Below are 57671 nucleotides of genomic sequence, written 5' to 3'. Positions count from 1 at the left end.
ATACCGTGCAGGATCTCGACTCCAAGGATGTGGAGAACATGTTTGATCGGTTCTGGCGAAAAGAGGCTTCACGCTCGGATGACGAACACGCCGGTCTCGGACTCGCTCTGGCTCGCGGCTACGCCCAGGCACTGGGTCTGGACCTGGGTGCCGGACTTGATGGCCCATTCCGTCTGACCGTCACACTGAAGAGTATGGAAAAATGAAATTTTCGAAATAGATCACGCTGCGGTCATGCTCCGTGAGCAAAACTGGCCATCTTTCCCACCATGAAAAAAAACATTCTCATCCCCACGGGAGCTGTCGTTTTGGGAGCAGTGGCCTTCATTGCCGGGCGGGCCAGCATCGGCGACATTCCACCCGTCCCGGAACGCGCCGGATACCTGCGAATCAACTCCGCAGCCCCCCGACCAATGCCCGCAATCCCCGCTGAAATCACCAAAAGTTCACGGTCTGCCGCACCTCCGCAAGAGAACGTCCAATCCCTGCTGAATCAACTCGCGCGCCTGTCCGTCAAGGAGGACGATGCGAAAACCATCCGTCCGGTATTGGTTCTCCTGGAACAACTCAGCCGGATGGGCCCCAAGCCCTTGCCCGCCATCCGTGAGTTCCTCGCTTCCGGTGCGGATGTCAGCTACCTTCCGGCAGGTGGCAAACGGTTCCGGGACATAAAACCGATGATGAACGCCTTGGTTCCCGTCTGCCTGCGTTTCGCACTGTTCGATCTCGTGGCCCGGATCGGCGGTACGGAGGCGGAAAAAGTGCTCTCGGAAAATCTTGAGATCACCCGCAATGGTCTGGAGATAGCCTTTCTCTCCGAGATGCTCGATCAAATGGCACCCGGCAGCTACCGGAACGCATCCGTTGCCGCCGCCACCAGACTGCTTGTCAGCGGAGTTCCCGCGGACCGCAATCTTCTTTTCGAACTGATGAGAAACCTGGGCGATACCTCTTATGTCGCGACAGCCCAACGCCAGATGATCCAACCCGACGGTCAGGTGGATCGCAGCGCGCTCCGGTATCTTCATCAAGCCATGGGTAAACAAAGCGTGGGTCTCGCCGTGCGCTCCTATCAGGATCCGCGCCTTGCCGAACCCGGCAGCAAGGAGCCGCTCGCACGCGTGGCCCTTTCCTACGTCGGCGTGGATGCGACCGCCCTCGATTTATTCCACACCGCATTGTTGGACCCGGCGCTCCTACCCGATCAGAAACGGAATCTTGTGGAGGATCTCAATGAAGACGGACTCAGCAACCGCCGGGCACCCACCGCAGAAGATCTTCAGATCATCACCAAACGCTACGAACTCACTCAAGCCTACCTTCGCCAGGACTACGTCCAAAATGATGGAGTCCTGAACGAAGCCTTCCGCGAAGCCGACAAGGATCTGCGGAAAATGTTGGAGAGGGCCGCTTCACCTCCCAACCAATGATGGTTGATGCGATCCCACACGATGGCGTCTATTCGTTGCCTGCTATTAGTCATGGTTCAGCGTAGTCTGGAAAAAACCTTCCTCCGCTCTGGCGAGATTGCGGAGAAAGAACGCCAACGACAAAAGATTTTGATCCACCTTTTATATTGAATTTCAACCATCTGCGACATCAACCACCTGAATCGCCCCGATCCAATGGAGGAGATCGATGATAGGGATAACGTGGCTGCGAAAACCAGGACCACAATACGTGTCCTGGCAACCTCGACAGGAAAATTAAAATTTACTCCGCCGCCATCACAAGTTGATGACTGCTGAGAAGTACCCCGGCTTGGATTCGAACCAAGGACCAATTGATTAAGAGTCAACTGCTCTACCAACTGAGCTACCGAGGCGTTGGTAAGTGTCCCGCAAGCGGCGACGCGGCAGGTGTAGCAACTCACGCAACGAGGGCAACCGTAAAATTCCATGAATCCATCATTTCTTCCAATTCGTGAATCTCATGGACAAATCCGATGCCGGGAACGACACAGCGGCCCGCGCATGAATCTGCTTCACGAATCCCGTCTCACCCTCCGTCTGGCAGTGCCGCTGATGATCGGTCAGCTCAGCCAGATGCTGATGGGTGTGGTGGATACCCTGATGGTCGGACACCTGGGCGTGAACGACCTCGCGGCGCTGACTTTCGCCAACTCGCTTTTCCACATCCCCTTCGTGTTCGGCATCGGGCTGCTGACAGGGGTCTCCGTTTTCACCTCCAACTCCCGGGGCGCGGATGACGCGGCGGGAGTCCGGGGGAGCTGCCGGCATGGGCTCTATCTGGCGGTGGCATTGGGGATTCTGTTGTTCGGCCTCGCATGGATCGTGTCCCTGAACCTCCATTCCTTCGGGCAACCGGAGGATGTCGCCGGGCGGGCGCAGGGGTTTTTCCGAATCCTGATGGCTTCGGTGATTCCCGGACTGGCATCGATCGCACTGAAAAACCATGCGGACGCGCTGAACCGCCCATGGCCGCCCTTCTGGATCTTCCTCGGCGGTGTGGCGCTGAACGTCGTCCTGAACTGGGTGATGATCAACGGAAACCTCGGCTGCCCGGTGCTGGGATTCGAGGGCGCGGCCTGGGCAACCCTGATCTCACGGGTCGCCATTCTGGTGGCGATGATTTTCTGGCTGACGAACGCCAAGGGACTGCGCGAGTGGGTGCCCTACCGCTGGTTCAGGATGCCGCGGTTCGCGGATCTCGGCCGACTCCTGTCCATCGGCCTGCCTGCGAGCTTCCAGATGCTCTGCGAGGTCTCCGCATTCTCGCTGGCGGGACTCATCATGGGCCGCTTCGGCCCGACGGCGATGGCCGCGCACCAGATCGCGATCACCATGGCGGCGACGGCATTCATGATTCCGCTCGGACTTTCCATGGCTCTCACCGTCCGCATCGGCGAGGCGGACGGCGCGGGCGAGACGCAGCGGCTGCGCCCCATCGCGGTATCAGGCTGGTGGTTGGGCGCGGGCTATTCGGTGATCGCGGCGCTCCTGCTGTTCATGTTCGGAAAATGGGTCGCCTCACTTTTCATCGATGCGCCGGAGGTCATTTCGCTCGCGGGTTCGCTGCTGATGATCGTGGGTTTCTTCCAGCTGTTCGACAGCCTCCAGGTGGCGTCCGCCGCGATGCTGCGTGGCATGCGGGACGCGCGGATGCCCGCGCTGATGGGTTTCGCATCCTATTGGCTGGTCGGCCTGCCGGTGGGTGCGGGCCTGGCGTTCGGTCTCAAGCTCGGTGCCATCGGTGTCTGGTGGGGACTGGCGGCGGGATTGTTCGTCGCCATGATCACACTGGGTCCCCGGCTGTGGAAATGCACCCGGCCTCCATCCTCCGTCGGCTGAGACATTTCCATGTCCTGCGGAGTCTCAGACGATCACCCGCAGCTTGAAGAGCTCATCGCGCTTCAGACGGAAAGTCCGCTTCTGTGCTTTTCCTCTTCCGGAGCTCCCGTATTCCACCTCCACCTCGGTTTCATCGCCCTTGGATTTGATCGAGGAAATCCGGAGAACCGGCTCACGCCTCATCCGCAGGAAACAGTGCAGAGGCACGTCCGGATGGGCGGCATTCCATAAATAACGGGCGGGCGCGAAATCCGTCACGTCCGCCAGCGCGGTCAGTATCTCGCGCAGCAGGCGGCCACTGTGCCTGCGGACCAACTGGCCCATGGAACGCCTCGCCAAAAGCGCCTCAATGAGCGCCGAGGCCGGATTCTGGTAATCCTCCTCCATTTCCTTGATGATCTCGCGGGCATGGAGCGCCATCAACGCGTGCATTTCATCGCGTTCGATCTCGCCCCGCTCGAAGCTGGCGAAAATTTGGCTGGGCGTGGGGATCATGTGAAAAGCGTCTGACTATTTCCCGGCAAGCAGTCGTCAGCAAGGGAGAACATTTTCAAGATCCGGCGCCAGGTCACGGCAAAAAACAACCCGCCACCTCGCGGTGACGGGTCATCGTGACAAGTTTGAAACCGGCTCCTTACGGCTGCTTCTTCGAAAGCGATTCGAGGTAATCCAGCAGGCTGGCGAACTCGCGGATGGTCAGGCCGCTGACAAGACCGGGCGGCATCAAGGAGTTCGGCAGCTTGTCACGCTTGGCGATCTCCGAAACCTTCCAGACGTATTCCTTGCCCGAGATGTCGCGCGCCTTCACCTGCTCCGCGCTTTCCAGCGTGATGAATCCCATCACCGCCGAGCCGTCCTTGAGCGTGAACATTTCCGTAGCGAATCCCTGGGCGATGGTCTTGCCGGGGTCCATGATGTTCTCCGCGAGCACGTCCCGGGTGTAGGTCTGGGCGATGGTGCCGAGGAACGGCCCCTTCTGCACTTCCTCCAAACTGGCGGCGTGGCAGGTGGTGCAGCTCTGGCGGCTGAAGATCTGCTTGCCGAGCTCGACGCTACCCTTGGTCTTCATCACCTGGGCGATGGCAGCGGCGTTGTCCATGGTGCTGACGAGCGGGGTCTTGTCCTCGCCTTTCTTCTCCAGCTTGAGGGTCTCGCCTGCGGCTTTCGCGGCGGCGGCGATGGCGGCGTCCTTGCTTTCCATTTCCTCACGCACCTTGTCGTCGTAGCGGTGGGAGCCTGTCGCCTGGACGGCTTTCAGGATCTGCACGCGGCGTTTCGCACTTTCCCACCCGTGGTCGAGCGCTTTTTTCGAGAGTTCGCGGGCCTCCGGGCTACCATCCTTGCGCTCGCTGAGGCTGATCAGAGCGGCGTCGGCCCAGAGAGACACGTCTCCGTCGAGCTTCTCCGCCTGATCTTCCAGCAGCTGATGATGGTTTTCCAGTTTCTGTGAGGACAGGAACGCGGCCTTCGCGAGATCGCGCGGCTTGTCCGCGTCCTTAGCGGCATGAAGCCTTCCAATCGCGCCGAGAGAGGCGATGCAACCTTCCTTGGAGTCGGTTTTGGCGAGAAGGATCACCGCTTGCGAAACCGTCCGGGCGGGCTGGTCGGCCTTCAGGGCATCGATCAGGTAAGGAGTGGCGGACGCGGGAAGATTCTCCACGCTGGCAAGCTGGGAAACCAGGTCGGGAAGGATGGTGGGGTTCGACTTCGCGAGCGTCATGATGCGTTCCAGCGATTCATTGAACTCGATGCGGTTCCGCTGGAGCTCGCGGACGAAGGCGGGCGCTTCCGCGGGAGATGCTTTCGCCAGCTCCGCCTTGAGCACCTGGGCGATCTTCGGCGTCTCGCTCCACGGTTCCGGCTGATAATACGGGCCACGGGTATCCGGGCGGGTGCCCCATGAATCCCCCTTCCATTCGCCTTCGTGGAAATAGAGACGGGCGAGCGCCCCGAGAATGCCGCTGCGGGCCGCCGGATCGCTGGTTCTTCCGAGACGGGAAACGAGTCCCGAAACGACCTCCGGCTCGTGCATGCGCATGAGCGCGCGCAGGGCACCGGTCCGCTGGGCGGGGGTGGACTGAAGGGTGTCCACCACACGGAAGCAGGCATCCGCCGCTTTCAACCGGCCGAGAGCCCGGAAGGCGGTGTGGGCGACGACCGGATCGGGATCGCCAAGCTGGCTTGTGATCTGCGGAGCGAGCACCAGCATGTTCTGGCGGGTGGCGCCGATGATGGCCTCGAGCCGTGTCCGCGGGTCGTTGCTTTTCAGCCCCTCGGTGAAAATGGCGGCGGGTGCGGTGGTCTTTCCGGCGGTGGCGGCATCCAGGCCCGCGTCACCCAGGGCCCGCAGGACGAAACGCTGGAGAGCGGGATCCGTGGCCAGAGGAGCCACTGATTTGATGACGGAGGCGGCGCTGTCCGCCTTCACCGCGCGCTGGGTGAGGGCGTAGAGAGCGGCCACACGGGCGGGCAACGGCTTTCCGGCATTTCCGGCAAGACCCAGCAGCGCATCGCGCATCGCCGCATTGCCCGGGCGGCGGAGCAGGGCGCGTTGCGCTTCGAGCGTGCGCACCTGGCTCGGCGATTCCAACAGTTTCACCAGTTCCGCATCACTTGCCTTTTCAAAATCCGGCAGCGTCTCGGGTGTGTAACCCTTCGGTGACACGCGGACGATATATCCCACCTCCGGTCCTTCCCATTTGAAGGTCGCACCCTTCCAACTGGCCTGGTAGATGCGGCTCATGCCGTCCACATCCGCATCCGTCGGGCGTGTCATTTTCACCAGCGGCTCGGGCTTCGCGGTTTCCTTGAAGGTCGCGCCGTTCGGTTCGACGGTGTGCTTCCAGAGCGCGCCCGTGCCCCAGTCGCATGTCAGGGGGGCGTTGTTCCACTTCTCAGGAATGCCGGGTTCCGACAGATAGGCCGATCCGCATCCGGAACCGCCGCCGTAGTCGGCGAGGGGTTTCACGATCTCGTCGCCGAAGTTCATGTACATCCGTGGGTAGCCATGGTCTTCGAGTCCGGTGAAATGGTGGAAGCGCACGTCCCAGCCCCCGCCGTCATTCGTGTTGTCCCGGGAAAACAGATCCAGCAGCGGACTGATGGGTGTGCCGAGGATGTTCCGTGTGCCGGTGCTGAAAATCTCAAGGCCGGAGCCGTCCGGACGGAAGCGGAGGACACCACCCGCACGGTGCTGGACGTGGCGGCCGTCGGTGCCGATCGCCTCCTTGATGCCGAAGTCACCGCCGGCGATGTAGAGCCAGCCGTCGATACCCAGGCTGAGACCATTCGTCGTGTGATCCGCCGTGCGATGATCGAACCCGAAGGCGATGCCCTTGATCAGGGTCTCCTCCTTATCCGACACACCATCGCCATTGGTATCGATGTAACAAGTCACATCCGGAGGGTGGACGACGTAGAGCCGGTCGTGGTCCCAGACGATTCCACGCGGAGAATCCACATTCTTCACAAACTCCGTCACCTGGTCGGCACGCCCGTCGTTGTCGCTATCCCGCAGGCGGAGGATGCGTCCCCGGCCTGGGTCCGTGCCGAGCGAACCGTTTCCATCCGAAGCCACATAGAGGTCACCATTGGGAGCGGACGCGACATAGACCGGATAATTCGCCTCGGACGGGGTGGAGAAAAGCGTGACATCGAAGCCATCGGCGACGCTCACATCCTTGAGAATCTGGGCCTCCTGTTCTGAGGTCAGCTTGGAAATGGTGGGCGTGATGTTGCCTCTTTTCTTAAGGTCATCGTAGGACTTCCCATCCGCCGCCACAGGAGACTTGCTGAAAAGCGGCGCCACGCCATCACCTTGCAACGAAATTTCATTGATACTGGCCCAGCCGCCTTCCGAGCTCCCGGTGGCGGTGATCCTGATGGCCTTCACCTCCGTCTTCGTGAACGTGGCGGTGGTATCCCCCTTGGCCTCATTCTTGCTGGAATCCGCCAGCATGGACCATGTCTTGCCATCCTTGGACCCCTCGAGCTGGTATTGGTAAGTCCTGCCCTTGTCTTCCCAAGCGATTTTCACCCCGGACAGCTTCTGGGCCTTTTCAAAATCCAGTTGATACCATTGTGGAAACGAACCGCCGTCCGCGCACCAGCGGGTCTCCCCATCTCCATCCACCGCCAGGCTGGCAATCCGGTCATCCTGGACGCTGGAAGCCGAGGCCGTGACCACCGTGGCATTCTGCGGAACGGCCTGAGCGACCGCGGGACGCTTTCCTGAGATCACCTCCAGCTTTCCCGGTGCCCCCTTGTAGGGTTTCAGATAGGTGGAGTTGAGCTTGTCACAGCTCCACAACAGGCCGTTCACCAACAGGTCCAGATAGCGGTCATCCTCCACCGTCTGATTGTTATGTCCGAGGGTGGTGTTGAAAACACGCGTCCCGTGATAGTCATTGGTCCACGCAACCACCGTGGTATCCGTCTTGCCATTGCCCTGGATCTGGCTGCCAAGCGCGAGCGGCTTGGCGGTGTCGAAAACCTTCACATTGTTGTAAAGCTCCTCATCGACGGTGGTCCAGTTTTTCATCCCCTTGGTGATCGGGTGGGAGGAGTCGGTGAAGTCGATGGAAATGGGTTTCTGCCAACCATGTCCGCTGGACTGGATGCCGAGAAACTCGAACCAGATGTCCTTGCCCGTCCGGTAGCTGTGCATCGCACAGTGCAGGTTCAGGGCCGGGAGACCGGCCTTGTGCGCGTCCAGGATGTTCTGCACATAGGGCAGATCCTTGATGTCCGCGGAACACTCGTCGTGGATGATGATGTTGTATCCCTTCGCCCAATCCTTGTTCTCATACATCGGGAAATAAGGCTTCGTCCCGGAATCCTCGGCCCGGATCACGTCCACCTGCACATTCGCCCGCGCCTGGATGCCATCGCGCAGGATGACCGCCTGCTTCTGGTAGTCATGGCAGCACCCGCCACAAACCAGCAAGGCGCGAAGCGGAGCTTCGGCGGCGGAAGCCGGGACAACTCCCAGCAGGATCAACAAAATATAAGAGCGCATGGACAATGGATGATTTGCTTCAATTACCCGCCTCGGCGGCAGGTGGTTGTTCGATACGGCGTGCCCGCGGCACTTCATTCGCGCATCTGACAGAGAAAATAGCTCGTGATGGAAATCACTGGATACCCCCCATAAAGGTAAATATTCCCCGCCGTCCGCGACGACCCGCGTCCACCTCCGCGCCCGCCTCCTGTGGAGAGACGGCCTCCATCCTGAGACAGTCATACAACACGCCCTGATGCCACTGCGAGCCGCTGAGACGAAGCTCCAGCACGTTTTCGCCCTCCCTCAAGCGTGCCGCGGGAATGTCGAAGCCGCGTTCGAACCAGTAGCCACGGCTCGAGTCCCTGTGCATGGTGCCGTTCTCAGGCAGCGGGCCGGTCGAACCGATCCCGGAACCATTGAGTGACAGGCCCAGCTCCGAACCCTGGCGGGAACCGCAGAAGGAAATCCTCAGACGCGTGCCATCCGCCGGGACCTTTTCCAAGGAGAAGCGAACCTTCCATGTGGAGTCTCCCAGCACCCGGCAGTCTTCGGAAAGTTCCAGCGGTTGGCAGATGTGCCAGTCCTTCCGCCAATCGCTCCTGCCGACGGTATAGTCCACCCCGTTCGGAAAATCCGTTCTGTATTTCAAATAATTCCCCCAATACCAGTAGCGGTCCCCATTGCGGAATTCCGCCGCGCTGCGGTCCGGAATACCGATCTGCCAGAGCGTGGGTCCCGCACGTTCGGGAGACCACACCAGCTCTCCGGCCTCCCTCACCAGACCGGACTTCACCTCCACGTCCTTTCTCAGGAACTCACCCATCACACCGTCCGCAAAGGCATGAAGAACGTAGTTTCCGGGCCTGATCCCTGTGAGGGAAAACGATCCATCCGGCTGGGCGCGGACCCAGTATTGATAGTATTTTCCGTCCCGCTGCCACCCGATCATCTCGCGTCCCCAGCCCTCCCTTCCAGCGGCATATTCCGGTTCCGTGAGACCCACCCACATGCTGTCGGCAGATGGAGATGTCCCATCCTTTTCCTGAATGCGGATTTTCCCGGAAACGCCACCGCGACCGCTTGCGGCAGGGTACTCCGTCATCTTCACCCATGAATAGGGCCACGCGGCGCGTTCCACTTTCGCCTCGGCGAGCGCCGCAGCCCACAGGCCCGCCGGATCTGCCCCCTTGTTGAAATGAATCGCGAACGGACCGATGACTTTCGACCATTTCTCTCCTCGTGCGAGCGACAGCACGGTCCCACCGTAATGGCTGCCGTGCCACATGTTCAGCAATGTGGGAAGTCCGCCATTTCCGACATCGAGATGACCGGTGAGCTCCATTTTCGTCGGCCCGCCCGCGATGTATTCCATGCTCGGATTGATCATCCACACGCCGAACCCCCGCCGGCTGCCAACCCACCCGTAGGCCGGGACTTTTTCCAGAATGGCGGAATAACTGTACTTGTGCTCGGCCCAGCCGGCGTGTCTTCCGGTCGTCATGCGGCGGGCCTCCTTCAGATTGAGCGGGGAACCCGCATCCCAATCCGCCCCCGTGGGCATGATCCAGTTCCTGTCCTTGTCGATGGTGAGCTGGTCGAAAACACCGCCATCCAGCTTGATGACGAAACGCCCCTCACCTATCCGGAAAGGCGCGTCCTCGCCGCCATGCTCCAGCAGGGCGGTGGCATAAAAGGTTGTGCTCTGCCGGCCGATGGAGTAGCGGATCTGGACCTTCCCCGGATAGGCCTGATCCGCACCCGTGCCGTGGAATTCACAAACCACCTCCGCCCGCTCTCCTCCGTTCGTCGCCGGGTCGATGGAGACGAACTGACTTTTCGAAACGCCGAATCCCCCGACCCGCGATCGCCCGGAGGAGGCCGCCATGGACCAATAGCCCGTGCCTTTTCCCAGCAATTCGGCATCGCCCAGCCTCACCGCGGTCACCCGTCCCGAACGTTTTTCAATGGTGGCGGTCAGCGCGCCGTTCGACATGCGGAAACTCCCCCCTTCCTGGGTCACGGTGACATCCCCCGCAGCCACCGGGATCGCGGTAAGAATCAAGACGGAAAGAAAACAGAAGAGGAGTCGCATCGTGGAACACCGGAAGCGTAACGCATGCCGTATTTTTCCGCCTCACCGCATCTCTACTCCGATGGGGTTAGAACCGTCCCCATGATATCGATCTGCATTGGAATGACACCGGTTCCAGCAAACGGGATGCCGGGTGAACCGTGTGGAAACCGGACGAGATCCCCGGACTGCGAAACGCCATCCATCGAAAGCCGCCGCAGGTGACCCGGATTTTAAAGTCCCGCCGTCTAAATGTTTGTAACGCCCGAACGATGGATCCAAAGTCCCGGCGTGGGTGCGGAATCCGACTATGAAGATCTTGCGTATCCCCCGAACGGCGGCTCACTGAAGCTGTTCATTCTCGGGATCATCGTTCCGGGGACATTGACGTATCACGGATACCAGGCATGGGCCTCGCAGGAAGCCTGGTGGCCCGGCCGGGGCGGAGGTGTGATGGTCCATGGAGAGGCCGCCCAAGCCATGGCCGCAGCCTACCTGAGCGTGGCGGCGTTCATTCATTTCCGCTGGTTCTGGGGACTGCTTCGCGCGGAGCGGATCTTTCAGGCGGGCACCGTCCTTTCGCTATTTTCCTTCCTCATCGCCCTGATCTGGGCACTGTGCGCCTCCTGATCCGGCTACCCCGGCGAAAGGAAAAAACCGCCGTCCCGGCATGGGGCGGCGGTTTTCCAGATGATTTCAGGCCGTGGCGGCAGCGACCGGCGCCTCACGCGCTCTTCTTGCGGCGCAGTCCCTTGAGACCGATCACCGAGGCGAACGCGGCGATGATTGGCAGAGGAGGTGCGGGGGCGGCAGGAGCGGACGGAGCGAAGTTCACCAGCGAGGACTTCCCGGTCTTGGGGTCGAAGAGGCTGAGGCTCACCTTGTCACCAACCACACTCGCATCGGAGATTTGGGAAACCGTTTGTTTTCCGTCGGTGGATTGGACGTAGAGCATCGGGTCTCCGGGAAGGCCGCCGTCGGCGGTTGGATTCCAGCCGTTGGCGCGGACGGTGTAGTTGTCGGCCTCGAAGCCGGAGCCGTGGTTGTTGCCAAAGACGATGGTGTCCCACGAGGTGTTCGCGTCACCGATGAAGTTGATGAAACCGTAGGGCTCGCCCTTGTTCTTGCCGGACTGCCAGCCATCCTCGATCGGGTTGCCGTAGTAGGACTTCGGCAGCAGGTTCATCAGGTTCGCGGTGGTGAAATCCGCGACCAGCACGCCGTTGTTGTAGAATTTCATGTCGTTCGCCGCGTCGCCGGCGGACCAGTAGAGACCGAAGTAAGAGGTGGCCTGGTTCAGCTTGAGGGTGGTCACGCCGACCTTGCCGATGCCTTCGACCGCGTAAGGAGTGCCCGTTGGCGATTCCGCGCTTGGAGCTCCGCCGTATTGGTCGGCCTTGATGACGTTGAGCTCGTCGAAGGTGCCCACCCCCTCCCACACGACGTTGGAGTGATGGCCGAGAAGGTTGTCGAAGGTCTGGACGCTGGTTCCGCTGAGGGTGGAGTTGAAGGCTCCGACGCCCTCGGCGGTCGAGACGATCATGCCGTAGGTCGAAGACGAGGTGGCGGCTTGCGTGTTGCCGGCGGCCATGAGGAGGGGGAGGATGACGGAGGCGAGGCGGGTTTGGACTGCGGTTTTCATTTTCGGGGAGGTGTTGGGATTGCGAGATTGTTTGGTGTGGGTGGCGCGCTTGGCGGCCTGCCTTGAACTGCGATCACCCTACCCTTTTTCCGCTCCGGAACAAGAATCTTGCTTCACGCGATAATGTATCACGCGATGGTGTAGGGTCCGGATGATGCGGAAAACCCCTTGATTCCAAGCGCGGAACCACTCGGGGCAACCTTCGAATGCCGGCAGCACCCATGCGTACCCCGCGGCTCGGAACATAGCGTCCGCCTCTAACAATTACTATTAATATAGTAATAAATACCGGCACACCGTTCCGCATCCCGATGTTTCTCCACGTCTCCGATGGATGATGCAGCCTCCCCGTTCTCCGTTGGATTCCCAGCCCACAATGGAAGCGCCCCGGACAGCGATGGAGAAATCGCTGTCAATCTTTCGCCAGAATGAAGGTGGGCGCACACAAATGAGGAGGAGCTGGCAAAGAAGTGCCACCGCTTTTGAATCCAGACCGTCTGCCGGAAGTAATTGCCGATACGACGAAGGACGGATCAGGCCCTGAAGCACGAACTCCGGGCGGCGCTTTGGAGAAGCATCGCGGCACGGGTTTCGGCAATGATTTTTGTCAAACGGTCTACCAATGGTGGCATGAAGATCACGCTTCATTCCACCGACGGAAAGAATGCCCACGGCGCGTGGCGTCGAATGCAAGCGCTCCTTCAGGCGGCAGCCGACGGGGCATCGTCATTATTACGACTGCTCCGCGGAACATCCCGTTCCGCGAAATCCCGAGGATATGGGAAAAATCCCAACGCTCTGTTTTCTCTGGCATGACATCAACGGATCATTGGCGAACCTGGCCCGTAGGAACACAAAAACGCCGCCCCACGAAGGGGCGGCGCCATTGCGAAAGATTTCAAGCAGGGGGGAAACCCACCGCAGCCTCAAGCTCCCTTCTTCCTGCGGAATCCCTTGAGACCGATCACGGCGGCGAAAGCGACGATGATCGGCAGCGGCGGGGCCGGGGCCGCTGGGGCAGCCGGGGCGAAGTTGATCAAGGACGATTTGCCCGTTTTGGGGTCGAACAGGCTGAGGGTCACCTTATCGCCTTCCACGTTCGCGTCGGTGATCTGCGAAACCGTTTGCTCACCATCCGTGGATTGGAGGTAAAGCAGCGGGTCGCCCGGAAGCGCGCCATCGGAAAGCGGGTTCCAACCGTTGGTCCGAACCGTGTAGTTGTCCGCCTCGAAACCGGAGCCATGGGTATTGCCGAACACGATGGTGTCCCATGTGGTGCCCTCATCGCCGATGAAGTTGATGAAACCGTAGGGCTCCCCGGTATTCTTGCCGGACTGCCAACCATCCTCGATGGGGTTTCCGTAATAGGACTGCGGCAGCAGGCTCATCAGATTCGCCGTGGTGAAATCGGCCACCAGCGTGCCGTTGCTGTAGAATTTCATGTTGTTCGCACCGTCGCCGGCGGACCAGTAGAGACCGAAGTAAGAGGTGGCCTTGTCCAGTTTCAGGATGGTCTCGCTGACCACACCGATACCTTCGACAGCATAAGGAGTGCCGGTCGGAGACTCCGCACTCGGAGCACCGCCGTATTGGTCGGCATTGATGACGTTGAGCTCGCTGAAGGTGCCGACGCCCTCCCATACGACGTTGGTGTTGTGCCCGAGAAGGGTATCGAAGGTCTGCACCTTTGTGCCTGTGAGAGTGGAGTTGAACGCTCCGACGCCCTCGGCGGTCGAGACGATCATGCCAAAAGTTTTCGAAGGAGCGCTGGGGATGGAAACTGGTGGAGAGGTCGGAGAGGTTCCCGGGTTGGCGCTGGAGCCGGAATCAACTCCGCTGCTTCCACCATCACCGCTGTTGCCGCCATTTCCAGAACTACCGCTGGAGCCGGAATCACCGCTGTTACCGCTGTTACCGCTGTTACCGCTGTTACCGCTGTTACCGCTGTTACCGCTGTTACCGGAATTTCCGCTGTTGCCGGAATCTCCGCTGTTCCCGTTGTTCCCGCTGTTCCCGCTGTTCCCGTTGTTCCCGCTGTTCCCGCTGTTCCCGTTGTTCCCGTTGTTCCCGTTGTTCCCGTTGTTCCCGTTGTTCCCGTTGTTCCCGTTGTTCGACTTGGTGTCGTCCTTGGTGACCGTCGCGGCGTTGTTGCCGTCCGACTTGGTGTCGTCCTTGGTCACCGTGGCGGCGTTGTTGCCATTCGACTTGGTGTCGTCCTTGGTCACCGTCGCCGCGTTGTTGCCATTCGACTTGGTGTCGTCCTTGGTCACCGTCGCCGCGTTGTTGCCATTCGACTTGGTGTCATCCTTGGTCACTGTGGCGGCATTATTGCCGTTCGACTTGGTCTCCTCCTTGGTCACCGTGGCGGCGTTATTGCCGTTGGAGTTCTTGTTGCTGGCAAGCGAGACGACCGTCGCAGCCTGTGCTTGGGTCGCAGCCATCAAGAGAGGGAGCAGCACGGAGGCGAGCCGGTTTTCGATTTTGGTTTTCATTTCAGGGAGGGTGTTGGATTTCGGAATACGGTGGGGACTGGCGGCGAATCTTCCGCCGTGCTGCTGATTTGCCGCCACTCTACGTATTTTCCCTACCGAGGACAGCACTTTACTTCACGCGATAATGTATCACGCGATGGTGTGGGATCAAGGCTTCCTCTTTGTTCCACAAATGATCCGTGAGGAAGGTCCTTCATTCCGACGCGGTGGCTTCCACCCGACAATCATTTCCGCACCTTGCCGGCAAGATCACCGCTCATTCAGGGGAAAGGAAATCCGTGATATCACGGAAGGTCGGACGATACTGCGGATCCGGGCACAGGCAGTGGTCCTTGAGGGCGAGCAGTTCCTCAATATCGGTTTCGCGGCCCTTCTCCGGCACCACCCGCGCCAGAAGCTCACCGAGCAGATGGCCAAACGCCCTTATCTCAATGGCTTCCAGAGAACCCGCACAAGAAACCGGAGCAGATGAAGCAGCACCGAAGTCCCCCAGGAGGCATTCACCGCGTGCGCTCCACAGGATGTTGTGCGCGTAAAGATCCCCGTGTACCACACCACGCGAGTGAAGGTGCCCGGCGGCCTTGGCGATTCCGCCCGCCATCCTCCTCGCGACGGCATAAGGAAAGTGCCGGTCTTCCGGGTAGATGTCCTGGGTGCATGTTCTGAGGTCGGGCGGACCTGCGAGAACATGGAAATCCGGATCGGCAAGGCGCATGACCAACCCTGCGGTCCCATCCGGATGACCGATGATCCGCCCCAATGCTTCTATGAGACCCGGGTGTGTCCCGGCTGCCAGGCAGGCTGAGATTTCGCTTTCCGGAAGCCCGTCGCTGGTCATGCCTCCTTTGAAAAGCTTCACCGCGACGTCTTGGAAATCGTATCCGTTTTCCGCCTTCAACCGCGCCTTGAAAACGACCCCGGACGCACCCTCGCCGAGTTTTTCATGCGTTTCGATTCGATCCCAATCAATGCCTCCGGCGGTGACCGCAGGCACGGGTGAACAGGGGTTTCCCCCGAAGGCCAGCCATGCGAGGCGGGGGAGGGAAAGCAGGAACCCAGGGAGTTTCTCCAAGCGGTTCGCCGAGAGCCGGACCAGTTCGAGACTCTTGAGTGCGGACATCTCCGCGGGAAGCGCCGTCAGAAGATTTCCGGAAAGCATGAGCTTCTGGAGGCGTTTGCAGAGCCCGATTTCAGGCGGCAGCTCTGAAATGCGGTTGTCAGTAAGAACAAGCCAGCGGAGATTCGGTGGCAAGGCGGCCGCGGGAACGCTCCCGATGTGATTCCCCCTGAAGCCGATCATTTCGAGATCCGGACAACCGCCCAGAACCTCAGGCAGCCGGGTGAAGCGGTTGCCGGAGCAGAAGATGATGCGGAGTTTTTTCAAACGCGGAAGATCATCCGGCAGTTCCGCAAGCTGGTTGTCCGAGAGATTGAGGATCTCAAGCGTGTCCGCCAGGTCGTAGATTTCCCGTGGAAATTCCGTCAGATCCGCCGCCAGATCGAGACGGTGGATGCCATGAAGTCCGCCGGAGCGGAGGAGAGTGAGGGTGTCGTGCGACATCAGCGGGAGGCTGGAGGAAACACCGCAGGTTTGGAAGACTTGTTCCGCACTCCGGTGGCTGATTCACCGGGCCAGGCCTTTTCCCGTGAGTTTCACCTCGAAAGCGGGGTTTCTCGGATCATTGCTCCGGATGAGGAGGGTGGCGTTGCGGGTGCCCTTTCCCTTGGGGTTGAAGGTCACGATGAATTCCATGGATTTGTAGCCCTTCAGCGATTTTTTCGGCAGGGGTGTGACCGTGAAGTCGCCTTTGTTCGCACCGCTTTTGGTGAGAGAGATGTTTGCCAGTTCGCGCGCCCCTCCATTGTCGATGACATAGCTTTTGGATTTGCCCCGCTTGCCGACCTTCGCGTCGCCGAAAGCCTGCACGGTTCCGCCGTTCTTCAGGGGGAACCCCTTGGGCCCCAGGATTTCGAGTCTCGGGATGCGGATCAGCTCGGAATCGAATCCCTGCCAGGTGGGGTAGGTGAATCCCTTGCTCCAATAGTAGGAATAGACCGCGAAAAAATTCGAAACGCCATCAAAGGCATCCACTCCCAGCGCGGGGGCGTTTCCCGCGAATCTGGCATATTCCAGCCGCCAGCAGGAGCCGAAGGCGTAATCCCCGATATGGGTGAGGGTGGCGGGAAACGTGACTTCACTGAGCGAGTTGCAGCCATAGAAGGTGGAAGGCCCGATCCGGGTGATTCCGGGCGGGATTTTCACGCTCCGGATCTCCCAACAATCTTCGAACGCCCTGTCCCCGAGGTGGGTGAGACCGGACGGAAGGTCGACCGCTTGGAGCTCGAAGAGAGAGGCGAAAGCACTTTCACCGATGGAGACCACGCCGGAGGGGATATTGATGTCCACCACCTCGCTGCACCCCTCGAAAGCCCCGTCCTCGATACGGACGATGCCCTTGGGAAGGACGATGTGTTTCATCATCCAATACCTGGCGAACGCGTGGGCGCCGATGACGGTGACGGGTTTGCCCGCGATGGTCTCGGGAACCTCCGCTACGACCGCCTGCCACACTTCGGACTCGTAGCGGTCGATCGTGATGGAATCCGCATGCTCGGTGTAGGTGTACGGACCGTAGGTGTCCGCAAACAGCGGGGACTGGCACAGGAATGCGACCGAACAGATGGCCGAAAGGAAGGATCGTTTTTTCATCGGGGACGTTTTTCCGGAATGTGGCGGGCGGATTGGAATTATCACTTCCCTTGCCCTGAGAGATTGACCAGGAATGAAGGGTTTTTAGGATCATTGCTCCTGATCTGCAGCGTCGCCTTGCGGAGACCCTTGCCCTTGGGGATGAACCGCACGAGCAGGCCCACGTATTCACCGCCCTGCAGCTTCGTGATGCGGCGGGAGGTGAGGATCTTGAAGTCCCCCTTGTTCGCGCCGCTCAGGATGAAGGTGAGGCCGGTGAGGCCGAGATTCCCCACGTTCGCGATGGCGTATACCTTTTCCCCGCCCTTCTTTCCGACCTTCGCCGAGCCGAACTGTTGCTTGCCCTTGCCGTTTTTCAGGACGCGCTTGTCCTCCGACACCACCGCGATGACGGGGGTGGGAATGAACTCGGAATCATAGCCCTGCCACTTTGGAAAGGTGAATCCTTTCTTATTGGGCGAGGAATAGACGGTCGTGCCATAATCGAACACCCCTTTTCCCATGGAGGGGGCGTCTCCCAGAAACGTCACCTCTTCGAAATCCATGCAGTCCGTGAACGCGTGATCATCGATACGGGTCACGCTGGCGGGGATCTTCACGCTCGCTAGCGATGTGCAGCCGCCGAAGGCGTAGGTGCCGATGCGGGTGACTCCTTGAGGGATCATCACGTTCTCCAGATTGGTACAGTCCTCGAAAGTGTAATTTCCGATCAGGGTGATGCCGGAGGGGATGGTGACGGACGTGAGCTGGTCCAGCCCCATGAAGGCACCATTGCCGATCCACCTGACGCCTGCCGGGATGGCCAGGCTTGCGATCTGCTCGCAACGCAGGAACGCGAATTCCTCAATACGGGTGATTCCGGAAGGAAGGGTGACCTCCGTCAGGTTCCAACAACCCATGAAAGCGTAGGCGCCGATGGTGGTCACCGGCTTGCCTTCGATGGTCTCGGGAATCACCACCGGCCCCTCGATATCGTCCGAGAAACGGCTGATGGCGACGGAGGTCCCGTCATTTATATAGGTGATCGGACCCAGGGTGCCCGCCGGAAGCAGCCCGGAAGCGAAAAGCAACACACAGGTGATTGCCAAAGAAAGGGATGGAAGGTTCATGCGGGAGGGTTGCGCCAAAGCTCCGCGCACGCTACCCGCTCTTCCTCCCGTGGCGAGAAGATAATCTAACAAGGTCCTCCGCCGCTCAGCCGAGGAATCCGGTGAGCGGGCTGGTGGCGTGCGCCTGGTCCGAAACTTCAGGCAGTCCGAGTTCGTAGGCTTCGCGGCCGGCCTCCACCGCCTGCCTGAAGGCGACAGCCATACGCACCGGGTCGCTGGCGATGGCGATGGCGGTGTTGACGAGGACGGCGTCCGCACCGAGTTCCATGGCTTCCGCGGCGTGGCTGGGCGCGCCGAGGCCGGCGTCCACCACCACGGGGACGATGGCCTGCTCGATGATGATGCGGATCTGGTCGCGGGTGACAACGCCGCGGTTCGAGCCGATGGGCGCGCCGAGCGGCATGACGGTGGCGGTGCCCGCCTCCTGTAGCCGCTTGGCCAGCACGGGGTCCGCGTTGATGTAGGGCAGCACGGTGAACCCCTCCTTCACGAGAATTTCAGCCGCCTTGAGCGTTTCGATCGGATCGGGAAGGAGATAAGTCGGGTCCGGGTGGATTTCCAGTTTCACCCATTTTGGCAGGCCTGCGGCGGCGGCGAGACGGGCGAGGCGCACGGCCTCCTCCGCGTTCATCGCTCCGCTGGTGTTCGGGAGGAGCAGGTATTTGTCCGGATCGATGAATTCGAGGATGTTCGCGTAGGGGTCCGCCTTGCCGGTGAGGTCCGCCCGGCGGAGCGCCACGGTGACGATGCCGGTACCGCTGGCGGCGAGGGCGTCGCGCATGGATTCATTCGACGGGAATTTCCCCGTGCCGAGGAAAAGACGGGAATCGAACGTGCGGCCTGCGATGGTGAGTTGGGACATGAAGATGGAGTGGCGGAAAATCGGGAACCGGACCTAGTGAAGAAGCTGGAGACGGGAAAGAAAAGTCTTTCTCTGCTTTCTTCGAAGCGCCTTCGGACCGGATCGGTCGGGAACCAAGGCCAAGTGGCAGGGAAGAGCGCCGGACGGAAATCCGGATCCCACACCCCGCTCCTAGCCCGCCATTTCAATGGCAAGCCATTCCTCGAAGGCCGCGTGGTTCCTGAGGTCGTATTGCCAGGTGCGGAAACCAAGCTCACGGCCGGTGGCGCAATTTTGAGGAAGATCGTCGATATAGAGTGTCTCCCCGGGAATGAGTCCGTGGGTTTCGATGGCATGGCGGTAGATCTCGGGCGCTGGCTTGATGAAGCCGGTGTGGTAGGAGAGCACGGAGCCATGGAACAGGGAGAATTCCGGGTATTTCTCGAAGATCCAGGGGCAATGGATGCCGTTGATGTTTGAAAAGAGGATGAGCCGGTGGCCGTCGGCGGCGAGCTGGCGGACACGGGCCCACATCGGTTCGTTCGGAGTGAAGATGTTCCTCCATGCGTGGCGGAATTCGTCCGGAGTGGCGGTGCTGCCGAGCGCCTCCAACGCCCAGGCGATATATTCCTCGGTCTCGATCTTTCCGGTTTCGAAGTCGTCCTTGCGTTCCAGTATCCTCGTCATGCGCAAGGCGTGGTCCGTAGCGTCCTGCGGGAGAATGCGGGCGATGGAGGTCTCGAAATCAAAATCGAGCAGGACGCGGCCGATGTCGTAGAGGAAGGTCATGGGAAATCCGGGACAGGAAATAAGAGATGGGAAAGAAAGAGAAGTGATTTTCCACCCTATTCCCATCGCACGGCCACGCCCCCTACCTCCCGGTCCCTATTTCCTTGAGAATGAAATCCGCGGCGGAAATGGCACCCGCGTTGCGTCCGTGGCGGGCCAGGGCCTCTTTCCTCGTCCGCCATCCGGCCGCATGATCGGCCAGCAGGTCGGTCACACCACGGGCAAGGGCTTGGGGGCTCTCCGCGAGGTGGCCCGCGCCGATTACCTCAAGAAGCTTGAGATTCCCCTCTTCCTGACCCGGCACGAGATGATGGATGAGCATGGGGCAGCGCGCGGCGATGGCTTCATGCACGGTGGCGCCACCCGCCTTGCCGATGACGAGATGGTGGCTGTTGAGAAGCTGCGGGACCTTGCGGGTCCAGCCGATGAGACGGACGCGGCCCGGGTAGGCGTCCTTGATTTCCCGGGCCCGGGAATAAAGCGCGCGGACGTTTCTACCGAGGATGATGGTCAGCCGGACGTCCGGGGAAGCATCCAACAGGGCGCGGGCGTGACGGCGGAGGAAGGCAAGCTGGGCGGTGGGAAAATAGAGGATCCTGAAGGGTTTGCAGGAATCCGTGGCAGGAACCGGATCCAACGAGGAAAAAACCGGATGCACCGGGAATCCCGTATCGATGATTTTTTCGGGAGGGAGGCCTTTCGCCGTCATGGCTTCCCGGGTCGCCGGATCCGTCACCAGCCAGTGGCGGCAGCAGGCACGGAGCCAGGCGGCGTTGATTTCGATGGAGTCGGTGACAACAATGAAGACCGGCGTGTTTTTCCCTGATGCGGCGGAGATCCGCGTCATGAAATAGGGATAGAGCGGGTAGGTGCTCACCACGGCGTCCGGTTGGAAGCCGGTGACGAGGTTTTCCAGCGCGTCCTCCACCCGCCGCATGACGGGCGAGCGCTGTTTGTTGAAATCACAGTTGTCGGTGGAGCGGTAGATTTTCGCCCAAATATTGGGAAAATGGGTGGTGACGTAGCGGTAGCCGCTGTTGACGATGCCGGTGATCCGGGGGACACCGAGCAGACAAGGATCGCTCACCTGGGTGACGGCGCCGGCGGCGGTCAGCGCGACCGCGAGATTCCTCGCGGCACTGTTGTGCCCTTCCCCGAAGGCGGCGGTGACAATGAGGATGCGCGGTGCGGCGGCCATGGTGGTTTCTGTGCGGCGCAGATTTAGAGTGAGTCCTTCGTTGCGTCGATGGCGATTTATGGCTTTTGTCTCAGGCGTTATGGCGCGCGAGGAGAAAAAAATCGAGCTGAGGATGATCGACGAGAGCAAGGAACTCGAGGTTCCGGTGATCCGATTGGAAAATGACGAGTCCTCGGACATCGCCAAGCCCGTTCGCCTGCCCACCCCCTCCGAGATCAAGCAGGCCAGCCACCGGCTGGATGTCCCGGTCCAGGAAGACTACGAAATCCGCTCGCACCAGCCGGGCATCGAGCAGCTCATCGAGGCGGAAAAAACCGATCCGGACTTCCTCGAACAAGCATGGGGACAGGAGGCCGCCCAGCAGCGGAACATTCCGTGGGGCTGGTTCGTCCTCATCGGGCTCGTTCTCACCGGAGGGATCACGTGGTCGCTCGTGGGCGTGAAGGAGGCCGAGGTCAAGGTGCGTGAGACCAAACAGGAAACGCAGGCCGCCATTGGTAACGAAGAAGAACAGGACCGGGAGGCAGGTCAGCTCATCGAACGCATCGAAGCCGTGACCCGGAAGTTTTTCAGTGAGACAAGCGTGGAAGGCCTGGCCGGAATCTGCCGCCAGCCGGAGCGGGTCCGACCATTGATGGAGTCTTATTACGCGGACAAACCGGTGTCGGGCCCCCACTACAAACAAACCATCTCCCTCAGGGCGCTCACCTTGGACAATCGTGGCAATTTCTGGCTTTTGGGAGCCCAACTGATGGACGGCACCAAACGCAATGTGATCGTGGAGGTCCTCGAAAACAGCGAACCGAAGATCGACTGGGAGACCTTCGTGTGTTACCAGCCCATGCCGTGGGACAAGTTCGCCGCCGGGCGTCCCACCGGCTCTCCCTACGATTTCCGCGTTTACGTCGAGCAGGATACCTTTTTCAGCCACGAGTTCGCCGATTCCGAGCAATGGAGCTGCTTCCGGCTGACCTCCCGCGACAGCGAGGAAACCCTCTACGGCTATGTGAAAAAAAACTCGGAGCTTGAAAAACAAATCCACAAGCTTCTCGTGGCCAACCGGGGCCAGCGAACTTCCGTCATCCTGCGCTTGAACGTTCCCCCGGGCATCCAGTCCCGCCGTGGCGTGATGATCGAAAAGCTGGTCGCACCCCGTTGGATGTTCGTCACCGCTCCCGATTCCGGCTCTTGATGTTTTCCGGGGATGCGGCAAGTCTCCCTGCTTGCACCCTTCCACCTCCAAGCCTCCATCCCCCGCCGCAGGGTTTCTTCCCGTCCTCGGTGGTGCTTCCATTTTCCTCGCCTTCCAATACGCGGTCTCGCTGTGGCGGCTCACCCATTCGTCGGGAGAGATGGAAAACAAGTTCAGCGCCCTCGCGAAGGACCAATACATGGGCTTTCTCGTGCAACAGAACGCGCAGATGCTCATCGCCTACGGCGTGCTCGCCGCGGCCGCCGCTTTCGTCCTCCAGCCGTTCGTCTCGCTATGGACGGGACGCTCGAAATACCGTTCGCGGAGTGCCGTCGTACTGCGGGCCATCGCCCTCACCACCCTGCTCCACGGATATTTCACTCTCCGCCTGGTGGACACCCGGCCTTATTTCCTCAGTGAGGCGGAGTTCGGCCAATGGTATTACCAGATTCTCAATCTCATCCCGGCGGCGGTGAAACCCGGCAGCCTGTTCGTGCTGTTCACGCTGCTTCCTTGCGCGATTCTCCTGTATGTCCTCATCTGGCAGATCCGCCTTCGCGGTCGGCTTGGCAAAATCGCCGCTGCGGCGGCCTGCACCGCCCTCATTCTGACCGCCGCATTCGGTTACTTGAGGACCTCGGGCGGACCGGCCCCGAAAACCACCGCCAACGGGCGTCCGATGAATGTCATCATCATCGGCTCGGATTCCCTCCGTGGTGACGCGATCGGCGCCTCCGGCTACGTCCCCGCCCGCAACGACGGTCTGGCGAAAGCCGGAGTCTCCCCCACCATTGACGCACTCGCCGCACGCTCGACGCGTTTTGAAAACTGCTACACCGGCATCGCCTCCACCATGGAGTCCGGCACACAGCTCATGTCCTCGCAGTATCCGCAGAGCCATGGCATCCGCCAGATGTATCCGAACCGTGAGACGGTCGCGCAGGCGAACAAACGCATCGAGACCCTGCCCCTGCTGCTGGGCAGGCGCGGCTACGACACCGCCGCCATCGGCGACTGGTGCGCGGGCTACTACGAAGTGGTTCCCCTCGGGATGGAGCACCTTTCCGTTTCCACCTTCGACAATTTCAAGATCTACATGAGCCAGGCCGTCGTGATGGCGCACTTTGTCGTCCCGCTCTACTTCGACAACGCGCTCGGCTACAGGATTTTCCCCCAACTCCAGGCCTTCGCCCAGTTCGTCACCCCGGAGGTTGTGACCGATCGTGTTGAAAAACGCCTCTCCACCGTCGCGCGCGAGCAAAAACCCTTTTTCTGGCACGTCTTCTACTCCTGCAACCACCTCCCCTACCGCAGTCCGGAACCCTACCGCAGCATGTTTTCCGATCCGGATTACCAGGGTCCCAACCGCAACGGCGTGGCCTTCGACATCGACTCCTTCATCGGCGGAACCGACCTCGAATCCAAGTGGAAGGCCCTGCCGCCGAAGGAGATGAAACAGATCCGGGCGCTCTACGACGGCTGCACCCGCCAGTTCGACGATTGCGTCGCAAAAATACTCAACTCTCTCAAAGCGAACGGGCTCGAAGACAACACCATCGTCATCGTCACCTCGGACCATGGCGACGACCAATACGAACCCGGAGTTACTCTCGGCCACGGCCTGACCTTCAATGGCGGCCTCCAGGCCAACCACGTTCCCATGATCGTCCATGTCCCCGGAGCGAAGCCCCAGGTGATTTCGGAAACGGTGCGCCTCATCGACGTCATCCCCACGCTGGCCGATTTCCTCGACCAGCCCGCGGCTCCGAGCTGGCAGGGAAAAAGCTTCGCCAACTGGATCCGCCAGACCGAAACGCCCGTCCACCGCCCGTTCTACGGCGAGACCGGTTTCCCGTTCATCCAGTTCACCGTGCCCGGTGTGGAACGCCCCAAACTCCCGCCCATGGACGAACTCACCTTCATCGACCCCGGCTACAACTATCAATTCGTCGTAAAACCGGAATACATCGCACCGCTCGTCGCCGCCAAACAACGCTGCCTCAAGACCCGCTACTGGAAGATCGTCTGCACCCCCACCGCCCAAGGCACCCGCCACTTCGCCCTTTTCCAGATGAAGCGTGATCCCTATGGAGAAACCGACATCGCAACCAGCCGCCCGGAAGTCCTCGCCCCGCTGCAAGCCGCGCTGGAACGTTGGATGGATGAAAAAGAGGAGTCCTCCATCGCGGAGATTTTCCCCGAGGGAGAGCCGGAGTGAATCGCAACCCGCTTCAAATACCTTGTCCGGAATGACTCCGATAAAAACCGATCTCCTTCACTGATCACCCGGCACTCCATCCATGCGCCAGCTTTTCGCCCTCACCCTCTACCGGCTCATCCTGCCGCTGCTGTTCCTCGCCGCGTTTCCCGGCTGGGTGGTGAAGATGCTGCGGCGCGGCGGCTTCGGCACGCGCCTGGGCGAGCGTGCGGCGGTTTACACCACCCCGCTTGAGGAAGAACCCTGCGGCACGGTGCATTTCCACGCGGTCAGCGTGGGCGAGTCCCTGCTCGCTCTGAAGCTCATCCGCGAGTGGCTGCTGGCGGAACCCGACCGCCGCTTCGTCCTCGCCACCGGCACCGCCACCGGACACGCCGTGGCCACCGGGGCGGACATCCCGGGCCTCCGCGTCACCTACTCGCCGCTGGATTTCCGTTGGATGGTGCGCTCCTACCTGAACCGCTTCGAGCCATCCCAGATCGTTCTGGTGGAGGGAGAAGTCTGGCCGCACCTGCTGCAAGAATGTAAGAAACGGGGAATTCCAGTGCGGTTGGTGAATGCCCGCATGTCGCCCCGCTCCGCACGCCGGTTCTCGAAATTCGCCGCGTGGCTGAGACCCACCTACAGTCTGCTGGACACCGTCGCCACCCAGCAATCGGAAGACGCCGCCATCTGGCAAACCCTGGGCCTCGCTCCCGAAAACATCCACCGCACCGGCAGCCTGAAATTCGATCCCGGCAGCGGATCACGGCCGGCACGCCGCCCTGAGTTCCAGCACATCCTCGATTCCTTCGGAAAAAACCGTTCTGTCGTTCTCGCGGCAAGCACCCACCCCGGTGAGGACTCGCTCATCGCCTCCGCCATCCGCGAGGCGGATATCCGAGCCCTCCCCGTCCTCGTCCCACGCCATGCCGAGCGTCGGGCGGAGGTGACGGCGGACCTCGAACGAGCCGGATTCCACATCGTCCTCCGCTCGACCCTTCCTCCAAACCACCTCCCGACATCAGGCGGTGTTCCGGAGTCGGAAGTAGGAAGCGGCTTTCCCGACAACGCCTGCCTCGTCATCGATACCACTGGAGAACTCCGCGATTGGACCGCCCATGCCGATGCCGTTGTCATCGGAAAAAGTTTCCTCTCCATCGGTGGACAAAATCCCGCCGAAGCCATTCTGGCCCACATTCCGGTCATTTTCGGTCCGCACATGGAAAACTTCCAGCCTCTCGCCAGCCACCTCATCTCCACAGGCGGCTGCATCTGCGTCCAAGATTCGGAAGAACTCGCGGAGTCCATTTCCGCGGCACTTGATCCCGCTAAAGCAAAAGACATGACCCAAGCCGCGGAGAAGCTCCTCACCCGCCACCAAGGCGCGACGGTAAGAATCCTGCATCTGCTGAAGCAGCCCTGACGCCAGGCTCCCCCGCCATCATCGCCACCTTGAAGGCGGTGGATCGCCGTTTCCAAATACTTCCGGTGCGTCGGATGAACCCTGGCATGGTGTCCGCGCCTCTCATTCAGACAAGATAGCGGATCGCACGGTTTTTCCCAACTGAAAATCAATCGAAATTTGCTGTAAGCGGAGTTTGTCATTTCCGAAAACTGTCTCTAGACTCCGCGCTGTGAGCGATTCCGATACCGATCCATTGAGCAGCCTCCTGTCCAGCTTTGCCCTCGGACCCGCGTGGGCGCGCGCCGCAGACGACAAGACCGAGACTCGCAAACCCAAGGAATTTTCCGGCGGTGACGAACGGCCGCCGCGTCGTGATGATCGTGATCGCGGACCACGTGGCGCAGGCTCGCGCGAAGGCAGGGAACGCCGCCCGTTCCAGAGCCGCGATGGCCGTGGCAGCTACGAGGATCGCAGGAATGGTCCACCCCAGAATCAGGAAGCGCCGCCTGCGGAGGGTGTGCGCGTGACGGTGTCTCCGGACGCGCAGGCCGTCCACCTCATCGGCAAGGAAGTCCACCAGGTCGCCCGCGTCTATCCGCTTTTCGATGTTGCGAAAATCCTGCTTGCGGAAAAATCCCGCGTCCGCGCCATTTTCGAAGCTCCCGCACCGCACGCCCCGCTCCTGCGTGGCAAGCTTGAGGAATCCGTATTCCTCACCCGTGAGGAAGCCATCCGCCACCTCTGGAACTCGGAACTGCGTAACGAACTCATCGAGGAAGAAACCATCGAGGTCGATCCTCCGACTGGAAACTTCCAGGCCATCGCCCGCTGCGGCATCTCCGGAGAATGGCTGGGCCCCGTGAACTTCCACTCCTACCAGACGAATCTCCGCCGCCTCCACCGCGAGCGCTTCGCAAGAATGCCGTTCGAACTCTATGCGGCGAAGGTACGTACCGAGCGCGGAGAGGAAGCCGTGAACGCCTGGCTGGAGACCATGAAAAAGAAGACCCGCTGGCGCATCAAGGGCGAGGGGGACGACGCGTGGATCGACGACCGTGCCGCCGCCGAACGCGCCGTGGCGGAGCGTTGTTTCGACAAAGCCTATGAGGAAACCCGCCTCGCGGATGTCTCCGGGGCCATCCCGGCGAAAAACCTCTCCCCTTCCCTGCTCACCTCGCTGAAAATCGCGGGCACCCATGCCCGCAAGCATCCGGCGATCCTCATCCCCGCCGTCTGCCGCGCGGTTGAGGCCGAACACCTTCCCGTCTTCAAACGCCAAGGCAAGCTCCACACCGGCCCCGCCCGTCCGCATCCGCTGCCAGCGAACGCGGTTCTCGCCGAACGCCCGGGCATCATGGTCGCGTGGATTCGTGAAAATGGTCCTGCCAAGCTCGAAGGCCTGTGGAAAGCAGTGCTCCCCGAAGGCAGCACCGCCCCACCCGCCGACTACGCCGCGGATCTCTTCTGGCTCCTCCACCAAGGCCACATCCTTCTCTACACCGATGATACGCTCGTCGTGCAGGAAGCTCGTGAAGCCGCCCCAGCTCCGGAAGCCGGAGGCGAAGGGAAAAAGGCCAAGAAGAAGAAAAAGAAAAAGAAGGCCAAGGTTGAAGGTGAGGCTGGTGCGGAGGCAATCGCGACCGAAGCCACAAGCGACGCATCAACGGAAACCGAAGCCTTCGAAAGCTCCGCTGAAACCACCGTGGCAGAAGAATCCATTTCAGAAAGCGACACCGCCGGAACCCAGCAACCAGTCGCCCAAACCGAAGACTCCTCCACTGCTGCGGGAGAATCCACGGCACCAGCCACCGGAACTGAAGAAGCTCCGGTCACAGCCGACACAGCAACCACGGAAGAGCCCGCCACACCAGCGGAAGACACCTCCACGCCTCCGGAAGACATCACCGCATCCGAGGAAGGCTCCGCCCCTTCGGAAGAAGCCGACGGTGCTGTGGACAAAACTGCCACACCGACTGAGGAAACCTCCGCTCCCGTAGAGGAACACGAGGCTGCCGACGAGGAAGCGACAGCTCCTGAAGAGACCGCGGCGGCATCGGAAGAAGCCCCTTCTTCCGAACCCGAAACCTCGGAGAAGAAGCCCGAACAAGACTGATACAAAGAATTTTCACTTTCCGAGAGGTTTCTCACTTCCAAAGGTTGACGCGCCCGTCTCCCTATGTTTCAAACCTCTCGACCTGTGACACGGAACGGTGGCTGAGTGGTCGAAAGCACTCCCTTGCTAAGGGAACGTACGGGTAACCGTACCGAGGGTTCGAATCCCTCCCGTTCCGCCACTTTGCTCCCGAATAGGAGCAGAATCGATTGGACTGTAGGCTGTCCAGTGTTGCTCTAGATCTGCGATGACGGTTGCTGCGAGGTGATACTCAAAATCCCATCCACTAGCGCCAGTCATTGAAGGGTTCTTGCGTAAAACGGGCCAGCTTTTCTAACGCCACGTCCACATATTTGGGAACCCGGTAGGTTTCGATATGCGAGGCACCTTCGATCTTGAAGAATTCCTTGTCCTTCGTGCCGGTCGCCTTGCCGAAGGCGTCTTCGGTCATATACAAAGTGTCGGCCTTGCTTCCGACCATCATCAACAAAGGCTTGCCGATCAGTTCGATTTGGTCGGGGGGGCACTGTATCCGCAAGCTGCTTGGTCGTAGGAGCCTTACCTCCAAACTCCTCCGGGCGTTCTATTGGAGTCGGTATCCGGGCTATTGCAAACGGCTTATTCCAGTTCAAAACTGATCGTCACGTTTCCCGACCCGGAAGCAGCGACAAGTCCTTCGGGGTTGTCGATGCGTCCCAATTTGGTGTAGCTGTAATTGGTCGGAAAGCTCCTGTAGAAAAGCACCAGGCTGTTGGAACTCCAGATCATCAAGTCGCCAACCTCGATGCGCCGTGGGTTGGAGTCATTGGTGGGCAGCCTGTTCGGCAAGCGGATGACTTTTTCGTTACTGTTGAAGTCACTCATGTCCAGCGTGAGCGGCAACATCGCCTTGAACGCCGTTACCGTTGCATTGTCTCCGAGTGTCGCGGTAAAGGTCTTTTGTCCGACGGTGATTTTCATCCGATTTTCCTTCCTGGCATTTTCGCCTTGGGTTGTTTCGCTCTGAGCGGTGGTCCCACCGGCAACCGCAGGTTCACCCTTGCAGGATGAGGCGCCGCCCGCGATCAGGAGCACCGCCGAAAGCATGGTGATTGTGGAATGTTTCATGATATGGCTTTGATGATCTTGGCGGGGATTCCGCCCACAATGGTGTTGTCAGGAACGTTTCTGGTGACGACCGCGCCAGCCGCCACGATGGCGTTCTCCCCGATGGTCACGCCCTGCATGATGGTGGCATTGGCGCCGATCCAAGCGTTTCGCTTGATGTGAATGGGAGCCACGGTGAGCGAGTGCCTGTCCTCCGGGGAAACGGGATGCCCTTCGGTGAGCAGGCTGACTTTTGGGGCGATGAAAACCCGGTCCTCAATGGTGATCCCTCCGAGATCCAGAAAAACGCAGTCGAAGTTGATGAAGACGTTTTTTCCGATGTTCGTGTGCTTCCCGTAATTGATGTGGAAAGGAGGAAAGATCGCGCTGCTTTCGTTGATTTCCGTGCCTGTGATCTGGCTCAGCAAGGAGCGCATTTCCTCTGGATCGGCGGATTGGTTCAACCGCAGGAGCAGTTTCTTTGTGGCGAACGCGGCATCCCGAAGTTGGTGGTATTCGGGGTCATCGAAAGGAATGGTTTCACCATTCCGAAGGCGCTCGAAAATATCGGCCGTTTGCTTCATTTTACGGAAGTTTGTGACGAGGTAATCACTTCAGATTTTCGTTGAAGAACGAGGTGAGTTTGTCGAAGGGAATCAGCTTCTTCTGGTCGTCGTAGAGATCAACATGGCTGGCCCCCGGAATAATCAGTAGTTCCTTCGGCTCCTCCGCAGCCTCGTAGGCGGTTTCGCTGAAGTAACGGGAGTGGGCTTTTTCGCCATGAATCAGGAGAATGGGGCGCGGCGAGATTTCCTTGATGTAGGTCAGGAGAGGCATGTTCATGAAGGACAGCGGCGTGGTCTGCGTCCAAGCGTTGCCTGAGTTGACCGCCCGCACATGATAGCCGCGTGGCTTCATGTAGTAGTCGGCGTAATCGACTAGAAACTGCGCCTCGCCGCCCTTCAGCACGTTATAGGGCGGCTGGAGAGCGGGAGTGCCGCTTTCCGCATCCTTCCACCGCTGCTGGCTCAGTTGCTCCAGCGTTTTGGTGCGTTCTTCCTTGGTCACGCTGTCGTTGTAGCCTTTGGACATCACCCGCGTCATGTCATACATGGTGCTGGTCGCGACGGCTTTGATGCGTTTGTCCACGGCGGTGGCGTTCAGCGCCATGCCACCCCAGCCGCAAATGCCGATGATGCCGATGCGCTCACGGTCCACGGAAGGTTGCAGGCCGAGAAAATCCACCGCGGCACTGAAATCCTCGGTATTGATGTCCGGCGATGCGACATTGCGCGGCTCGCCACCACTTTCCCCGGTGTAGGAAGGATCGAAAGCGAGGGTGACGAATCCGCGTTCCGCCATCGTCTGTGCATACAGGCCCGACGACTGCTCCTTCACCGCCCCGAAGGGACCGCCGACGGCAATCCCCGCCAAGCGTTTGTCGCCGCGATCTTTCGGCTGATACAGGTCTGCGGCCAGAGTGATGCCGTAGCGGTTCTTGAAAGAGACTTTCCGGTGATCGACCTTTTCGTTCTTGGGGAAGGTCTTGTCCCAGCCGTCATTGGTTTGCGCGATGGCGGAGAATGAAGTTGCCATAAGAATTGGAAGAATGAATTTTTTCATCGCTCCAACATACTCCAAGCCGCCTCCAGCCGCTCGCGTGATCCTGCTCACCCTGTCGCGATTCTGCTGAAATCTTCCGTGGGCACATCGCCCATCGTTCTCTCCCGATACTCATGGGGACTGAGCCCCGTTTCCTTGCGGAACACATGGGCGAAATGGCTCGGGCTGGTGTAGCCGACATCCATGCCGACCTCGATGATGGGCTTCGTTGTCCCGCGCAGAAGCTCCTGTGCTTTCGACACCCGCAGACGGATGAAATACCGGGAAGGAGAAAAGCCGGTGTTCCCTTTGAAGAGTCGGGAAAAATGCGCTTCGCTCATCTGGACCGCCGTCGCCAATTTGCCGACGTTGATGCCTTCATCGAGACAAGCGTCCATCAACTTCAAAACCCGGTGCAGTTGAAACGCGGGAAGCGCGCTGGAACGATGCGGACTCGGGTTTTCATCATCGCGGTAAGTTCGGACGAGGTGCGTCGCCAGACTTTGAGCGATCCCTTGCACAAAGGATGGGCTGGCCGTTTTTTGCTCGGAAAGCTCCCGGCGCAGCATTTCCAGAAATGAAATGATGGTGGAATCCCGGATGGTATTGAACTCCTTCAACCGGGGAATTTTGCCACCCGGCCCGTCAAGCTCCTTCGCGGCCCGAGCCAAAAGAGGAAAGCCGATAGTCGCGTGCATGACGACGCTCGGGTCTTTGGAAATGGCTTTCCATTTCAACTCATACGGCTCCGACGAAGCAGTCAGAAACAAGTCTCCCGGCTTCACTTCATGAGTATTCCATTTCCCTCCCAAGTCCCTATCCGAGCAGGGGAGGTGGCCGGAAATCTGCCAAATCAACTGCGGCTCCGCGACCGCAGGGATGAGCAAGGTTTGCTCCACGGGATTCCGGTGGTGGATCTCCACAAGGATGTCCTGCCACGCAGGGCCTTCCCCCAGGTGAATCATCTTCCCCGGAAAGTAGTTCCGGTGTTCTTCGGCGGACGTGCGTGGTGGAACCTCCATCGCGGCAAAAATACCGAGGATTGTCCCTTACGGCAACCTGCAATCAGGTTGGGCAAAGGCTTGTCCCGATGACCCGCAGGCACTTACGAGAATCCGTCCCGCACCACATCAGCCAACTGCTTCGCTGTCGGCAGCTTCTGCCTAAACCATCTGTCGACAGTCACCAGCAATCTCCAATAGGGATGCTCTGAGGACGAAGTAGGCCACACATTTTAATGCCTAGATTCATTCGGTTCTGAAACGCATGAAACGCAACGTGCGAGACGGGCAGGCCGGAGACTCCGGCCAATGATCCCGCCCGCACGGCCCGCCGTGGAACGATTCACTTCAGTTGCTCAACCCATGCCGCTCGCAATCCGCCCGCATCAGTTGGAACGCCTCCGCCCGTTCGGGGGCGGGAGTCTTGGCGACGCCCATCAACTGGCGGACGCTGAAAGCCCTGATGAGCGCTGGGGCGGTGAGATTCGCGAGGTAGTTCTGTGCGTCCTTGGGAAGATGCAGCAGGCTGAACATCTGTGTCATTCTCGCTTTGCTAAGGCCCTCTTGTTCACCAATTTGCACTTTGGTCAAGGCCTTGTCTTCATCCAGACGCCGCTGCCAGTCAAAGACTCTCCAGATGGGATGCCGGGCCGTCTCGTGATCCTGCTGCGTGGTCACCTCCGGCAGCCCGCTTTGCATCGTGGATTTCAGCGAGAAGTGGAACGGCTCCGCGACGAAAGGAGCGAGATTGTGCTGGTAATACGGCAGGCCCAAAACCAGATTAATCCCGAATGATGTTCGTAAAGTGTGCTCGCCCGCACCGCCACTCGATCACAGGCAAACAAACCGCATTTTCCGGTTTTGCGGGTTTTGTGATGGGAAAAATTACCCGTCTTTTTCGGGCTCTGCCTCAAATGCGGTTCTCCACATCTCCCGGCTCGTTCGTGAGGGCCGCCAATAGCAGAGACAGGTCCACACTGGCGATGGAGGTGAATTTGTCGCTCATCGCATAGGAGAGGATGAGCTTGCCGCCATGGACCAGGGATCCACAACTGTAAACCACGTTCGGGACATAACCTTCCCGCTCGCTACCGACCGGAGACAGCAGTGGTTCGCGCAGGCGGCCGAGGATTATGGTGGGATCGTGCAGGTCCAGCAGCACCGCTCCAATGCAGTATTTCCGCATCGGACCGACTCCATGGGTGATGACAAGCCAGCCGGCTTCCGTTTCGATGGGTGATCCACAGTTTCCTATTTTCACCGACTCCCATACCTCCGTCGGCCGCATGAGTATCTGAGGATCGCTCCAGTAATGCGGATTGTCCGAGAACATGATCAGCAGATTCTCATCGTCCTGGCGTGAGAGCATCGCGTAGCGTCCCCCGATGCGGCGGGGGAACAGCGCCATGCCTTTGTTCTGAACCGCGCTGCCATTCAGGGTGAGAATCCTGAAATGCAGGAAATCCCTTGTTTCGATCAACTGCGGCAGAATGGATTTCCCGTTGTAAGCCGTGTAAGTGGCATAATACACCTTCGAACCATCGTCCTCGGCGAAGCATACGAAACGCGCGTCCTCGATGCCGTTGCTCTCGTTGGGAGAGACCGGGAAAATAATCCGCTCGCTCACACTCAGTTCCGGGGCGAAGCGCAGCTCATAATTCGAGTCCGCCAGCCACTGGATGCAGTCCAGCGTCCGCCGGAGTTCGTGACTGTCCGGATTGTTATCACGGAGGACCACGCCCACGCTCCGGTTCAGAGCGCTGCGGGTGAACTCCTCTTCCAAGGAATCCATCACCGCGTCCGCGAAGCCGTTGTCGAATCCCATCTCATGGAACTTGAGGATGAAATTTTTCTTCCTGTAGCTCGGATTCGGTTCGATGTCCGGCAAAGTCACATAGCGCGACACCGGATCAAAAGCGATGCTTCCATCCATCGCGATTTCTCCGGAGCGGAATTCGATCGATGAGATGTGCCCCTCCCCGGTGGCGCGCAGGCTCATGATGAACCGCAGTCCGCCATCCGGAACTCCTCTTTGGTCCGGATGCGGCACGATGGAGGGATTGAACAACGCCGCCGACTCCAGGGCATACTCTCCCGAGAACAACGCGCCTATCAGAAGTTCGCGCTCCCGGGAAAGCATCGGGCCGGCGATGCGGTGTTTCACCTTCGCATGGTGATGCAGCAGCACATCCTCCACGTTGTGGTGGCGCGACTCGAACTCCTCCCGGATGGCGTCCAAGGCGCGATTCACCTCGGATTCGGTCAGGGCCAGCGCGCGATCGAGCACCGCGTCGATGCGTTGCGGCTCGGACGGAATAAAGGGGCGGATGATGACCCGCGCGCTGTCAGGCAGCAGGGTCTCGTGGCGGCGCAGGGGAATCGGACTCATGACGGGAATTGGGGGAAACGGGGAATGGGATGGGCGGCATGATTCATTTCCGCGAGGGCGATTTGGAATGCGAGCGATGACTCGGCCCCTTGGTTTGCATTGACGCGGGTCTCGTGCAGGCCATCACCGCATCCTCCGGTCGCGGAATCGTAAAGCGCCTGCCCGAGATCGTTGCGGCCCAGGAACCACTCGAAGGCATTCTTCGCCTCGTTGCTCCAAAAGTCGTCCCCGGTGATGCGGGAGGCGTCCAGACAGGCGGAAACCATCGCCTGTGCTTCCACCGGTTGTTGATCGAAGTCGGCCCGCGCGCCATCTTTCGTATAAAATCCGTCGCTCCCGATCGGTCGGAAATGGCCCGCCTGCGTTTTCTGCAGCGATGCCAGCCAGCGCAGCGATTTCATTCCGATCCCATAAGCCGTTTCATCACCCATGCCCCTGCCAGAAAGAATCAATGCCTGGGATAGCCGGGCGTTGTCATAGGTCGCCTCGTTTTCAAACCAAGGCCAATCCTCGGTCGCGCAATCGTTCCAACGGGTCACAAGCTTGCGAACGAGCGTCTCACGAGCCGCCAGAACCTTTTCCTTGCCCGGGTAGCGTAACAGATATTCATGAATTCCCAGCAAGGTGAACGCCCATGCCCGTGGGGACACGAAATCATCCACCGGAGGAAGCCCCAGCTCGAACAAATAAACCGAAAGCCGCTGGTGGCCGACATTTGCGGAGCGACCGGAACCCACGCCCAAAGCCCATAAGGCCCGGGCATGGCTGTCCTCGCTGCCGCATGTTTCCAACCACTGGCGTCCATGACTCATGAAGTTTCGGAAGCGCGCGGTCCGGTGGTCCAGCGCCGCCGTGAGAAATGCCAGATAGGTTGTCTCCAGCTCGTCCAGTGGTCCGGGTTCGGACAACAGATTGCAGAGAATGAACGCGCGGGCGTTGTCGTCGGTGCAGTAGCCTTCATGGAAGTTGGGGACATTGAAGGTGGCGTGCTGGAAAATCCCCGTACCGTCGGTCATGCGGACAATGTGGTCCAAACGAAGCGGAGGCAGATTGTAGGGCCTGCTGCCAAGCGTCCACCCGCCAAACGATTCACGGGGCAGAGATTTCCTGTCTTCCTGCGCGTGTTGGAAGGATTCCAGATAGCGGGCCGCCACGGCGGGCCAGATCATCTTCCGTCCTGCCTTCCAAGCTTGGATCCGGGTGCGTTCGAGCAACTCCGGATCATCCAGATAAGCACAGACCCCCCTTGCGATTTCCTGAGGATTCCGGAACGGCACCAGCATCCCCCGCCCGTCCGCCAGAAGCTCCCTCGCATGCCAGTAAGGGGTCGAAACCACCGCCTTTCCCGCTCCGAACACCTGTGCCAGCGTGCCGGACGTGATCTGCGCCTCGTTCAGATAGGGAGTAAGATAGATATCTGTCGCCCCGATAAATTCGATCAGATCTTCCTGAGAGACGAACCGATTGTAAAAAATGACATGCTCCTTGAGATTCCGGTCTTCCGCGAGGCGCTCCAACCCGAGCCGATAGCTCTCCCCCTCCCTTGCCATCAGATGCGGATGCGTCGCGCCAAGAACCACATAAACCACATTCGGATGGCGCTTCACGATCTCCGGAAGCGCTTCGATGACATGCTCGATGCCTTTGCCGGGTCCCAGAAGGCCGAAGGTCAGCAACACCAGCTTGCCCTCCAGGCCGAACTGCGCCTTGGAAAGGTCCGCCTTGGCGAACGGGATGTCCGGGATGCCGTGCGGAATCACATCCAGTTTGGAATCCGGCGCATTGTATGTCTCCTTCAGGATATCAGCTCCCTTTTCCGCCATCACGACCAACCGGTCGCTACGGCGCAGGAGTTCCTCCATCACCATCCGTTGCGCGGCATCGGGATTTTCCAGCACCGTATGGAGAGTCGTCACCACGGGCATCCGGACTTCTTTCAGCAACGCCAGCAAATGGCTCCCCGCCGGGCCTCCGAAGATGCCGAACTCGTGCTGCACGCACAGCACTTCGACATTATTGAAATTAAGAAAGTCGGCCGCCCTCCGGTATGAATCGAGATCCTTTTCGAGAATCTCGAATCTCACCCGCGGGGGATACTTGTAACCCTCCATCCGGTCGTTCAACGCTCCGGCGAAACAGTGGGAGTGTGGAGCAGCCGTGGCCACGGCCTCACACAAGTCGGTCGTGAACGTGGCGATACCACAGCGCCTTGGATCATAACCACCCAGGAAGGCGATCTTCCCCGGAAACATTTCAGCGCTCAAACCGATCCTTCCGCAAACATACAGTCCTCATCCGGTCACAAGACGCGATATCCGGGAAATAACAACTTAAAGTTTTTACGGCCTTCCTCCGGAATCCGGAGATGTGGCGGGCTCTCACGAAAAAAACCTGGTTCGCAGACATCTGTCCACCTGCCCGGTCTCTTCATGCTTCGTGTCCGTCACCCCATGCCCCGGCCTTGATCCCGCGGCACGATGGGCTACGCTGCACGACATGTTCACCAAGCGTCATGGCCCGCCGGGATCCTCACCTGCCACGCTCACCCCGCATCTGGTCGACGGTCAGGCCCGCAAGCCGTCCGTCCAGATCATCGAATATGACAAGGACGGCGTCGAGGAGCGGGAGATCACCGACCTTGCCGAACTCGCCGCCCGTTTCGACAGCCGCAAGGTCACATGGATCAACATCGACGGTCTCGGCGATGTCGAGGTCCTGTCCTACCTCGGGCAGCGGTTCAATCTCCACCCGCTGGCACTGGAGGACGTCCTGAACACCGGTCAGCGACCGAAAGTGGAGGCGGGGCCGGACTATGTTTTCATTGTCGCGCAGATGGTTTATCAGAACAGGGAGCAGACCATCTGCGGAGAACAGGTGAGTTTGTTTTTCGGCAAGAATTTCCTCATCACCGTCCAGGAAGAGGGGGAATATGATGTCTTCGATCCTGTCCGCGAACGGATCCGCGGGGGCAGGGGCTCCATCCGTAAGGCGAAGGCGGACTACCTCGGCTATGCGTTGCTGGATTCGATCATCGACCACTACTACCCCGTTCTTGAAGACATCGGCACCGCCATCGAGGAACTGGAGGACGACCTGCTGGAACGGCCGTCACGCGGCATGGTCATCACGCTGCACGAATACAAGCGCAGCCTGACCCAGTTGCGCCGCTTCATCTGGCCGCTGCGGGATGTGGTGAACGGGCTGCTTCACGATCCCTCCGGTCACATCACCAGCCCGACAAAAGTCTATCTCCGGGATTGTTACGACCACACCGTCCAGCTCATGGATCATGTGGAAAGTTACAAGGAGATCACCTCGGGGCTCATGGAGTTATACCATTCCAGCGTCGGCCTGAGGACCAACGAGGTCATGCGCGTGCTCACCGTCATCACCTCCATCTTCATTCCCCTCACCTTCATCGTGGGGGTTTATGGCATGAACTTCGCCCCCGAGACGCCGGATGGGAAAAAGCTCCCGCTCAACATGCCCGAGCTCTACCTGCCGCATGGCTACATCGCCATCATGCTGGTGATGGCCGTCATCGCCGGCGTCCAACTGGTCATTTTCAAGAAAATGAAATGGCTGTGAGGGTCAGGACTTGTCCCTGATCCCCCGATAGCGCCACGGAGCATAGCCCTGGCTTTTCAGTTTATGGGTGAACAAGCCGCAGGCGCTGACCCGCCATACGGGAAACGGTCCGGCTTCGTAGCCGACCATTTCTTTTCCCGGCACCAGCCATTCCACAAAGAGCACGACATGTTTGTCGTTCAACAGGATGTCCCCCGGCTGGAGATCCGTCCATGATTCCAGGCGATCACATATCTCATGCATCTCGCGGGTCGAATACGGACGCCGCAGATTCCAGCAGCGCGAGACGAAGCCCGAGCAATCGATACCGCAGGATTCCGTGCTGGTCCCCTCGTCGCCCAGTTTTCTCTTCGCCGCGTTTCCGATGTCGCCCGCCTTTTTCCCCGCGGCGATTTTTTCGAGAAATGATTCCGGAGTGTCGAAGCCACCCCATTGATAGGGCATTCCCTTCGCCCATACTCCGGGCTTCCACCAACCTCGTTTGTCGCCATGTTCCGCCACCGAGGTGTCCGGAGTGTGCACCACGATTCCCTGCGAATCCGGTCCATGCCTCACATGCCTGTTTTCCGGCAGCCATGTCACCTGGGTGTAACGATAGGCCGTGGCGACGGCTTCATCCCGCGTCACCCGCTTCGCACAAGACACGAGGACCAACGACAGGAGAAGAAGGAGGAGCAATTTCACGCGCGCACGTGATAGTCCGGGCCGGCCCGCACGGTCACGCTGAAAAGCAGACGAACAACAAGACTGCCCCTGCCCGCTCCGATGCTTGATCTTTCCCCCGTTTCCGCAAAAATCCGCTTACCGGAAAAATGCAAGGCACCCTGAGATTTGAGAATGTCACCAAGCGCTTCGGCGGTTTCACCGCCGTGGATCAGGTGACGCTGGAGATCGAACACGGGAAGGTGTTTTCCCTGTTGGGCCCGTCAGGCTGTGGAAAAACCACCCTGCTGCGGATGGCCGCCGGTTTCGAACGACCGGATGAAGGCCGTGTCCTGCTGGATGGCCGGGACATCACGCTGCTGCCTCCCGAGCAACGCCCGGTGAACACCGTTTTCCAGAACTACGCGCTTTTTCCGCACCTCAGCGTGAGGGAAAACATCGGCTTCGGACTGAAAATCGCCAAGCGCTCCAAGGCGGAGATCACCTGGGAAGTGGACCGCATGCTGGCACTCGTGGATCTGACCGCCCACGCCGACAAGATGCCCGCGAAACTCTCCGGCGGGCAGAAACAGCGGGTCGGCATCGCCCGCGCGCTGGCAAACAAGCCCCGCGTCCTGCTGCTGGACGAACCCCTCGCCGCACTGGACCTCAAGCTCCGCCAGCGGCTTCTTGTCGAGCTGGACGCCATCCATGACGAGGTCGGCATCACCTTCCTCTACGTCACCCATGATCAGGGCGAGGCGATGTCCATCTCCGACACCATCGCGGTGATGAACCGGGGAAAGATCGAGCAGACCGGCAATCCCAAGGAGATTTATGAAACGCCCCGCACCTCCTTCGTCGCCGCATTCATCGGTGATACGAATTTCCTCGAAGGCCGCGTGACCGAGTCCGTCAGCGAACGGTTTTCCCGGGCGGAAATCCCCGGCCTCGGCACGGTGCTCATCGACAACGACAAGCCCGTGCGCCCCGGCGACCGGATCCACCTGTCACTACGGCCGGAAAAGCTCATCATTTCCCGCGAAAAACCATCCAACGGCCAATGGGACAACTCCGTGCCCGGCACGGTGGAAGATGTCATCTACTTCGGCTCGAACACCCGCTACTGGGTCCGCTGTGGAGACTACCGCATCTGTGCCGAGCAGCAGCACCGCACCTTTCAACTGGACGACACCGCCCCCAGTTGGGGAGACGCCGTATGGCTTCGCTGGCACGCGAACGACGGCTACCTGTTGGAGCAGTATCGCGAGGAAGACGAGGAACTGCTGACGTTGTCGGAGGAGTGAGAAGCTCGCGAAGGGGAACTCCATCAGTTTCCCCATGTCCTCACATCGTCCGAATTGCCAGCAATCCCGTCCTTTCCAGGTGAAAAAACCGCAACGGATTTGCCCGGAAGATCGACGATTTTCGTCCCGTGCCTGAAATATAATCCGCCTTTATTTGTCACGTCCATCAGCACGACATAGGGTCGCCCCCAGGAGTCCAAAACGCTTTCGGCACTGTTGGTTCCATCTCGAACCCGCAGGCCGCCTTTCCGACCTTTCGCCTCCTTGATGGCAAGAAAACGGATGCCTTTGGGGTTGCGCGGATCTGCTTCACTTTTCTCGTCCCCCAACAAGATCTCCAGCAACTTCACGCCATCCACGCCTTGGAGTGGAACACGCTCCATTTCGGTGGGCAGAACACCATACTCGTATCTGAAGTTCACCACCGCGGATTCGATGCCCGTGACCGCGGACATGTCGCTTGATTTCCTCAATGTGGTCATCTCCGTCAAAAAACGGAGCGGGAGCACCAGCGTGGCGAATGTCACCACAGCGATGAACGTGAGCGCGATCAGCGGACGCTTGGACCCTACCAGGAGCAGCCCGCCTGCGAACGTGACGCCACACAGAACCGTCAAACCCAGGTGGCCTGGATGGTTTTTCAGAATCATCCATATCCAGAGACATCCGATCGCAAGGAGCCCCACCACCAACACCGGGCCACATGTCCCATGGCCAGATAACATGGAGGCCCATCGGGATGATGTCACCTTCAAAACATCAGTTGGAAACTCCACGCCCTCGGACCGGTCGCGGAAACGAAGGCGACAGGCGCTCCTTCTCATCAAGCCACTTCGGATTCCTCTTCCTCGTTCACCGGCACCAGCTTCCGGAAATGGACCTGGCCGACCCGGCGGCCGTCCGTGCTGGTGACGCGGGCTTCGTAGCCGAGGATCTCGACCTTCTCGCCCACTTCGGGAAAACGCTCCAATTGCTGCGTCAGGTAGCCACCGATGGTGGTGACCTCGCCGCTTTCGAGGAATATCTCGGGAACGTAGCCGGCGAGATCGTTGAGGGTCATGGAACCCTCGATGACGAACTCCTCATCGTTGATTTTCGTGAAGGAAGAACGTTCGTTGTCGAACTCGTCCTGAATGTCACCGACGAGTTCCTCCATCACGTTGTCGAGGAAAACGATGCCGACCGGCGTGCCGAACTCATCGACAGCCATGGCAAGGTGGGCGTGCTCGCGGAGGAAGAACTGGAGCAGCGTGTCGAGCGGCATGGTGTCCGGCACGATTTTCAACTCACGCTTGATGCGCATCAGATCCGGTTCCGGATCCTTGATGAGCTTGAAGAGGTCCTTGATGTGGATGAGGCCGATGGAGTGGTCCAGGTGGCCTTTCACCAGCGGAAAGCGCGTGTGCTTGCTGCGCATTGCGATCTCCAGAACCTTTTCGAACGGTTGGTCGGCGTCGAGAACGACGACCTTGTTCCTCGGGGTCATCACGTCACGCACCCACAGCTCGTTGAGGCCGAGGGCGTTGATGAGGATCTCCCGCTCGGTTTCGGTGACTTCCTGGGATTTCTCACTCTGGGTGACCAGCAGGGCCAGTTCTTCAGCGGAGTGCGTATGCTCGCCTTCCTTGATCGGCTCGATGTTGAACAGGCTCTTGAGCAGCCAGTTCGCCGTGCCTTGGAGAATGACGATCCCCCACTTCGCGGACTTGTAGAACGCATGAAGCGGAGTGGACAGGTTCATCGTCGTTCCGAGCGGATAACGGATGGCGATCGATTTCGGCATCAGCTCGCCGATCACCACGTGCAGGAACGTGAAGGACAGGATCGCCAGCGTGAACGAAATCCCTTTCACCCACCAGACCGACATCCCCGTCTGCATCAGCAGGGGTGAAACCAGCGCGGCAACGAAGGGCTCGCCCAGGAAGCCCAGCGCGAGCGAGGCGATGGTGATCCCCAACTGGTTCGCGGAAAGATAGCCGTCCAGATTGTTCACCACCTTCAACGCCGTGGCCGCCTTCACCGGATTTTCCTTGAGTTCGCCGTCGATCTGGCTCGGGCGGACTTTCACGATGGCGAATTCCGACGCCACGAAGAACGCGTTCAGCAGAAGGAAGAAAACAATCCCCGAGACATAGATGACCGTCTTCCCGACGGTGGGAAACTCGGTCGCGGGATCCGGCGCGGTGGTGGCCAGGAAGTGAAGGCTTGAAATGATGTCGATCATCGGTTACGACATCAAAGTTTTTCGTAAACGCCCTGATCGCGCTTCTGGAGGATGGTGAATCCCGCCTTTTTCGCATCGCTCACGGAGAGCGGCTTGGTGATCGTGGGGGTATTGATCCGCGAGATCACCTTTTTCACCGGGTTCTTGCAGAGCGGGCACACCTCAAGAGGTGCGCGGTCGATCGGACGTCTGAGCTCGAACCCTTTGGCACAGACGCGGCACGAATGCTCGGGGTCATCCGCTGCTTCAGAAACGTATTCGTAAATTGGCATAAAAAGGACGTGGGAACGGGATCGGTCCGCCCCACGTCAGAAAGTAGCGCAAGTCGTGCCAGTTTACCAGCTCGACTTGGTCACACCCGGGAGCATCCCGGCGGAGGCAAGTTCGCGGAAGGTAATCCGGGAAAGGCGGAAGCGGCGGAGGAACGCGCGGCGGCGGCCGGTGATCTCGCAGCGGTTGACCAAGCGGGTGGGGCTGGCATCACGCGGCAGCATGGAAAGGCCGACGTAGTCCTTCTCAGCCTTGAGCTTGAGACGGAGGGCAGCGTATTTCTCGACGGTTTCTTTTTTGCGCGCGTTGCGGGCGATCCAACTTTTCTTAGCCATAATTCGGGGCGCAGGTGTTAAGGGATGGGCGCGGGGTTGCAAGCCCAAAGTCGCTTTTTGTGTGATTTTTCCACGAAATGACGTGGAACCGGACGGATCATGGCGGAATTCCACCCTTGCTGCGAGAAGATTCCCGGGTGCCCCATGACGCCGGCATCTCCAGCATCCTCCGGCTCCTGGGGCCTTTTTTCCGGTTTGGGAGCATTTCATGAAACGTCTTTCCCTTCGCGGGCGTTATCTGATCCCTCCTCCCCGGTTTGCGCTCGACAGCCCGTGACCGGGCGGTTTGATACCCCATATGGATACATGGTGGGACAGAAAACCGCCCGTATCCTCAGCTTTCCAAAACCTGTTTCCCAGAACCTATCAAAAACCATGAATCGTCGTGAAATCCTCCGCACCGGCTCCCTGAGCACCCTCGGCCTGCTCGCAGCACAAACCTTTCCTTCCGCCCGCGCCCAGGACCGCGCCGCCGGAGCGAACGGACGCATCCGCATCGGCATCGTCGGATTCTCGGACCGGCTCACCAGTTCCCTGCTGCCCGCCTACAAGGCCGTGGCGGATCAGTTCAACTGTGAGATCGTCGGCGTTTCCGATCTCTGGAGCCGCCGTCGGGACGATGCGAAGGCATATTTCAAAAAGAAGTTCGACCAGGACATCGAAACCTACCGCAACAACGAGGAGATGTACGAGAAGGCGAAGCTCGACGCCGTCATCATTTCCACCGCCGACTTCCAACACGCGACCCACGCCATCGAAGCCATCGCGGCGGGCTGCGACGTGTATTGCGAAAAGCCCTTCGCCGAAACCATGGAGGACGCCCGTGCCGCCCTGAAAGCGGTGAAGTCCTCCGACCGGATCCTGCAGGTTGGCTCACAACGCCGCTCGGGAGAGAACTACGCCGCCGCCCATGAGTTCCTCAAGAGCGGGAAATTCGGCCCCATCGTCGCGGCGGAGATGACTTGGAACGTCAACCAGCCCGGACGCTGGCGCCGCCCCGACCTCGTCGCCGCCCTCAAGGAGGAGGACATCGACTGGAAGCGCTTCCTCTGCAACCGCCCGGATGACACGTTCGACCCACGGAAATATCTCGAATACCGGCTTTTCTGGCCCTACTCGTCCGGCATCCCCGGCCAATGGATGTGCCACCAGATCGACACCGTGCACTGGTTCACCGGGCTCCCACACCCCCGCTCCGTCGCGGCGAACGGCGGCATCTACCAGTGGAAGGACGGTCGCAAGAACTTCGACACCCTCACCGCGGTTTTCGACTACGGTCCGCTCGACGATCCATCCACCGGCTTCCAGGTCACCTTCAGCTCGCGCTTCAGCAACTCCGCGGGCGGCACCAAGGAGATCTACTACTCGAACGGCGGCGAGCTGAATCTGGACACCAACAAGGTCACCTCGAACGGCGGCCTCGGCAAACAAGAGGCCGGAGCCATGAAACTCGAAGCGAATCTCCTCGAGGAGTTCAAACTCGAAGGCACAGGCGGCGGTGCCGCCTCCTCCGCCAATACCGGCGCGGACCCGCTCACCACCTCCCACATGAAGAACTGGCTGGAGTGCCTCGTTTCACGCAAGCAACCGCACGCCCCCGTGGAGGCGGGCTACCAGCACTCCATCGCGACCATCATGGCGAACGCCGCCGCCCGCACCGGCGAACGCGTCACCTTCGACGAGAAGGCCCAGGAAGTCCTCGCTGGCGGAAAGGTGTTCAAATACTGACAAATTGTGAGGAGAGAGGCCTTTGTAGCCTCTCTCTTCCGGGTGAGGTGGGAAATGCGGCGATCGGCCGGCCCACCTCACCCTCACATTCCACCCAAAACCCAGATGCAATCTCTCTCCCGCAGGAAATTCCTGCACACCGGCTCGCTGGCCCTGCTCGGCGCATCGCTCGCGCCACGCCTTTTCGCCCAGGAATCCGGGCAAACCCTCTTCTCTTCCATGGGAATCGCCGCGCCGCTTGAAAAAGCCGCCGCGCTCAAGGCGGAAGGCGCGCAATTCCTGACCGCCAGCGTAGGCGATTTCCTCGTGCCGGACCAACCGGAGGAAGCGTTCGAGAAAAACCTCGCGAAGCTCGCCGATTGCCCGCTGCCCATCCTCGCCTGCAACAGCTTCATCCGCCCCGCACACCTCCACGCGGTGGGTCCGGAGGCGAACCATGACCTCATCCTCGAATGGTCCGACACCTCCTTCCGCCGCCTGAAAAAGGCGAACGGAAAGTTCATCGTCTTCGGCAGTTCGGGAGCACGCAAAATCCCCGACGGCTGGTCCAAGGAAAAGGCCGACGAGCAGTTCATTTCCCTCCTCAAGCAGATGGGGACGCTCGCCGACAAACACGGCATCACCGTCACGATCGAGCAGCTCCAGGCGAAGGAGTGCAACTACATCAACCGTATTTCAGAAGGGGCCGCGATCATCCGCTCCGTCGGCCATCCGCGCGTCCGCCTGCTCGCGGACCTCTACCACATGGCCTGCATGGGCGACACTCCCGCCGACCTGAAGGCGGCGATGGATGTCGTCGTCCACATGGAGATCGCCGAAAAGGAAGGCCGCACCGTCCCCGGAATCTCCGGCGACGACTTCCGCCCGTATTTCAAGGTCCTCAAGGACGCCGGCTACAAGGGCGCGATGAGCATCGAAGGAAAATGGCAGCCCGGCCAGATCACCACCGCCTTCAAGGAAATCGCCAGACAGGCGGGAGAGGCGTGACCGTTATTTGGAGCCATGCCTCCCGGACCGGAACCATCAGAACCTCTCCTCATTCGCGTCAATTCCACCAGATGAGCGCCCTTTTTCGGGAGCACCCGGTGGAGGCGACTCCGCCATGCCAGGTGCTTTGCCCGGACCATTCACCAGAATAAATCAGTAGCACCATCAATCACCATTGGCTATCATCCGAACATGAACGCAGCCGAAGTCTCACAACCGACCCTCCGTGAGAAGATCCAAATAATGGAAACCATCTGGGAAGATTTTCGCGCGCGTGCGGACAGCTTTGGCATCTCTCACGATCAGAAGAATTTGTTAAATTCACGACGCGACCGGATCCGCACCGGAGAGGCCACAATTCTAGACTGGGACAGCGTGAAGCATACGATTGGCCAGGCATGATCAAGGTGGAGATTTCGAGCGATGCTCTTGCTGATCTCGACGATGGATTCTGGTTCCACGAAGCACAGGATTCTGGTCTTGGCGACTACTTCGGCAATTGCCTCCGCACGGATATAGATCGACTCAAAATTTCCGGCGGTGGCACCACCGCGATTGAGACATTCATCTGCAAAGAACCTGTGGCATCGCAACACATCGCCCCCCATGACCACCAAACACCGCATCTTCACCACTCCCTTCGCCAGCGTTTATCCGTTCTACATCACGAAGGCGGAGAAGAAGGGTAGGACCAAGGCAGAGGTGGATGCCGTCATCCGCTGGCTGACCGGATACGATCAGCAGGGGCTGGAAGCACAATTGGAGAAGCAGACGGACGTCGAGACATTCTTCAATGAATCTCCTGGAATGAATCCTTCCCGCGCCTTGATCAAAGGCGTCGTCTGCGGCGTCCGGGTGGAAGATGTGGAGGACCCGACGATGCGGGAGATCCGTTATCTGGACAAACTCGTCGACGAGTTGGCCAAGGGAAAGGCGATGGATAAAATCCTCCGGTCCTGATCACGCCGGATTCCTCCAGATATGCATGACCGCATAGCTGCGCCACGGCCGCCACGCCTGCGACATTGCCTCCGCCTGTTTCGCAGTCACTCCACCGAGGTTGTTCCTCACGGCGATGTCCTCCTTCGGAAACGCGTCCGGCCAGTTCAACCCCCGCATCGCGATGTAGTGGGCGGTCCATGGGCCGATGCCCGGCAGAGCGACCAATTGCCGCATCGCCTGTTCCGGATCCGCTCCCGCATCCAATTTCACCTCTCCCGAATGAAACGCACGCGCGATGGCGATGATGCTCTTCGCACGCGCGCTGACGATCCCCAACTTCGCGACATCATCCACCGTCGCGCCCGCCACCGCCGAAGCGAAGGGAGAAAGCCGGCACAGATCCGGAAACGGTGTCGTGATTTCCTCACCGAAGGCTTCCGCAAACCGGCAGGAAAGCGTGGTCGCCGCCTTCACGGTGATCTGCTGGCCGAGGATCGCACGAACGACCATCTCGAAGCCGTCGAAAGCTCCCGGCACCCGCTGCCCCGGATTTTTCAACACCGCCTTTTTCAGACGCTTGTCCTTCATCAGGTGCGCGCAAATCAGGTCCGGCCGGGCCGACAGATCGAACAGATTCCGCAACCTCCCCAACAACGCCGGCAGAACGGGCGTCAGCGTGTGGGTGAATTCCACCATCACCGCATGCCTGGCCGGCGCGTGGGTGACGCGGATCCAGCCGACATGGCCACCCAGCCGCACGGTGCGCGAATAGCTGTCCAAGGTGACAAGCTCCACCCCCTTGATCGTCCGGGCCGCGAGAAATGCCAGCATTCCCTCCCAGTCATAGGGCGGTCGGTAGCTCAACTGAAGGGTGGAGGTCTCCGACGCACCCACATTTCCGGAAGGTGACGAGGCCTCTTTCCGCAACCGGGTCGGCGGCATGCGGTAGCGCGAACTGAAAGCGTCGTTAAACCGGCGCAGGCTCGAAAACCCGCTCGCGAAAGCGATGTCGATCACCGGCAGTTTCGTCTCCGTGAGCAGCTGTTTTGCCAAAAGCAACCGCCGCGTCTGCACGAGTTGGATCGGCGACACCCCGAGCTCCGCCTGCACGATCCGCCGCAACTGGCGCGAACTGATGCCGAACTGTAACGCGATCTCCTCCAATCCCAAACCATCATCCACCAATCCCTCCCCGATGCGGTGGACGATCAGATGCGCGATCCGGTGCGCGCTGTCCACCGGAGCGTTTCCCGGTGCCAGTTCGGGGCGGCAGCGCAGGCAGGGGCGGAACGATTCCTCCTCAGCCGCCTCCGCACTTGCGAAAAAACGGCAGTTCTCCAGCTTCGGCGTCTTCACCGGACAGATCGGACGGCAATAAATCCCGGTGGATGTCACACCAACGTAGAACACCCCGTCAAAGCGGGGATCGCGCGATGTCATCGCGTTATAGGCGGCGTGGTCGTCAATCATCGGATGATGCTAATCCTTCCTGCTGTCAAAAGCTGGCCGTTTCCGGACATCTGGTTATTTTATATCCATGTCCGAAAACGGCCAGCAATTTTCCCGAACCGGTCCATCATCCACGCATCAACCATGCAATACTTCTATAAATCCATGCCATCCCCTCTCGGCCTGCTGAAGCTCGTGGCCAGTGACCGGGGGCTCACTGCGATCCTGTGGGAAAACGACGATCCGGATCGTGTCCGTCTGGGTGATCCAGAGGAAAAAAAAGATCACCCGATACTGGTGGAAACCGAGCGGCAGTTGACCGAATACTTCGCAGGCAGGCTCACCCGCTTTTCCCTGACACTGGATTTCATCGGAACCGAGTTCCAGAAAAAGGTTTGGGAGGCGCTCACCACCATCCCGTTCGGAGAAACACGGAGCTACGGGGAAATCGCCCGTCAGATCGGCAGCCCGCAGGCGGTCCGTGCCGTCGGAGCCGCGAATGGCAGGAACCCCATTTCCATCATCGCGCCCTGCCACCGCGTCATCGGCGCGAACGGCAAGCTGACCGGATTCGCCGGGGGTTTGGAAGCGAAGGCGTTTTTATTGGGCTTGGAAACGAGGGATCTGCTGACAAACGCGGACAGTTTCAGAATGTCCGACGGGTGACGTTCCAAGGCTGTTTATTCCACCGCTTTCAAAATCTCCTCCACCGGAGCGAGCCGTCCTATTCCCTCATAGCCGCAGGCAAGATCTCCTTCGGCCGGTCCGACCCACTTGCAACCATCTTCCGTGAGTCTCGCGATGTTCCGCTGTGTCGCCGGATGCAGCCACATTTTTCCATTCATCGCCGGAGCCAGCACGACAGGCGTGGTCCGTGGCAGGGCGAGGTAGATCGCGGCGAGCGGGTCCGGAGAGAGACCGTTGGCAAAGTTTCCCAGCACGTTCGCACTGGCGGGGGCGACGAGGAACAGGTCCGCATGATCCGCCAACTCGATATGACCGGGTTTCCAAGACTGCTTCTCATCCTCCAGGGAAACCAGCACCGGTTGGCGGGTGAGCGTCTGCAGAGTGAGCGGAGTGATGAACTCCGTGGCCGAATGAGTCATCACCACGTGGACCTCGTGGCCCCGCTTGACCAGTTGGGAAGCGAGATCCGCCGACTTGTAGGCGGCGATGGAGCCTGAAATACCGAGCACGATGTTCATGAAGATTTCCCGCGCGGGAATGGCGCGGAACAAGACCTACCATGTGACTGTCACTTTGTCACGGGCGGTGGTTCGCGATGAAACGCTCCCAGCTCCCGCGTTTCGATTTCTCCCCCTACTTCGTCCCTCCCACCATGCCGCAACAGCTTCCATCCGGGCGGAAGTTCTGAGGCAGGCACTTGCAGGACTGCTTCATCGTCATCGGGTCCAGCGGAGTGACCGTGCGGCAGGAGCTGGAAAAAACAGCGAGCGCAATGAGCGGCAGCAAAAAGAAGGTCTTTTTCATCGGTCTTTCAGGTTTTTCAAACCATCAGATAAACCGAAATGAAAAATCCGGCAACACCATTGCTGCGGAAAAAAATCAGGCCGTCGGCTGCACGTTCGGCACGGACGGGCCTTCCGCCTGCTTGAAGTGCGTCTTCGCCCGGGCCATGAAGGTGCCGAGGCAGAGGTCCGCGACAGGCAGGACGACGTTGAAATTCTTGTGCATGTAACGGTGGTGCAGCAGGTGGTGGCCATTCAGGCGACGGAACCACCACGGCTTTTCCACCCGGCGCGCCTTCGGCAGGTGCATGCACCAGTGGATGTATTCGTAAAAGCAGTAGTAGCTGGCGAACGCGAGGCCGCCGCCGAGCACGAACGCCCACTGGCCGGTGAGCCATGACAACAGGGCGAACGGAGTCGCGCCGATGAGGATGAGAACCGGGCCGTTCCACCAGGCCATCGGGATCGTTTCCTTGTCCTTCTCGTGGATGAGGTGGTAGGTGTGATCCGCCTTGAAGGTCTTGTGGTGGACCACCGCGTGGGCCTGGAAGGCGTAGCGGAAGTTCCAGACCGGGCGGTGCATCACGTATTTGTGGAGGGTCCACTCGAAAAACGAGGCGAAAATGATGCCGACGACGAGGCCTGCGAGGCACCAGAGGATGAAAAATGTCATGGATGAATTGGGGAGAAGTATTCCAGCGGGCTGCTGGCTATACGGCGGCGGCGCGAATGACAAGCGCCATCGCACCCGTGAACGCACCACTTGCCGGGCGGTGTTTCCGCCGCTAGACAGGGGAGAAACCATGCCGCTGATCCAGCAAAGCAGCTACCGGGCGCCTTCGTGGCTTCCCGGCGGCCACACCCAGACGATCTACCCCGCCCTGTTCCGGCGGGTGCCGCACGTCACCCGCCGCGCCGAACGGCTGGAACTGCCGGACGGCGACTTCATCGACCTGGAATGGGCGGGAAACGGCGGACCACGCCTCGCCATCCTTTCCCATGGCCTCGAGGCGAACACCAAAACCGACTACATCCAGGGCATGGCCGCCGCCATGCTCCGCCGCGGCTGGGATGTCCTCGCGTGGAACTTCCGCGGATGCAGCCACGAACCGAACCGCCTGCTGCGGATGTACCACAGCGGCGCGACGGAGGACCTGCATGCGGTGATTTCCCACGCGCTGGAAAACCACCCCGCGAAGTCCGTCGATCTCATCGGCTTCAGCCTCGGGGGCAATCTCACGCTGAAATACCTCGGAGAGCGTCCGGCGGACCTGCCGCCGCAAATCCACCGCGCCGTGGTCTTCTCGGTGCCGTGCGATCTCGCCTGCTCCTCGGCCAAGCTTTCCATCCCGTCCAACCGGATCTACATGGAGCGGTTCCTCATCGCGATGCGTTCCAAGGTCCGCGCGAAAAAACGTCTGTTTCCGGACCAGCTCGACCTCGCCGGCCTGAACCGTATCCGCACCTTCCAGCAATTCGACGACCGCTACACCGCCCCCATCCACGGATTCCTCGACGCGGCGGACTACTGGAAACGCAACAGCAGCCGCCAGTTCATCCCCTCCATCACCGTGCCGACTTTGCTAGTGAACGCGGCGAATGATCCCTTCCTCGGCCCCCGCTGTTATCCCCGCGAAGAGTCGGTGGCCAGCGAGCACTTCCATTTCGAAATCCCGGCCACCGGCGGCCACGTCGGTTTCCCAACCTTTGGCACCGGCGGAGAATACTGGCCGGAAACGCGGGCGGTGGTTTTTTTGATGGAGCCCGCATAAAATCGTGACGGCGGTTTCCAACTGCCATGCCTCCCATTTTTCTCGCCCTATCTCCACGACCATTCAGAAGTCGCGTTCGTCTGTCACACGGATCTACTCGTTTTCCCTTTTCCGCAGTCTTCCCCCCCTTTAGCTTTCAGAAATCAAACGAACTCAGTTTCCCGCCCGGGTTCGACAACACAGACAATTTCCATGAACTCTGATTTCGCCACCATCGACGCGCTCAAGACGGAATTGGACGCAATTCTGCCAATGGGAGACGCCGACGAGCGCCGTCTTTGGGAAAAACTCCGGTTGGAATGGAACTTCCACTCGAACCACATCGAGGGCAACACGCTCACCTACGGCGAAACGGTCTTGCTCCTCCTCCACGGCCAGACACACGGAAACCACTCTCTTCGTGAATACGAGGAGATGAAGGCCCACGATGTCGGGATCAAGCATCTGCGGAATCTGGCCGCCGACAAAAGCAGGTTGATCACTCCGAGCGACATCCGCGACCTCAATAAAATCATCCTCAAGGAGCCCTTCTGGAAACCCACACAAACACCGGACGGCCATCCGTCGCGTGCCGAAGTGATCCCGGGTGAATACAAAACCCTGCCCAACAGCGTGCTCACAGCGAGCGGGGAGTTATTCGAATACGCGTCACCGCTGGAGGTCCCCTCGCGAATGCAGGCACTTGTGGATGATCTGGAAAAGTCGCTCGGAGATCGAAAGCACCATATCCTGACCATTGCTGCGAAACTCCATCACGACTTCGTTCTGATCCATCCGTTCGACGATGGCAACGGACGCGTCGCCCGGATGCTGGTGAATTACCTGTTTCTCCGCGAGAACTACCCGCCGATCATCGTGCCGACGGAACAGAAGCGCGATTACCTGACAAGCCTGAGGCTTGCCGACGCGGGCGAACTGGAAAGCCTCGAGGCATTTCTCGGCAAGCAGCTCGAGAAATCGCTGAAACTCGCGGTTGGCGCGGCGAAAGGTGAGAGTATTGAGGAGCCAAGCGATGTCGAGAAGCAGGTGACGTTGTTCATCCGGGAGCAGAATTCAAAAGACAAGGTAAACGAACCTGATGATGACGTGCTTCAGCCCTTCATTGACTCGAGCGTCAGACCTTTTGTGAAAAAATTAGATACCAAAATGCGGACTCTTGCTCCTCTTTTCTCACGAATCAGCTTGATGGCGACAAATGGTAACGGAGAACTCATGCTAGATATCAATCCGGCTTCAACTCCCACCCTCAACGTCGTACGTCCACAGGCAAAACATTCCTTCAGCTATTCTTATCTGTATTACCAATCATCCGCCGCCAATGCTTTCACTCATCGGACGAAAGTGGAAATAGAATACAAGAAAGAGGGCTACGCGCTCAATCACGACGGGAAAATCTTGATTTCAAAGCCCTACTCCGAACCCATGCTGGCAGAAGAAATCGACGGGATTACCTCCCGCATCCTTGCAAAGACATTTGAAGCAATCCGCAGCAAGGCAGGCCAGGTCGGGTAACCCCTCCCACCCTCACCGGAACAAAAAATAAACCGCCAGCGCCATGGCCCCGAACCACACCAGGCAGATGTGCGTGACGCCGAACGAACGCGCACCGACGGACTCCGCCGGGTCGTCCCGATGCGGGCCGAACAATGCTCCGTAGCGGACGACCAGCCATCCCCCGAAAAGCGTCCAACCGAGAATGAACAAGACAATGAAGGTTTTGACGATGTAGATCATGGCGGTTTGTGTCTCCCAGACGCCCGCAGTGTAGGCAGAAAAACGAGGGAACAACAGATACAGATGGTGGATTTATGAGCAGCACAGACGGTACAGATTCCGGACTTTTTGAAAAATCGGTGAAATTGTAACTGGCGGCTGCCCTCCTTCCGCTCCACCCTCCCAGCATGAAAGCGGCAGTGCCACTCTACCAGGATCTGGCGTCGCGGCTGGCGGGATTGATCCGTGCCGGGACTTTTGCCGCAGGGGACCGGCTGCCATCCGTCCGCCAGGCGAGCCGCGAGCACCAGGTGAGCATCACCACGGTAATGGAGGCCTACCGTTCGCTGGAGGACCAGGGGATCATCCAGGCCCGGCCCCGCTCCGGCTACTACGTGCCGCCGCCATCGCTGGATGTCTCGAAGCTGCCCATGGCGGCCCGGCATTCGAAAAAACCGATCATCATCGCGCAGGCGTCCATTTTCCAATCCGTGATGGATCTGGCGGAGAACGGCAGGGTGGTGCCCTTCGCCGCCGCCGCGCCGGACGACTCCATCATCCCCTCCGCCAAGCTCGCCTCCATCACGAACGCCGTGCTGCGGAAATCCAGGTCCGACGCGCTGCGCTACACTCCGCCGATGGGTCGGAGGGAACTCCGCCTCGCCCTCTCCCGGCGGTTGCTCGTCGCGGGGATCAAGGCGGGACCGGACGAGATCATCACCACCCAGGGCGCGACGGAGGCCCTGCTGCTCGCCCTCCGCGCGACCACGAAACGCGGCGATCTGGTGGCGGTGGAGACGCCGACGTATTTCGGCATCCTCCACCTGATCCGGGACCTCGGACTGCGGGCCATCGAGGTGCCCGTCTGCACCCGCGACGGGATGATCCTCGGAGCGTTGGAAACCGCCTTGAAAAAACACCGCATCGCCGCGTGCGTGGTGCAGCCTAATTTTCAGAACCCCATCGGCAGCGTGATGGACGCGGCCGCGAAGAAACGCCTCGCGAAGCTCTCGGAAGACCACGGCTTCGCCATCATCGAAGACGACGTTTACGGCGAGCTTTCCCACGACGGCGGCAGACCGCCATCCATCGCGCTCTATGGCGGAAACGTGATCCACTGCGGTTCCATCTCGAAAACCCTGGCCCCCGGCCTGCGCGTCGGCTGGATGGTGCCGGGCGGCTGGCTGGACGAGGTGAAGCGGCTGAAGACCATCCAGTGCCCGTGGAACGCCACGCTGTCCGAACTGGTCGTCGCCAGTTTCCTCGACGCGGGCGGCTACGACCGCCACCTGCGGCGCATCCGCGAGCTTTATTCCCTGCAGTGCGCCCGCACCCGCCAGGCGGTCGTCCGGTTTTTCCCGCCCGAGTGCCGGGTGAACCAACCGGCGGGCGGCTTCGTCCTGTGGTTGGAAATGCCTGCGGATTTCGACTCGGAGGCATTCACCGTGTCAGCCGTCGCGGAAGGGATCAGCCTCGTGCCGGGCACGCTTTTCTCACCGTCCGGCGGGCTGAAAAACTGCTTCCGCCTGAGCTGCGGATTCGCCTTCGGCCCGCGCACCCTGGACGCCATCGCGACGCTGGGGCGGCTGGTGGTGCGGAATGGGTGATGTGTCCTTCGCTTCAAGATTCACCACAAAGCAGTGGTGAAAATCCAAATATCCGCGCTTCCATCACACCCCTTCAGACTTCCCTGCAATCACGCATGGTGCCAGTCCTCCACGGATGGACCGCCAGGGTTCCGTTTCGGAGACGTCGTGTGGATCGGGTTGCGAGGCTTCGCTTTCCGGGAGGGTGGCCGGGGTGAGGATGGCGTGGAAAACCAGCACCTCGTCGAAGGGGTTGTAGGTGCCGTGGGGGACGCCGGGCGGAATGATGGCAACCTCGCCCGGGCCGAGGATGCGGTATTCTTCTCCTACCCACTGCTCGGCTCTGCCCGAGACGACGTGGATGATCTCCTCGCGGTGCGGGTGGATGTGGAACGGATGGCAGCAACGGGGCTGCATCGTCGCGCGAACCATGAGGAGTTGTTTCGCGTCCGCGATGTCCGGGCGGCAGAGCCATTCGTTCAGCGTCCAGTCGTTGTATTCGTCGCGGGTTTCCCCCTGCGAGATGAATCGGGGTGGTGTTTTCTCACTCATGCGTGTCCCTCGCTAGTGGGGGAAAGAAGGGTTGGCAAGAAATCCGGGGACGCAACAATCTATCCGGGATGCACATCCAAGGGTCTTGATCCGGCGGAAAAACGCATGCAGATTCCTGTCTCCCGATGCCCGCGAAGAACGCCAGCCCAGCGACCCGCACGCACGTCGTCCGCAGCGACGACGTGGACAACCGTGACTGGCTCCGCGACCAGCCGGTGTGCCGGGAGCTCGCGCAGCACCACATCGCCCACGTGGAGATCCTCGAAGCGGGCGAGCCGTTCTCGATGACCCGGGCCGACCAGTCCGGCACCTGCATGATGGCCTGCTTCGGCGGCGGCGGCGTGGTCAGGGCGGACGGCCAGTGGAAACGGCTGGAGGCCGGGCAGGCGTGCCTTCTCCCGCCCTTCGTCACCAACCAGCTCAAGGCCACCGGCCCGGAGCCGATGCGGATGTGCACCGTCCGCTATCTGGAATCCCGCGAGGCCCGGCCCATCCTTTCCCACAAGTCGCCCATCCTGGGGAGTTATCATGCGGATCCCTTGCTGCGGGCGATCCAGGGGCTGCACGCGGAGGCAACCGGCCAAGCGATTCCCGCGCAGTTGAACGCGTGGGCGGGGCTGATCCATGGCTACGTGCTGCGCTTCGCCGAACCCCACCAGAGCGACACACGGCTGTGGCGCATGTGGGAGGCGGTGGATCGGGAACTCGCCCGCCCGTGGACGCTCGACGAACTCGCCGCGAAGGCCTGCGTGAGCAAGGAACACCTGCGGCGCCTGTGCCGGTCCGAGCTCGGCCGCACGCCGATGCAGCACGTCACCTTCCTGCGGATGCGCCGCGCCCGGCATCTGCTCACCAGCACGAATGACAAGATCGAAACGATCAGCCGCGACGTCGGATTCATCAACCCCAACACCTTCTCCAACACCTTCCAGAAATGGACCGGCAGGAGGCCGTCGCGGGCGAGGTGAGGCCATGGTGTTTCGCAAAATGCTGTGATCCAAGTGACGATGCATTGAATAACACACATTCCAGAAACGAAGCATCGATTTGCGATCATCCGGCGTCCGGCATTCTCCAGCACCAAAGGAGCGGAATGGGACAGCCCGGGGTGAGCGAAGCGCAACCCCGGGTGGAGCATCCCGAATGAACCGAGTCCTGAAAGGACGACATCTCCAGCACACCGGCCCTCCCGGATCCCGTCCTTTCAGGACTTCGACTTCCTTGGGGCCTCTTCCCATGGCGTTGCCATGGGCTGTCACATTCCGCACCGTTGGTGCTGAAGAGCCGGTAACCCGATCCCACGGAGCATGGTGGGAGTGCTCCGGCAATCTCCACAGATCCTCCGCGCTCCAGGCGTCCTCCGCGTTTCGATCCATCCATTCCCCTCTTCCTTCGCGTCCCTTCGCGACCTTTGCGCCTTCGCGGTGAACCTTAAAGCAACCACTCCTCTAGCGCCCCCCCAAGCCTCCTGTCCCGATCCGCTGGAAATGCACATTTTTCTATTCCGGATGCTTCACTGCTAGGCAGAAGCGCGGGAGGCGTTATGAAAGAGGGATGTATGAATCAGCCCGCAACTCCATCGTAACGAAAATCCCGGCGCTCGTCGGGCTGGCGCTCGCGGCTTGCGGCGGGCTCGCCTGTGGCAAGTCGTTTTACGTGCAGTCGGCGGAAGGATTGTTCCCCGGGATTTCCAGCAGCCCGGATTTCCCCGGCGAGGCGGATCTGAAAAAAACCGACGCGGTCCTCATCACCGCCGGCGGGAAATGGGATGATGCGGAAAAAGCCCGCGTCGAAAGCTACGTGAAGGCCGGCGGCGGCATCGTGCTGGTGCACGACGCCATCTCCGCCTCCGGACTGGTGAAGGGCGAGCCGCGCCGTTGGAACGGAGCCGTGCCATTGTTTTTCACTCCCTCGGGCCGCGAGGATTTCATCACACGGGGTGTCTCGAACTTCGATGTGGCGGACGAGATGATGCAGGGGTTTGAAATCAATTCCAAGGTGAGCAACGTGCTGGCCACCACCTGGACGCCGAACCGCAAGCACCTCAAGGGGGATGAACCACAGCCCTACGTTTACGGCGTATCGCCGATGATCTGGACGCAGGAGCTCGGAAAAGGCAGGATCGTCTCCTTCGTACCGGGGAAAAACCCGGAGACTTTCAAGAACCCGGCGATCCGCGCGCTGCTCGGACGCGCGCTGGCGTGGGCCGGTCAAGGCGGTGAAGGCGACGCCGTCGGCAAGGCGGACGACTCCCTGCTGACCTACCCGCCGGGCGGCCCGCTCTCTCCCGAGGCGGAGGTGGCGTCCATGCAGGTGCACCCGGATTTCAAGGTGGAGCTCGTGGCCTCCGAGCCACTGGTTTCAAAGGCCATCAACATCGACTGGGACGGCGAGGGACGCCTGTGGGTGGTGGAAAGCATGGAATACCCCGAGGGGACGAAGGGCGGCGGCCCCGAGTCGATGTATTCCGTATGGGACCGCGACAGCAACCTGCCGAAGCCTCCCGCCGTGAACCGTCCGGGACGCGACCGCATCTGCCGCCTGGAGGACACGGATGGCGATGGCATCCTGGACAAGCGCCACGTCTTCGCCGACGACCTGGATCTGGCGACAAGCTTCTGTTTTTACAAGGACGGCGTCATCGTCGCGCAGCCTCCGCAGGTCCTGTATCTGCGGGATACGGATGGCGATGGGAAATCGGACAAGCGCGAGGTGCTCTACACCGGGCTCGGCACGCAGGACACGCACTCGGTCCTGAACAACCTGCGCTGGGGGCTGGATGGCTGGATCTATGCGACGCATGGTTATTCGAGTTCGCCCAAGGTGACGTCCGGCGATGGCAGGCAGGATTTCGGATCGATCGGATCGGGCATCGTCCGTCTCAAGGCGGACGGCACGAAGATCGAGATGGTCAGCGCGAAAAGCGGCAACTGCTGGGGCGTGGACATCACCTC

General features: G+C 60.1%; 49 protein-coding genes, 2 tRNA genes and 1 pseudogene (2 of these 52 running past the window's edge). 21 read left to right on the top strand and 31 right to left on the bottom strand.

Annotated features, from left to right (window positions below; all coding sequences use genetic code 11):
• Positions 1 to 206, top strand: partial view of an ATP-binding protein gene (locus JIN84_RS15255; RefSeq protein WP_200351903.1) — the 3' end only. It extends 1207 nt beyond the left edge of the window; 206 of the gene's 1413 nt are visible here — the last part of the coding sequence; its start codon lies off the left edge, out of view; the stop codon is at positions 204 to 206.
• Between the two features lie 63 nt (positions 207 to 269).
• Complete coding sequence (locus JIN84_RS15250) at positions 270 to 1430, top strand: hypothetical protein (protein ID WP_200351902.1); 1161 nt, start codon at positions 270 to 272, stop codon at positions 1428 to 1430.
• Between the two features lie 322 nt (positions 1431 to 1752).
• On the opposite strand, the gene JIN84_RS15245 is transcribed toward JIN84_RS15250, so the two are convergent.
• Positions 1753 to 1825: transfer RNA gene (locus JIN84_RS15245), tRNA-Lys, on the bottom strand.
• Between the two features lie 148 nt (positions 1826 to 1973).
• On the opposite strand from JIN84_RS15245, the gene JIN84_RS15240 reads away from it, so the two are divergent.
• Positions 1974 to 3311, top strand: a complete 1338-nt coding sequence (locus tag JIN84_RS15240) for an MATE family efflux transporter (protein WP_200351901.1) — start codon at positions 1974 to 1976, stop codon at positions 3309 to 3311.
• 24 nt (positions 3312 to 3335) lie between these two features.
• Here the strand turns inward: JIN84_RS15240 and JIN84_RS15235 are convergent, their stop codons facing one another.
• The 3 genes from JIN84_RS15235 to JIN84_RS15225 form a co-directional block, all read right to left on the bottom strand.
• Entirely contained in the window at positions 3336 to 3806 is a 471-nt protein-coding gene (locus JIN84_RS15235) for a hypothetical protein (RefSeq protein ID WP_200351900.1), read from the bottom strand.
• A gap of 139 nt (positions 3807 to 3945) precedes the next feature.
• Positions 3946 to 8328 carry a DUF7133 domain-containing protein gene (locus JIN84_RS15230; RefSeq protein WP_200351899.1) on the bottom strand — a complete coding sequence of 1461 codons (4383 nt, stop codon included), beginning with the start codon at positions 8326 to 8328 and terminating at the stop codon, positions 3946 to 3948.
• Between the two features lie 115 nt (positions 8329 to 8443).
• Positions 8444 to 10405 carry a polysaccharide lyase family protein gene (locus JIN84_RS15225; RefSeq protein ID WP_200351898.1) on the bottom strand — a complete coding sequence of 654 codons (1962 nt, stop codon included), beginning with the start codon at positions 10403 to 10405 and terminating at the stop codon, positions 8444 to 8446.
• A 231-nt stretch (positions 10406 to 10636) separates the two neighbouring features.
• On the opposite strand from JIN84_RS15225, the gene JIN84_RS15220 reads away from it, so the two are divergent.
• Entirely contained in the window at positions 10637 to 11014 is a 378-nt protein-coding gene (locus JIN84_RS15220; protein ID WP_200351897.1) for a hypothetical protein, read from the top strand.
• Positions 11015 to 11108: 94 nt separating this feature from the next.
• Here the strand turns inward: JIN84_RS15220 and JIN84_RS15215 are convergent, their stop codons facing one another.
• The 8 genes from JIN84_RS15215 to JIN84_RS15180 form a co-directional block, all read right to left on the bottom strand.
• The gene (locus tag JIN84_RS15215; RefSeq protein WP_200351896.1) at positions 11109 to 12026 is read right to left on the bottom strand and encodes an Npun_F0296 family exosortase-dependent surface protein; all 918 of its coding nucleotides are present in this window, start codon (positions 12024 to 12026) and stop codon (positions 11109 to 11111) included.
• Between the two features lie 926 nt (positions 12027 to 12952).
• A complete protein-coding gene (locus tag JIN84_RS23085; RefSeq protein ID WP_234043478.1) occupies positions 12953 to 14518 on the bottom strand; it encodes an Npun_F0296 family exosortase-dependent surface protein in 1566 nt (521 codons plus the stop codon).
• 256 nt (positions 14519 to 14774) lie between these two features.
• Complete coding sequence (locus tag JIN84_RS15205; RefSeq protein ID WP_200351895.1) at positions 14775 to 16079, bottom strand: leucine-rich repeat-containing protein kinase family protein; 1305 nt, start codon at positions 16077 to 16079, stop codon at positions 14775 to 14777.
• Positions 16080 to 16142: 63 nt separating this feature from the next.
• Positions 16143 to 17228, bottom strand: coding sequence for a leucine-rich repeat protein (locus JIN84_RS15200; RefSeq protein ID WP_200351894.1), 1086 nt, complete (start codon positions 17226 to 17228; stop codon positions 16143 to 16145).
• 41 nt (positions 17229 to 17269) lie between these two features.
• The gene (locus JIN84_RS15195) at positions 17270 to 18337 is read right to left on the bottom strand and encodes a leucine-rich repeat protein (protein WP_200351893.1); all 1068 of its coding nucleotides are present in this window, start codon (positions 18335 to 18337) and stop codon (positions 17270 to 17272) included.
• 85 nt (positions 18338 to 18422) lie between these two features.
• Positions 18423 to 19199 (bottom strand): thiazole synthase, encoded by a 777-nt coding sequence (locus JIN84_RS15190; RefSeq protein ID WP_200351892.1) that lies wholly within the window; start codon positions 19197 to 19199, stop codon positions 18423 to 18425.
• A 171-nt stretch (positions 19200 to 19370) separates the two neighbouring features.
• The gene (locus JIN84_RS15185) at positions 19371 to 19967 is read right to left on the bottom strand and encodes an HAD family hydrolase (RefSeq protein ID WP_200351891.1); all 597 of its coding nucleotides are present in this window, start codon (positions 19965 to 19967) and stop codon (positions 19371 to 19373) included.
• An 82-nt stretch (positions 19968 to 20049) separates the two neighbouring features.
• Complete coding sequence (locus JIN84_RS15180; RefSeq protein ID WP_200351890.1) at positions 20050 to 21165, bottom strand: MGDG synthase family glycosyltransferase; 1116 nt, start codon at positions 21163 to 21165, stop codon at positions 20050 to 20052.
• A 58-nt stretch (positions 21166 to 21223) separates the two neighbouring features.
• Here JIN84_RS15180 and JIN84_RS15175 point away from each other — a divergent pair, with 58 nt between their 5' ends.
• The 5 genes from JIN84_RS15175 to JIN84_RS15155 all read left to right on the top strand — a co-directional run bounded on the left by JIN84_RS15175 (position 21224) and on the right by JIN84_RS15155 (position 28256).
• Positions 21224 to 22357 (top strand): hypothetical protein, encoded by a 1134-nt coding sequence (locus JIN84_RS15175; protein WP_200351889.1) that lies wholly within the window; start codon positions 21224 to 21226, stop codon positions 22355 to 22357.
• A gap of 31 nt (positions 22358 to 22388) precedes the next feature.
• Complete coding sequence (locus JIN84_RS15170; RefSeq protein ID WP_200351888.1) at positions 22389 to 24575, top strand: sulfatase family protein; 2187 nt, start codon at positions 22389 to 22391, stop codon at positions 24573 to 24575.
• Between the two features lie 82 nt (positions 24576 to 24657).
• The gene (locus tag JIN84_RS15165; RefSeq protein ID WP_200351887.1) at positions 24658 to 25980 is read left to right on the top strand and encodes a 3-deoxy-D-manno-octulosonic acid transferase; all 1323 of its coding nucleotides are present in this window, start codon (positions 24658 to 24660) and stop codon (positions 25978 to 25980) included.
• A gap of 211 nt (positions 25981 to 26191) precedes the next feature.
• Entirely contained in the window at positions 26192 to 28075 is a 1884-nt protein-coding gene (locus JIN84_RS15160; RefSeq protein WP_200351886.1) for a hypothetical protein, read from the top strand.
• 91 nt (positions 28076 to 28166) lie between these two features.
• Positions 28167 to 28256: transfer RNA gene (locus tag JIN84_RS15155), tRNA-Ser, on the top strand.
• 115 nt (positions 28257 to 28371) lie between these two features.
• On the opposite strand, the pseudogene JIN84_RS15150 reads toward JIN84_RS15155, so the two are convergent.
• From JIN84_RS15150 to JIN84_RS15115, 8 genes and pseudogenes are all read right to left on the bottom strand, one after another.
• Positions 28372 to 28592 (bottom strand): annotated as a pseudogene (locus JIN84_RS15150) (alpha/beta hydrolase); the annotation flags it as partial.
• 101 nt (positions 28593 to 28693) lie between these two features.
• Positions 28694 to 29161, bottom strand: coding sequence for a cyclophilin-like fold protein (locus tag JIN84_RS15145; protein WP_200351884.1), 468 nt, complete (start codon positions 29159 to 29161; stop codon positions 28694 to 28696).
• A gap of 17 nt (positions 29162 to 29178) precedes the next feature.
• Entirely contained in the window at positions 29179 to 29745 is a 567-nt protein-coding gene (locus JIN84_RS15140) for a sugar O-acetyltransferase (protein ID WP_200351883.1), read from the bottom strand.
• 25 nt (positions 29746 to 29770) lie between these two features.
• Positions 29771 to 30757, bottom strand: coding sequence for an alpha/beta hydrolase (locus JIN84_RS15135; protein WP_234043477.1), 987 nt, complete (start codon positions 30755 to 30757; stop codon positions 29771 to 29773).
• A gap of 74 nt (positions 30758 to 30831) precedes the next feature.
• Positions 30832 to 31332: a helix-turn-helix domain-containing protein gene (locus JIN84_RS15130; protein WP_200351881.1), complete on the bottom strand. Its 501-nt coding sequence runs from the start codon at positions 31330 to 31332 to the stop codon at positions 30832 to 30834.
• Between the two features lie 780 nt (positions 31333 to 32112).
• Positions 32113 to 32538 carry a hypothetical protein gene (locus JIN84_RS15125; RefSeq protein ID WP_200351880.1) on the bottom strand — a complete coding sequence of 142 codons (426 nt, stop codon included), beginning with the start codon at positions 32536 to 32538 and terminating at the stop codon, positions 32113 to 32115.
• Positions 32539 to 32674: 136 nt separating this feature from the next.
• On the bottom strand, positions 32675 to 34153 hold the full coding sequence (locus tag JIN84_RS15120) for a glycoside hydrolase family 130 protein (RefSeq protein ID WP_200351879.1): 1479 nt from the start codon (positions 34151 to 34153) through the stop codon (positions 32675 to 32677).
• Positions 34150 to 36405, bottom strand: a complete 2256-nt coding sequence (locus JIN84_RS15115; protein WP_200351878.1) for a glycosyltransferase — start codon at positions 36403 to 36405, stop codon at positions 34150 to 34152. Before JIN84_RS15115 ends, JIN84_RS15120 begins: the two co-directional genes overlap by 4 nt.
• 184 nt (positions 36406 to 36589) lie before the next feature.
• Between JIN84_RS15115 and corA the strand changes: the two genes are divergently transcribed.
• Positions 36590 to 37741: a magnesium/cobalt transporter CorA gene (corA, locus tag JIN84_RS15110; RefSeq protein ID WP_200351877.1), complete on the top strand. Its 1152-nt coding sequence runs from the start codon at positions 36590 to 36592 to the stop codon at positions 37739 to 37741.
• Between the two features lie 3 nt (positions 37742 to 37744).
• On the opposite strand, the gene JIN84_RS15105 is transcribed toward corA, so the two are convergent.
• On the bottom strand, positions 37745 to 38425 hold the full coding sequence (locus tag JIN84_RS15105; protein ID WP_200351876.1) for an NlpC/P60 family protein: 681 nt from the start codon (positions 38423 to 38425) through the stop codon (positions 37745 to 37747).
• Between the two features lie 128 nt (positions 38426 to 38553).
• Here JIN84_RS15105 and JIN84_RS15100 point away from each other — a divergent pair, with 128 nt between their 5' ends.
• A complete protein-coding gene (locus tag JIN84_RS15100; RefSeq protein WP_200351875.1) occupies positions 38554 to 39690 on the top strand; it encodes an ABC transporter ATP-binding protein in 1137 nt (378 codons plus the stop codon).
• A 23-nt stretch (positions 39691 to 39713) separates the two neighbouring features.
• Here the strand turns inward: JIN84_RS15100 and JIN84_RS15095 are convergent, their stop codons facing one another.
• The 4 genes from JIN84_RS15095 to rpsN form a co-directional block, all read right to left on the bottom strand.
• Positions 39714 to 40307 (bottom strand): hypothetical protein, encoded by a 594-nt coding sequence (locus JIN84_RS15095; protein ID WP_200351874.1) that lies wholly within the window; start codon positions 40305 to 40307, stop codon positions 39714 to 39716.
• Positions 40308 to 40513: 206 nt separating this feature from the next.
• Positions 40514 to 41914, bottom strand: a complete 1401-nt coding sequence (locus tag JIN84_RS15090; RefSeq protein ID WP_200351873.1) for a hemolysin family protein — start codon at positions 41912 to 41914, stop codon at positions 40514 to 40516.
• An 11-nt stretch (positions 41915 to 41925) separates the two neighbouring features.
• Complete coding sequence (locus JIN84_RS15085) at positions 41926 to 42186, bottom strand: FmdB family zinc ribbon protein (RefSeq protein WP_200351872.1); 261 nt, start codon at positions 42184 to 42186, stop codon at positions 41926 to 41928.
• A gap of 63 nt (positions 42187 to 42249) precedes the next feature.
• A complete protein-coding gene (gene rpsN, locus JIN84_RS15080; protein ID WP_200351871.1) occupies positions 42250 to 42519 on the bottom strand; it encodes a 30S ribosomal protein S14 in 270 nt (89 codons plus the stop codon).
• Between the two features lie 375 nt (positions 42520 to 42894).
• Here rpsN and JIN84_RS15075 point away from each other — a divergent pair, with 375 nt between their 5' ends.
• The 4 genes from JIN84_RS15075 to JIN84_RS15060 all read left to right on the top strand — a co-directional run bounded on the left by JIN84_RS15075 (position 42895) and on the right by JIN84_RS15060 (position 46194).
• Positions 42895 to 44247 (top strand): Gfo/Idh/MocA family protein, encoded by a 1353-nt coding sequence (locus JIN84_RS15075; RefSeq protein ID WP_200351870.1) that lies wholly within the window; start codon positions 42895 to 42897, stop codon positions 44245 to 44247.
• A gap of 105 nt (positions 44248 to 44352) precedes the next feature.
• Complete coding sequence (locus JIN84_RS15070; RefSeq protein ID WP_200351869.1) at positions 44353 to 45234, top strand: sugar phosphate isomerase/epimerase family protein; 882 nt, start codon at positions 44353 to 44355, stop codon at positions 45232 to 45234.
• Positions 45235 to 45426: 192 nt separating this feature from the next.
• A complete protein-coding gene (locus JIN84_RS15065; RefSeq protein WP_200351868.1) occupies positions 45427 to 45636 on the top strand; it encodes an addiction module protein in 210 nt (69 codons plus the stop codon).
• Positions 45637 to 45840: 204 nt separating this feature from the next.
• Positions 45841 to 46194, top strand: coding sequence for a DUF2200 domain-containing protein (locus tag JIN84_RS15060; protein WP_200351867.1), 354 nt, complete (start codon positions 45841 to 45843; stop codon positions 46192 to 46194).
• On the opposite strand, the gene JIN84_RS15055 is transcribed toward JIN84_RS15060, so the two are convergent.
• Positions 46195 to 47646 carry a DNA-3-methyladenine glycosylase 2 family protein gene (locus JIN84_RS15055; RefSeq protein ID WP_200351866.1) on the bottom strand — a complete coding sequence of 484 codons (1452 nt, stop codon included), beginning with the start codon at positions 47644 to 47646 and terminating at the stop codon, positions 46195 to 46197. It abuts the gene before it with no gap.
• Positions 47647 to 47769: 123 nt separating this feature from the next.
• Here JIN84_RS15055 and JIN84_RS15050 point away from each other — a divergent pair, with 123 nt between their 5' ends.
• Positions 47770 to 48291, top strand: coding sequence for a methylated-DNA--[protein]-cysteine S-methyltransferase (locus JIN84_RS15050; protein WP_200351865.1), 522 nt, complete (start codon positions 47770 to 47772; stop codon positions 48289 to 48291).
• Between the two features lie 14 nt (positions 48292 to 48305).
• Here the strand turns inward: JIN84_RS15050 and JIN84_RS15045 are convergent, their stop codons facing one another.
• The 3 genes from JIN84_RS15045 to JIN84_RS15035 all read right to left on the bottom strand — a co-directional run bounded on the left by JIN84_RS15045 (position 48306) and on the right by JIN84_RS15035 (position 49767).
• Positions 48306 to 48830, bottom strand: a complete 525-nt coding sequence (locus JIN84_RS15045) for a flavoprotein (protein ID WP_200351864.1) — start codon at positions 48828 to 48830, stop codon at positions 48306 to 48308.
• Positions 48831 to 48945: 115 nt separating this feature from the next.
• Positions 48946 to 49116: a hypothetical protein gene (locus JIN84_RS15040; protein ID WP_200351863.1), complete on the bottom strand. Its 171-nt coding sequence runs from the start codon at positions 49114 to 49116 to the stop codon at positions 48946 to 48948.
• A 75-nt stretch (positions 49117 to 49191) separates the two neighbouring features.
• Positions 49192 to 49767 carry a sterol desaturase family protein gene (locus JIN84_RS15035; RefSeq protein ID WP_200351862.1) on the bottom strand — a complete coding sequence of 192 codons (576 nt, stop codon included), beginning with the start codon at positions 49765 to 49767 and terminating at the stop codon, positions 49192 to 49194.
• Positions 49768 to 49897: 130 nt separating this feature from the next.
• On the opposite strand from JIN84_RS15035, the gene JIN84_RS15030 reads away from it, so the two are divergent.
• The gene (locus JIN84_RS15030) at positions 49898 to 50866 is read left to right on the top strand and encodes a YheT family hydrolase (protein WP_200351861.1); all 969 of its coding nucleotides are present in this window, start codon (positions 49898 to 49900) and stop codon (positions 50864 to 50866) included.
• A gap of 192 nt (positions 50867 to 51058) precedes the next feature.
• Positions 51059 to 52378 carry a Fic family protein gene (locus tag JIN84_RS15025; protein ID WP_200351860.1) on the top strand — a complete coding sequence of 440 codons (1320 nt, stop codon included), beginning with the start codon at positions 51059 to 51061 and terminating at the stop codon, positions 52376 to 52378.
• 12 nt (positions 52379 to 52390) lie between these two features.
• Here JIN84_RS15025 and JIN84_RS15020 read toward each other — a convergent pair whose 3' ends face one another.
• Positions 52391 to 52600 carry a hypothetical protein gene (locus tag JIN84_RS15020; protein WP_200351859.1) on the bottom strand — a complete coding sequence of 70 codons (210 nt, stop codon included), beginning with the start codon at positions 52598 to 52600 and terminating at the stop codon, positions 52391 to 52393.
• A gap of 167 nt (positions 52601 to 52767) precedes the next feature.
• Here JIN84_RS15020 and JIN84_RS15015 point away from each other — a divergent pair, with 167 nt between their 5' ends.
• Positions 52768 to 54186 (top strand): aminotransferase-like domain-containing protein, encoded by a 1419-nt coding sequence (locus JIN84_RS15015; RefSeq protein WP_200351858.1) that lies wholly within the window; start codon positions 52768 to 52770, stop codon positions 54184 to 54186.
• Between the two features lie 63 nt (positions 54187 to 54249).
• Here JIN84_RS15015 and JIN84_RS15010 read toward each other — a convergent pair whose 3' ends face one another.
• A complete protein-coding gene (locus tag JIN84_RS15010; RefSeq protein WP_200351857.1) occupies positions 54250 to 54717 on the bottom strand; it encodes a cupin domain-containing protein in 468 nt (155 codons plus the stop codon).
• A 125-nt stretch (positions 54718 to 54842) separates the two neighbouring features.
• On the opposite strand from JIN84_RS15010, the gene JIN84_RS15005 reads away from it, so the two are divergent.
• Together JIN84_RS15005 and JIN84_RS15000 are read left to right on the top strand one after the other, a co-directional pair.
• A complete protein-coding gene (locus JIN84_RS15005) occupies positions 54843 to 55685 on the top strand; it encodes an AraC family transcriptional regulator (protein ID WP_200351856.1) in 843 nt (280 codons plus the stop codon).
• Positions 55686 to 56271: 586 nt separating this feature from the next.
• Positions 56272 to 57671 carry the start of a PVC-type heme-binding CxxCH protein gene (locus JIN84_RS15000; protein ID WP_200351855.1) on the top strand. The gene runs 2860 nt beyond the window's last position, so the window shows 1400 of its 4260 coding nt (coding positions 1-1400); its start codon is at positions 56272 to 56274; the stop codon falls past the right edge of the window.

This window comes from Luteolibacter yonseiensis, assembly GCF_016595465.1.
Classification (GTDB): Bacteria; Verrucomicrobiota; Verrucomicrobiia; order Verrucomicrobiales; family Akkermansiaceae; genus Luteolibacter; species Luteolibacter yonseiensis.
Note: the sequence above shows the minus strand (reverse complement) of the source record. Positions and strands in the feature narration are given on the sequence as shown.

Bases quoted from the DNA above. Each gene is read 5' to 3' on its own strand.
- JIN84_RS15130 (WP_200351881.1), bottom strand. From the start codon at position 31,332: ATGCTGCGCCGGGAGCTTTCCGAGCAAAAAACGGCCAGCCCATCCTTT.
- JIN84_RS15045 (WP_200351864.1), bottom strand. From the start codon at position 48,830: ATGAACATCGTGCTCGGTATTTCAGGCTCCATCGCCGCCTACAAGTCG.
- JIN84_RS15050 (WP_200351865.1), top strand. From the start codon at position 47,770: ATGCAATACTTCTATAAATCCATGCCATCCCCTCTCGGCCTGCTGAAG.
- JIN84_RS15145 (WP_200351884.1), bottom strand. From the start codon at position 29,161: ATGCTTTCGGCGGTGCTCCTGATCGCGGGCGGCGCCTCATCCTGCAAG.
- JIN84_RS15085 (WP_200351872.1), bottom strand. From the start codon at position 42,186: ATGCCAATTTACGAATACGTTTCTGAAGCAGCGGATGACCCCGAGCAT.
- JIN84_RS15070 (WP_200351869.1), top strand. From the start codon at position 44,353: ATGCAATCTCTCTCCCGCAGGAAATTCCTGCACACCGGCTCGCTGGCC.
- JIN84_RS15230 (WP_200351899.1), bottom strand. From the start codon at position 8,328: ATGCGCTCTTATATTTTGTTGATCCTGCTGGGAGTTGTCCCGGCTTCC.
- JIN84_RS15030 (WP_200351861.1), top strand. From the start codon at position 49,898: ATGCCGCTGATCCAGCAAAGCAGCTACCGGGCGCCTTCGTGGCTTCCC.
- JIN84_RS23085 (WP_234043478.1), bottom strand. From the start codon at position 14,518: ATGAAAACCAAAATCGAAAACCGGCTCGCCTCCGTGCTGCTCCCTCTC.
- JIN84_RS15180 (WP_200351890.1), bottom strand. From the start codon at position 21,165: ATGGCCGCCGCACCGCGCATCCTCATTGTCACCGCCGCCTTCGGGGAA.
- JIN84_RS15010 (WP_200351857.1), bottom strand. From the start codon at position 54,717: ATGAGTGAGAAAACACCACCCCGATTCATCTCGCAGGGGGAAACCCGC.
- JIN84_RS15250 (WP_200351902.1), top strand. From the start codon at position 270: ATGAAAAAAAACATTCTCATCCCCACGGGAGCTGTCGTTTTGGGAGCA.
- JIN84_RS15185 (WP_200351891.1), bottom strand. From the start codon at position 19,967: ATGACCTTCCTCTACGACATCGGCCGCGTCCTGCTCGATTTTGATTTC.
- JIN84_RS15215 (WP_200351896.1), bottom strand. From the start codon at position 12,026: ATGAAAACCGCAGTCCAAACCCGCCTCGCCTCCGTCATCCTCCCCCTC.
- JIN84_RS15235 (WP_200351900.1), bottom strand. From the start codon at position 3,806: ATGATCCCCACGCCCAGCCAAATTTTCGCCAGCTTCGAGCGGGGCGAG.
- JIN84_RS15040 (WP_200351863.1), bottom strand. From the start codon at position 49,116: ATGAAAAAGACCTTCTTTTTGCTGCCGCTCATTGCGCTCGCTGTTTTT.
- JIN84_RS15055 (WP_200351866.1), bottom strand. From the start codon at position 47,646: ATGATTGACGACCACGCCGCCTATAACGCGATGACATCGCGCGATCCC.
- JIN84_RS15240 (WP_200351901.1), top strand. From the start codon at position 1,974: ATGAATCTGCTTCACGAATCCCGTCTCACCCTCCGTCTGGCAGTGCCG.
- JIN84_RS15115 (WP_200351878.1), bottom strand. From the start codon at position 36,405: ATGTTTCCGGGGAAGATCGCCTTCCTGGGTGGTTATGATCCAAGGCGC.
- JIN84_RS15225 (WP_200351898.1), bottom strand. From the start codon at position 10,405: ATGCGACTCCTCTTCTGTTTTCTTTCCGTCTTGATTCTTACCGCGATC.
- JIN84_RS15140 (WP_200351883.1), bottom strand. From the start codon at position 29,745: ATGAAGCAAACGGCCGATATTTTCGAGCGCCTTCGGAATGGTGAAACC.
- rpsN (WP_200351871.1), bottom strand. From the start codon at position 42,519: ATGGCTAAGAAAAGTTGGATCGCCCGCAACGCGCGCAAAAAAGAAACC.
- JIN84_RS15060 (WP_200351867.1), top strand. From the start codon at position 45,841: ATGACCACCAAACACCGCATCTTCACCACTCCCTTCGCCAGCGTTTAT.
- JIN84_RS15205 (WP_200351895.1), bottom strand. From the start codon at position 16,079: ATGTCGCACGACACCCTCACTCTCCTCCGCTCCGGCGGACTTCATGGC.
- JIN84_RS15015 (WP_200351858.1), top strand. From the start codon at position 52,768: ATGAAAGCGGCAGTGCCACTCTACCAGGATCTGGCGTCGCGGCTGGCG.
- JIN84_RS15025 (WP_200351860.1), top strand. From the start codon at position 51,059: ATGAACTCTGATTTCGCCACCATCGACGCGCTCAAGACGGAATTGGAC.
- JIN84_RS15005 (WP_200351856.1), top strand. From the start codon at position 54,843: ATGCCCGCGAAGAACGCCAGCCCAGCGACCCGCACGCACGTCGTCCGC.
- JIN84_RS15020 (WP_200351859.1), bottom strand. From the start codon at position 52,600: ATGATCTACATCGTCAAAACCTTCATTGTCTTGTTCATTCTCGGTTGG.
- JIN84_RS15065 (WP_200351868.1), top strand. From the start codon at position 45,427: ATGAACGCAGCCGAAGTCTCACAACCGACCCTCCGTGAGAAGATCCAA.
- JIN84_RS15035 (WP_200351862.1), bottom strand. From the start codon at position 49,767: ATGACATTTTTCATCCTCTGGTGCCTCGCAGGCCTCGTCGTCGGCATC.
- JIN84_RS15200 (WP_200351894.1), bottom strand. From the start codon at position 17,228: ATGAAAAAACGATCCTTCCTTTCGGCCATCTGTTCGGTCGCATTCCTG.
- JIN84_RS15195 (WP_200351893.1), bottom strand. From the start codon at position 18,337: ATGAACCTTCCATCCCTTTCTTTGGCAATCACCTGTGTGTTGCTTTTC.
- JIN84_RS15135 (WP_234043477.1), bottom strand. From the start codon at position 30,757: ATGGCAACTTCATTCTCCGCCATCGCGCAAACCAATGACGGCTGGGAC.
- JIN84_RS15175 (WP_200351889.1), top strand. From the start codon at position 21,224: ATGGCTTTTGTCTCAGGCGTTATGGCGCGCGAGGAGAAAAAAATCGAG.
- JIN84_RS15090 (WP_200351873.1), bottom strand. From the start codon at position 41,914: ATGATCGACATCATTTCAAGCCTTCACTTCCTGGCCACCACCGCGCCG.
- JIN84_RS15165 (WP_200351887.1), top strand. From the start codon at position 24,658: ATGCGCCAGCTTTTCGCCCTCACCCTCTACCGGCTCATCCTGCCGCTG.
- JIN84_RS15120 (WP_200351879.1), bottom strand. From the start codon at position 34,153: ATGAGTCCGATTCCCCTGCGCCGCCACGAGACCCTGCTGCCTGACAGC.
- JIN84_RS15220 (WP_200351897.1), top strand. From the start codon at position 10,637: ATGTTTGTAACGCCCGAACGATGGATCCAAAGTCCCGGCGTGGGTGCG.
- JIN84_RS15075 (WP_200351870.1), top strand. From the start codon at position 42,895: ATGAATCGTCGTGAAATCCTCCGCACCGGCTCCCTGAGCACCCTCGGC.
- JIN84_RS15190 (WP_200351892.1), bottom strand. From the start codon at position 19,199: ATGTCCCAACTCACCATCGCAGGCCGCACGTTCGATTCCCGTCTTTTC.
- JIN84_RS15100 (WP_200351875.1), top strand. From the start codon at position 38,554: ATGCAAGGCACCCTGAGATTTGAGAATGTCACCAAGCGCTTCGGCGGT.